This window comes from Pseudomonas protegens (genome assembly GCF_003732485.1).
GTDB lineage: Bacteria > Pseudomonadota > Gammaproteobacteria > Pseudomonadales > Pseudomonadaceae > Aquipseudomonas > Aquipseudomonas protegens_B.
In genome coordinates this window covers 158,558-201,963 of record NZ_MOAK01000027.1, presented here as the reverse complement: position 1 = coordinate 201,963, position 43,406 = coordinate 158,558, and the positions used below count along the sequence as shown (strand labels likewise).

The 43,406-nt window shown below is 62.0% G+C and carries 41 protein-coding genes; 14 read left to right on the top strand and 27 right to left on the bottom strand.

The features are described from left to right. Positions 1-50: 50 nt before the first annotated feature. The 5 genes from BLX41_RS03520 to BLX41_RS03500 form a co-directional block, all read right to left on the bottom strand. Positions 51-1,280 (bottom strand): nucleoside recognition domain-containing protein, encoded by a 1,230-nt coding sequence (locus tag BLX41_RS03520; RefSeq protein ID WP_123723788.1) that lies wholly within the window; start codon positions 1,278-1,280, stop codon positions 51-53. A 177-nt stretch (positions 1,281-1,457) separates the two neighbouring features. Further along, positions 1,458-2,789 (bottom strand): glutamate/aspartate:proton symporter GltP, encoded by a 1,332-nt coding sequence (gene gltP, locus BLX41_RS03515; RefSeq protein ID WP_123723787.1) that lies wholly within the window; start codon positions 2,787-2,789, stop codon positions 1,458-1,460. Between the two features lie 744 nt (positions 2,790-3,533). After that, entirely contained in the window at positions 3,534-4,001 is a 468-nt protein-coding gene (locus BLX41_RS03510; protein ID WP_123723786.1) for an inhibitor of vertebrate lysozyme family protein, read from the bottom strand. Between the two features lie 2 nt (positions 4,002-4,003). Then, on the bottom strand, positions 4,004-4,168 hold the full coding sequence (locus tag BLX41_RS03505; RefSeq protein ID WP_003170804.1) for a DUF1328 domain-containing protein: 165 nt from the start codon (positions 4,166-4,168) through the stop codon (positions 4,004-4,006). 92 nt (positions 4,169-4,260) lie between these two features. Continuing rightward, on the bottom strand, positions 4,261-4,545 hold the full coding sequence (locus BLX41_RS03500) for a hypothetical protein (RefSeq protein ID WP_123723785.1): 285 nt from the start codon (positions 4,543-4,545) through the stop codon (positions 4,261-4,263). A gap of 440 nt (positions 4,546-4,985) precedes the next feature. Here BLX41_RS03500 and algB point away from each other — a divergent pair, with 440 nt between their 5' ends. Together algB and BLX41_RS03490 are read left to right on the top strand one after the other, a co-directional pair. Then, positions 4,986-6,332: a sigma-54-dependent response regulator transcription factor AlgB gene (gene algB / locus BLX41_RS03495; RefSeq protein ID WP_123723784.1), complete on the top strand. Its 1,347-nt coding sequence runs from the start codon at positions 4,986-4,988 to the stop codon at positions 6,330-6,332. Between the two features lie 10 nt (positions 6,333-6,342). Continuing rightward, positions 6,343-8,127, top strand: a complete 1,785-nt coding sequence (locus BLX41_RS03490; protein WP_123723783.1) for a KinB sensor domain-containing domain — start codon at positions 6,343-6,345, stop codon at positions 8,125-8,127. 4 nt (positions 8,128-8,131) lie between these two features. Here BLX41_RS03490 and BLX41_RS03485 read toward each other — a convergent pair whose 3' ends face one another. The 7 genes from BLX41_RS03485 to BLX41_RS03455 form a co-directional block, all read right to left on the bottom strand. Further along, positions 8,132-9,751 carry an EAL domain-containing protein gene (locus tag BLX41_RS03485; RefSeq protein WP_123723812.1) on the bottom strand — a complete coding sequence of 540 codons (1,620 nt, stop codon included), beginning with the start codon at positions 9,749-9,751 and terminating at the stop codon, positions 8,132-8,134. Positions 9,752-9,827: 76 nt separating this feature from the next. Continuing rightward, the gene (locus BLX41_RS03480) at positions 9,828-10,607 is read right to left on the bottom strand and encodes an N-acetylmuramoyl-L-alanine amidase (protein ID WP_123723782.1); all 780 of its coding nucleotides are present in this window, start codon (positions 10,605-10,607) and stop codon (positions 9,828-9,830) included. A gap of 101 nt (positions 10,608-10,708) precedes the next feature. Continuing rightward, entirely contained in the window at positions 10,709-12,961 is a 2,253-nt protein-coding gene (locus BLX41_RS03475; RefSeq protein ID WP_123723781.1) for a GGDEF domain-containing protein, read from the bottom strand. Next, positions 12,958-13,836 (bottom strand): endonuclease/exonuclease/phosphatase family protein, encoded by an 879-nt coding sequence (locus BLX41_RS03470; protein WP_123723780.1) that lies wholly within the window; start codon positions 13,834-13,836, stop codon positions 12,958-12,960. Before BLX41_RS03470 ends, BLX41_RS03475 begins: the two co-directional genes overlap by 4 nt. A gap of 11 nt (positions 13,837-13,847) precedes the next feature. Then, the gene (locus tag BLX41_RS03465; protein WP_123723779.1) at positions 13,848-14,477 is read right to left on the bottom strand and encodes a thiol:disulfide interchange protein DsbA/DsbL; all 630 of its coding nucleotides are present in this window, start codon (positions 14,475-14,477) and stop codon (positions 13,848-13,850) included. A 196-nt stretch (positions 14,478-14,673) separates the two neighbouring features. Then, positions 14,674-15,279 carry a c-type cytochrome gene (locus BLX41_RS03460; protein ID WP_123723778.1) on the bottom strand — a complete coding sequence of 202 codons (606 nt, stop codon included), beginning with the start codon at positions 15,277-15,279 and terminating at the stop codon, positions 14,674-14,676. A gap of 45 nt (positions 15,280-15,324) precedes the next feature. Further along, entirely contained in the window at positions 15,325-15,615 is a 291-nt protein-coding gene (locus BLX41_RS03455; RefSeq protein ID WP_025132045.1) for a c-type cytochrome, read from the bottom strand. A gap of 191 nt (positions 15,616-15,806) precedes the next feature. Between BLX41_RS03455 and yihA the strand changes: the two genes are divergently transcribed. Then, complete coding sequence (yihA, locus tag BLX41_RS03450) at positions 15,807-16,448, top strand: ribosome biogenesis GTP-binding protein YihA/YsxC (RefSeq protein ID WP_123723777.1); 642 nt, start codon at positions 15,807-15,809, stop codon at positions 16,446-16,448. Between the two features lie 415 nt (positions 16,449-16,863). On the opposite strand, the gene polA is transcribed toward yihA, so the two are convergent. Continuing rightward, on the bottom strand, positions 16,864-19,656 hold the full coding sequence (gene polA / locus BLX41_RS03445; RefSeq protein WP_123723776.1) for a DNA polymerase I: 2,793 nt from the start codon (positions 19,654-19,656) through the stop codon (positions 16,864-16,866). Between the two features lie 74 nt (positions 19,657-19,730). Between polA and BLX41_RS03440 the strand changes: the two genes are divergently transcribed. Together BLX41_RS03440 and BLX41_RS03435 are read left to right on the top strand one after the other, a co-directional pair. Further along, on the top strand, positions 19,731-20,018 hold the full coding sequence (locus BLX41_RS03440) for a DUF2782 domain-containing protein (protein ID WP_123723775.1): 288 nt from the start codon (positions 19,731-19,733) through the stop codon (positions 20,016-20,018). A gap of 65 nt (positions 20,019-20,083) precedes the next feature. Continuing rightward, the gene (locus BLX41_RS03435) at positions 20,084-21,034 is read left to right on the top strand and encodes a homoserine kinase (RefSeq protein ID WP_123723774.1); all 951 of its coding nucleotides are present in this window, start codon (positions 20,084-20,086) and stop codon (positions 21,032-21,034) included. Positions 21,035-21,118: 84 nt separating this feature from the next. Here BLX41_RS03435 and BLX41_RS03430 read toward each other — a convergent pair whose 3' ends face one another. After that, positions 21,119-22,048, bottom strand: a complete 930-nt coding sequence (locus BLX41_RS03430) for a zinc ABC transporter substrate-binding protein (RefSeq protein WP_123723773.1) — start codon at positions 22,046-22,048, stop codon at positions 21,119-21,121. Positions 22,049-22,105: 57 nt separating this feature from the next. On the opposite strand from BLX41_RS03430, the gene zur reads away from it, so the two are divergent. From zur to BLX41_RS03410, 4 genes are read left to right on the top strand one after another with little or no spacing between them, the layout of a single operon-like run. Then, positions 22,106-22,588, top strand: a complete 483-nt coding sequence (gene zur, locus BLX41_RS03425) for a zinc uptake transcriptional repressor Zur (RefSeq protein ID WP_016963931.1) — start codon at positions 22,106-22,108, stop codon at positions 22,586-22,588. Further along, complete coding sequence (gene znuC / locus BLX41_RS03420; protein WP_123723772.1) at positions 22,588-23,373, top strand: zinc ABC transporter ATP-binding protein ZnuC; 786 nt, start codon at positions 22,588-22,590, stop codon at positions 23,371-23,373. The genes zur and znuC overlap by 1 nt, the downstream gene beginning before the upstream one ends. After that, positions 23,366-24,154, top strand: coding sequence for a zinc ABC transporter permease subunit ZnuB (znuB, locus tag BLX41_RS03415; protein ID WP_102862489.1), 789 nt, complete (start codon positions 23,366-23,368; stop codon positions 24,152-24,154). Before znuC ends, znuB begins: the two co-directional genes overlap by 8 nt. 37 nt (positions 24,155-24,191) lie before the next feature. After that, complete coding sequence (locus BLX41_RS03410) at positions 24,192-24,911, top strand: PA5502 family lipoprotein (protein ID WP_123723771.1); 720 nt, start codon at positions 24,192-24,194, stop codon at positions 24,909-24,911. A 56-nt stretch (positions 24,912-24,967) separates the two neighbouring features. Here the strand turns inward: BLX41_RS03410 and katE are convergent, their stop codons facing one another. After that, positions 24,968-27,181, bottom strand: coding sequence for a catalase HPII (katE, locus tag BLX41_RS03405; RefSeq protein WP_259744379.1), 2,214 nt, complete (start codon positions 27,179-27,181; stop codon positions 24,968-24,970). Between the two features lie 196 nt (positions 27,182-27,377). On the opposite strand from katE, the gene BLX41_RS03400 reads away from it, so the two are divergent. The 3 genes from BLX41_RS03400 to BLX41_RS03390 all read left to right on the top strand — a co-directional run bounded on the left by BLX41_RS03400 (position 27,378) and on the right by BLX41_RS03390 (position 29,896). Beyond that, positions 27,378-28,385 carry a methionine ABC transporter ATP-binding protein gene (locus BLX41_RS03400; RefSeq protein WP_123723769.1) on the top strand — a complete coding sequence of 336 codons (1,008 nt, stop codon included), beginning with the start codon at positions 27,378-27,380 and terminating at the stop codon, positions 28,383-28,385. Further along, a complete protein-coding gene (locus tag BLX41_RS03395) occupies positions 28,385-29,059 on the top strand; it encodes a methionine ABC transporter permease (protein WP_123723768.1) in 675 nt (224 codons plus the stop codon). Before BLX41_RS03400 ends, BLX41_RS03395 begins: the two co-directional genes overlap by 1 nt. A gap of 63 nt (positions 29,060-29,122) precedes the next feature. Next, positions 29,123-29,896, top strand: a complete 774-nt coding sequence (locus tag BLX41_RS03390) for a MetQ/NlpA family ABC transporter substrate-binding protein (protein ID WP_123723767.1) — start codon at positions 29,123-29,125, stop codon at positions 29,894-29,896. Between the two features lie 113 nt (positions 29,897-30,009). Here BLX41_RS03390 and BLX41_RS03385 read toward each other — a convergent pair whose 3' ends face one another. Genes BLX41_RS03385 through BLX41_RS03365 form a run of 5 tightly spaced genes read right to left on the bottom strand, consistent with a single transcriptional unit; the run spans position 30,010 to position 33,918 of the window. Beyond that, positions 30,010-30,645, bottom strand: coding sequence for an SCO family protein (locus BLX41_RS03385; protein WP_123723766.1), 636 nt, complete (start codon positions 30,643-30,645; stop codon positions 30,010-30,012). Beyond that, on the bottom strand, positions 30,642-31,544 hold the full coding sequence (gene cyoE, locus BLX41_RS03380) for a heme o synthase (protein WP_123723765.1): 903 nt from the start codon (positions 31,542-31,544) through the stop codon (positions 30,642-30,644). The genes BLX41_RS03385 and cyoE overlap by 4 nt, the downstream gene beginning before the upstream one ends. After that, the gene (locus tag BLX41_RS03375; RefSeq protein WP_123723764.1) at positions 31,532-32,611 is read right to left on the bottom strand and encodes a COX15/CtaA family protein; all 1,080 of its coding nucleotides are present in this window, start codon (positions 32,609-32,611) and stop codon (positions 31,532-31,534) included. The genes cyoE and BLX41_RS03375 overlap by 13 nt, the downstream gene beginning before the upstream one ends. A gap of 10 nt (positions 32,612-32,621) precedes the next feature. Next, positions 32,622-33,212: a hypothetical protein gene (locus BLX41_RS03370; protein WP_123723763.1), complete on the bottom strand. Its 591-nt coding sequence runs from the start codon at positions 33,210-33,212 to the stop codon at positions 32,622-32,624. Beyond that, positions 33,178-33,918, bottom strand: a complete 741-nt coding sequence (locus BLX41_RS03365; protein WP_123723762.1) for an SURF1 family protein — start codon at positions 33,916-33,918, stop codon at positions 33,178-33,180. The genes BLX41_RS03370 and BLX41_RS03365 overlap by 35 nt, the downstream gene beginning before the upstream one ends. Before the next feature lie 70 nt (positions 33,919-33,988). On the opposite strand from BLX41_RS03365, the gene BLX41_RS03360 reads away from it, so the two are divergent. Continuing rightward, the gene (locus BLX41_RS03360; RefSeq protein ID WP_016967712.1) at positions 33,989-34,192 is read left to right on the top strand and encodes a twin transmembrane helix small protein; all 204 of its coding nucleotides are present in this window, start codon (positions 33,989-33,991) and stop codon (positions 34,190-34,192) included. 14 nt (positions 34,193-34,206) lie between these two features. Here BLX41_RS03360 and BLX41_RS03355 read toward each other — a convergent pair whose 3' ends face one another. The 4 genes from BLX41_RS03355 to coxB all read right to left on the bottom strand — a co-directional run bounded on the left by BLX41_RS03355 (position 34,207) and on the right by coxB (position 38,587). Then, positions 34,207-35,094 carry a cytochrome c oxidase subunit 3 gene (locus tag BLX41_RS03355; RefSeq protein ID WP_123723761.1) on the bottom strand — a complete coding sequence of 296 codons (888 nt, stop codon included), beginning with the start codon at positions 35,092-35,094 and terminating at the stop codon, positions 34,207-34,209. Positions 35,095-35,127: 33 nt separating this feature from the next. Beyond that, on the bottom strand, positions 35,128-35,682 hold the full coding sequence (locus tag BLX41_RS03350; protein WP_123723760.1) for a cytochrome c oxidase assembly protein: 555 nt from the start codon (positions 35,680-35,682) through the stop codon (positions 35,128-35,130). 99 nt (positions 35,683-35,781) lie between these two features. Further along, complete coding sequence (gene ctaD, locus BLX41_RS03345) at positions 35,782-37,377, bottom strand: cytochrome c oxidase subunit I (RefSeq protein ID WP_060836864.1); 1,596 nt, start codon at positions 37,375-37,377, stop codon at positions 35,782-35,784. Between the two features lie 82 nt (positions 37,378-37,459). Further along, positions 37,460-38,587: a cytochrome c oxidase subunit II gene (gene coxB, locus BLX41_RS03340; RefSeq protein ID WP_123723759.1), complete on the bottom strand. Its 1,128-nt coding sequence runs from the start codon at positions 38,585-38,587 to the stop codon at positions 37,460-37,462. 372 nt (positions 38,588-38,959) lie between these two features. On the opposite strand from coxB, the gene BLX41_RS03335 reads away from it, so the two are divergent. Beyond that, positions 38,960-39,610 carry a hypothetical protein gene (locus BLX41_RS03335; RefSeq protein ID WP_123723758.1) on the top strand — a complete coding sequence of 217 codons (651 nt, stop codon included), beginning with the start codon at positions 38,960-38,962 and terminating at the stop codon, positions 39,608-39,610. 83 nt (positions 39,611-39,693) lie between these two features. Here the strand turns inward: BLX41_RS03335 and BLX41_RS03330 are convergent, their stop codons facing one another. From BLX41_RS03330 to BLX41_RS03320, 3 genes are all read right to left on the bottom strand, one after another. After that, positions 39,694-41,229 carry a SulP family inorganic anion transporter gene (locus BLX41_RS03330; protein WP_123723757.1) on the bottom strand — a complete coding sequence of 512 codons (1,536 nt, stop codon included), beginning with the start codon at positions 41,227-41,229 and terminating at the stop codon, positions 39,694-39,696. Between the two features lie 91 nt (positions 41,230-41,320). After that, complete coding sequence (locus BLX41_RS03325; protein ID WP_123723756.1) at positions 41,321-42,055, bottom strand: carbonic anhydrase; 735 nt, start codon at positions 42,053-42,055, stop codon at positions 41,321-41,323. Positions 42,056-42,297: 242 nt separating this feature from the next. Further along, the gene (locus BLX41_RS03320) at positions 42,298-43,356 is read right to left on the bottom strand and encodes a PA0069 family radical SAM protein (protein WP_123723755.1); all 1,059 of its coding nucleotides are present in this window, start codon (positions 43,354-43,356) and stop codon (positions 42,298-42,300) included. Positions 43,357-43,406 lie beyond the last annotated feature (50 nt).

Sequence of the window (43,406 nt, the reverse complement as noted above, 5' to 3'; positions counted from 1 at the left end):
GGCAAGCCGGCTCCTACAACCTCCGTAGGAGCCGGCTTGCCGGCGAAGGCTTAGCCAAAGAACCAGTAGCAAACCGCAATCGCCGCCACCACCCCGGCAAACTCCGCCAGCAAGGCACAACCCACAGCGTGCCGCACCCGCTGGATACCTACCGCACCGAAGTACACCGCCAGCACATAGAAGGTGGTCTCGGTGCTGCCCTGGATCGTCGCTGCCGCCAGGGCCGGGAAGCTGTCCACGCCCTGGGTCTTCATGGTCTCGATGAGCATCGCCCGGGCCGCACTGCCGGAGAACGGCTTGACCATGGCGGTGGGCAGGGCGTCGACAAAGCGCGTATCCCAGCCGGCCCAGGCCACCAGATGACGAATCCCGTCGAGGCCGAAATCCAGGGCCCCGGAAGCCCGCAATACACCGATCGCGCAAAGCATGGCCACCAGATACGGCAACAGGTTTTTGGCGACGTCGAAGCCCTCCTTGGCCCCTTCGACAAAGGCCTCGTAGACCTTGACCTTACGCAGCGCACCAATCACCAGGAACAGCATGATCAGGCCGAACAGGGTGAGGTTGCCGAGGATCGACGACAGCGACGCCAAGGCCGTGGCCGACAGGGTCGCCAGCAGCGCCATGAAGGCGCCCAGAGCCAGGGCTCCGGGAATCAGATAGGCCAGCACCACCGGGTCCCAGAGACGCAGGCGCTGCATCACCGCCACCGACAGCAAGCCCACCAGCGTCGAAGCGCTGGTCGCCAGGAGGATCGGCAGGAACACCAGGGTCGGGTCTGCCGCACCTTGCTGGGCGCGGTACATGAAGATGGTCACCGGCAGCAGGGTCAGGGACGAGGCGTTGAGCACCAGGAACAGAATCTGCGCGTTGCTGGCGGTGGTGGCGCTGGGGTTGAGTTCCTGCAGGGCGCGCATGGCCTTGAGGCCGATCGGCGTGGCGGCATTGTCCAGGCCCAGGCCGTTGGCGGCGAAGTTCAGGGTGATCAGCCCCAGGGCCGGGTGCCCTGGCGGCACTTCCGGCATCAGGCGCTTGAACAGCGGGCCCAGGACCTTGGCCAGCCAATCGACGATGCCGGCCTTTTCGGCGATCCGCAGAAAGCCCAGCCACAGGGTCAGGGTGCCGAACAGTAGCACCATCACCTCTACCGACAGCTTGGCCATGGCGAAGATGCTTTCCACCATGGCGGCGAAGATCCCGGCGTTGCCGCCCACCAGCCACTGCGCCAGGGCGGACACGGTCGCCACGATAAAGAAGCCAAGCCACAGGCCATTGAGCATCGGTCATATCCCTCGGAAGATGCGGCGAATGATAGCGGGGCCTGCAGAAACGACAAACCCCGGATTACCCGGGGTCTGTCATCTGTAGGAACCGGCTTGCCGGCGAAGGCGCGTCTGAGCCGTATAGAGGACTTGAGAACCTTTTCGCTGGCAAGCCAGCTCCTACGCAGTAGGCGCTTAGCCTTTGGAAGCTTCGCCTGCCGGCAGTTGCTCTTTGCTGCGCCAGTGCGGCAGCGAGTTCCAGTAGCGCTGGCCCTTGGCATCGTCGTACATGCCTTCCCAACGGGAGATGACCAGGACTGCCAGGGCGTTGCCGATCACGTTCAGGGCGGTACGCGCCATGTCCATCACACGGTCCACGCCGGCGATGAAGGCCAGGCCTTCCAGGGGAATGCCCACACTGCCCAGGGTCGCCAGCAGGACCACGAAGGACACGCCCGGAACCCCGGCGATGCCTTTGGAGGTGACCATCAGGGTCAGCACCAGCAGCAGTTGCTGACTGATGGACAGGTCGATGCCGTACAGCTGGGCAATGAAGATCGCTGCGATGCTCTGGTACAGGGTCGAGCCGTCAAGGTTGAAGGAGTAGCCCGTAGGCACCACGAAGCTGCAGATGGCTTTGGGCGCACCGTAGGCTTCCATCTTCTCGATCACCCGCGGCAGCACGGTTTCCGAGCTGGCGGTGGAGTAGGCGAGCACCAGCTCATCCTTGAAGATGCGCATCAGCTTGATCACCGAGAAACCGAACAGGCGGGCGATCAGGCCGAGGATCACGAAGGCGAAGAAGGCGATGGCCACGTACACCAGGATCACCAACTTGGCCAATGGCAGCAGGGAGGCAAAACCGAAGTTGGCGACGGTCACCGAGATCAAGGCAAACACACCAATCGGCGCGTAGTTCATGATCATGTGGGTGACTTTGAACATGCTTTCCGAGACGCCCTGGAACATCTTCACCAGCGGCTCGCGCAGATCCGACTGCAGGCTCGACAAGCCCAGGCCGAACAGCACCGAGAAGAAGATGATCGGCAGCATCTCGCCACGGGCCATGGCCGCGAAGATGTTCGATGGAATCAGGTTGAGAATGGTCTCGATGAACGCATGTTCATGCTGCACTTCGGCGGCGGTGGCCTGGTACTTGGAAATGTCCACGGTACCCAGGGTGCTCATGTCGATGCCCGCACCCGGATGGAACAGGTTGGCCAGCAGCAGGCCCACGACGATGGCGATGGTGGTGACGATTTCGAAGTAGATGATGGTCTTCAGACCAATACGGCCAAGTTTCTTGGCGTCGCCGACACCGGCAATGCCGACGATCAGCGAGGAGATGACGATCGGGATCACGATCATCTTGATCAAGCGGATAAAGATATCGCCTGCAGGTTGCAGAACGTTGCTGATCCACCAGGCCTTTTCAGCACTGAAATGATTGAGCAGCGCGCCAATCGCAATCCCCAGGACCAGACCGATGAGGATCTGCCAGGCGAGGCTTAATTTTGCCTTCTTCATATCATTACCCTTACTTCAGTTGGACTCGGGCTGATGCGCGAACTGGAACGCTCAATGGCGGAAAAGTTTGTGCATCGGCCCCCGTATAAGGTCATCCCGAACGAGCATTTACGGCTCTCTGCGGGCGAAAAAAGGCGCAACTATTCCGATGCAAGGGAGGCGCGTCTAATGCCGTAAACGCCTACCCTATGCCGAATCGGCATGAGTTTTTCCAAACAAAACGAGCGTCCCAACCGGTTCGAATACGACATTTCGGCAGGCAGAAATACCGTGAAACGGCCATTTCAGGCGGCGTGCAGGCTTGTCGGGAGGGTCAGGAAAAGGTCTGAAAAAAATTAGGATTGCGCTGATTCGGGTGCCCGGAAACGCTGTGCAATTAGCACAAAGTTTCTCGATATACGGTCGCAGAGAAACACCAGGAAACGTTTGATCGGAGTCAAAGGAAGATTTTTTCCTGCGCGCGTCACTGAAATGCCGGACGAATGGCTCTAGGACAACACTTTGCTTGGCAAGCACGCCGCAAGCTCATCAAGTCGATGCGCGACCTGAGAGCTTACGCCGCCGCTCTTTCCTGACCCGGCCCTTGCGGAGGCACTCCCTGTACCCCTAGGTCACTCCGATCATCGGTGGATCAGAACGTCCCGACCCCTTGGTCATGCACTCACCCTCCTCGGGTGGTGCAACAGTCGAAAGTGCCAGGGCGGCCCTTTCTTCTATCTGTTATGCAGTATCGGCACCTCGAACTCAGTACCAGTTCGGGTCTTTGCGCAACTGCTCCTGAAGCAACGCCTGCATCCCTTCATCGGGTTTACCGAGGAAGCGGTAGTTCGCGTGACGGGTCGGAGACTTGTCCGCGGGCAAGCCGGCAGGCACCTCCACCAACATCGCGTAGGCATGCTTCTTGTCGAAGCTGAAGGCCACGATCAGACGTTGGTTCTGGCAACTCTGCGCAGTCTCGCAAAGCGGTCCCACCAGGTACTGATCGCCGTCTTCAGTTACTGCATTCATCTGTTGCTGAGCATCGCCCGACAGGTTCATCACCCATTCGGGCAAACGCTCTTCCTTGTGCACAACCCCCTGCCAGGTTTCACGAAACTGCGGGTCCGAACTCAGCAGCTGGTTGGTACGCGCCTGGCCATCATTGGCCGCCGACGCCAGGGCGCTGGCGCCCAGCAGCAGCGTGGCAGCCAATGTCTTCAACGAAAGACTCATGGTCAGCCTCGGCCTCGACGGCCAAAGAAGAACGAAGCGATGAACATCACCAGGAACACGACAAAGAGAATCTTGGCGATACCCGTGGCGGTGCCCGCGATACCACCGAAGCCCAGGACCGCAGCGACAATGGCAATGATCAGGAATGTGATTGCCCAGCTCAGCATGATGATTCTCCTTACTCTTCTATTAGTGGTGCTTAGTGGTGCTGCCTATGGAGCCGACCGTGCGCCGCCGAATGCGGGCCAGGCCTTGGTGCCTAGAACACCCAGCGTTCCTGACGCGGCGCCTCAAGCGCCGGTTGTGCCTGGTCGACGGCCATCAGTTGCACTGGTGTTGCATCGTTGAGCCGACTGCTCACCGAACTGAAATGGGTCTGGGTGAAGTGATGAGCCGGCACACGCGGGGCGGGCACCTGGCTATCCTGCCAACGCTGGAACTGTTGCCCGGCGATCAGGGTGACCAGTAACGCCAGGCTGGCGAACAGGCCTTGCTGGAGATGCAGTGGCGCGATACGCAATTGGGCAAGACCTTGGCGATTCATCCTGAAACTCCTCCCACACTGGTGGTGATGTTGTTATGGAAGCCTTGAGCTGCGCTTCACGATGAGAGGGATATTGCAGTCTGCATGCCAGCTTTGAATTCGAATATAAATTCAATAAAATCAATAAGTTATAAACATAAAAAGAAACATGCCCATACGCATCCTGCACGATGCTGCCCGGTAAACCGTGCGAAATGCACGATCGGCCCGAATAACGTCCAGGGCTTTTTGATCGCAGGGGGAACTTTGCCCAGTGGCGAACAGCCTGATACAGACCCATTCAAGGACTAGCCTTGGCAAAACATTTGGGATTTCAGTCTGTTAGCCATTTCCGGCGGAGATATCTAACCTTCAGGCCGTGGAATGGATCAGAATCAACCTTGCAACTTGCCCGATTTATCCGGGACTAAATAAGATCATTCATTAAAGGAGCCTGGGAAATGGAGTCAGCGCCGGAGAATCAAGGCCGCATCCTTCTGGTAGATGACGAATCCGCCATCCTTCGCACCTTCCGTTACTGCCTGGAAGACGAGGGCTACACCGTGGCCACCGCCAACAGCGCGGCCCAGGCGGATGCCCTGTTGCAACGCCAGGTGTTCGACCTGTGTTTCCTTGACCTGCGCCTGGGGGAAGACAACGGCCTTGATGTGCTGGCCCAGATGCGTACCCAGGCGCCCTGGATGCGGGTGGTGATCGTCACGGCCCACTCCGCCGTCGACACAGCGGTGGACGCGATCCAGGCCGGTGCCGCCGATTACCTGGTCAAGCCCTGCAGCCCCGACCAACTGCGCCTGGCCACCGCCAAACAACTGGAAGTGCGCCAGCTCTCGGCGCGCCTGGAAGCCCTGGAAGGTGAGGTGCGCAAACCCAAGGACGGCCTGGACTCCCACAGTCCGGCGATGAAAGTGGTACTGGAAACCGCCCGCCAGGTGGCCAGCACCGATGCCAATATTCTGATTCTCGGCGAGTCGGGTACCGGCAAGGGCGAACTGGCCCGGGCCATCCACGGCTGGAGCAAACGGGCGAAGAAGTCCTGCGTGACCATCAACTGCCCATCGCTGACCGCCGAACTGATGGAAAGCGAACTCTTCGGCCACAGCCGCGGCGCTTTTACCGGGGCCAGCGAAAGCACCCTGGGCCGGGTCAACCAGGCTGATGGCGGCACTCTGTTCCTCGACGAAATCGGCGACTTCCCCCTGACCCTGCAGCCCAAGCTGCTGCGCTTTATCCAGGACAAGGAATACGAGCGCGTCGGCGACCCGGTGACTCGCCGTGCCGACGTCCGCATCCTCGCCGCCACCAACCTCAATCTCGAGGACATGGTGCGCGACGGACGCTTCCGTGAAGACCTGCTGTACCGCCTGAACGTGATCACCCTGCACCTGCCGCCCTTGCGCGAACGCAGCGAAGACATCCTGACCCTGGCCGACCGCTTTCTCGCACGCTTCGTCAAAGAGTATTCGCGACCGGCCCGGGGTTTCAGCGACGACGCCCGGGAAGCCCTGCTCAACTACCGCTGGCCGGGCAACATCCGTGAACTGCGTAACGTGGTGGAGCGGGCAAGCATCATCTGTCCCCAGGAACGGGTTGAAATCAGCCATCTGGGCATGGCCGAACAGCCCACCAACAACGCCCCGCGAATCGGAGCCGCGCTGAGCCTGGATGAGCTGGAAAAAGCCCATATCGGCGCCGTCCTGGCCACCAGCGACACCCTGGACCAAGCGGCCAAGACCCTGGGCATCGACGCTTCGACCCTGTACCGCAAGCGCAAACAGTACAACCTGTGAGCATCACCCTATGAAGTTAGCGATGAAACTGCGGACTCGGCTGTTTCTGAGCATCTCGGCCCTGATCACCGTGGCCCTGCTGGGGCTGGTGCTGGGGCTGGTCAGCGTGATGCAGATGGCCAGCACCCAGGAATCGCTGATCCGCAACAACTTCATCACCCTGGACCTGGGGCTCAAGCTGCGCCAGACCCTGGGTGATCAATTGATCATCATGCTCAGCAACAAACCCGACCCCGCGGCACTGGAAGCCTCGCGGCAGCGCTATCTGGACCTCCTCGACCAGGGCATCGCCCACGAACAGCAGAACCTGACCGTGGGCGGTTTCAAGCAGGCCCGCAGCGACTACCTGAGCTTCTACCAGGCCTTCGAGCACAACAACACTGCTGCCAGCCTGAATAACAACGAGGCGCTGGCCGAGCGCTTCAATACCTTGCGCAACGGCCTGATCAACGAACACAAGCGCGCCCTGGACAACATCAGCCAGGTCGAGCGCCAGGCCCGGGACCGCGCCTTGCTAGTAGCCGGCTTGCTGGGACTGGTCGGCCTGGCGGTGCTGATCATCGGCTTCATCACCGCCCACGCCATTGCCCGGCGCTTTGGCGGACCGATCGAAGCCCTGGCCAAGGCCGCGGACAAGATCGGCCAAGGCAATTTCGACGTCACCCTGCCGATCTCGGCTGCGGCGGAAATGAACCTGCTGACCCGACGCTTCGGCATCATGGCCGAGGCCCTGCGCCAGCATCAGGCGACCAATGTCGACGAACTGCTGGCCGGCCAGCAGCGCTTGCAGGCGGTGCTCGACAGCATCGACGACGGCTTGTTGATGATCGACCGCCAAGGCCGCCTGGAACACCTCAACCCAGTGGCACAGCGGCAGTTGGGCTGGGATCAGGAGCGTCTCGGCCAGGGCCTGGGCAGCGCCCTGCAACGCCCGGAGCTGGATGAACAGCTGCAGCTGGTTCTGCGTGGCGGCAACCTGGAACGGGCCCCGGAAGACCTGGATATCGAGGTCGACGGCGAATCGCGCCTGCTGACCTACAGCCTGACCCCGGTGAGCCACACCCAGGGCCATATTCTCGGCGCGGTGATGGTGCTTCATGACGTCACCGAGCAGCGGGCATTCGAGCGGGTGCGCAGCGAGTTCGTATTGCGCGCCTCCCACGAACTGCGAACCCCGGTTACCGGCATGCACATGGCCTTCGGCCTGCTTCAGGAACGCCTGCACTTTGCCGAAGAGTCCCGGGAAACCGACCTGCTCAATACGGTCAACGAAGAAATGCAGCGGCTGATGCAACTGATCAACGACCTGCTGAACTTTTCCCGTTATCAGAATGGCCTGCAGAAGCTCACTCTCGCGCCCTGTCCCCTGGAAGAGCTGCTGGAGCAGGCCCAGGGCCGCTTCAACGAACAGGCGCAGCGGCAGGACATCAGCCTGCTGCTGGAGATCCAGGCGCCACTGCCGCGCCTGCACGCCGACCGACCGCAACTGGAACGGGTGCTGGACAATCTGCTCGACAACGCCCTGCGCCATACCGCCAGTGGGGGCCAGATCCGCCTGCAGGCCCGGCGCCATGGCGAACGGGTGATTGTCAGCGTCGAGGACAATGGCGAGGGTATCGCTTACGGTCAGCAGGGTCGGATCTTCGAACCCTTCGTTCAGGTCGGACGCAAGAAAGGCGGCGCCGGGCTCGGGCTGGCCCTGTGCAAGGAAATCGTCCAGCTCCACGGTGGACGCATGGGGGTCTACTCAAGGCCGGGGCAGGGCACCCAGTTCTATCTGGCCCTGCCGCTCTAGGGTTTCACGCCTCGTCATCCAGGCGCCGGGCCACCAGACGCCGGCCCCGGGTGATCAGCTCAGTGAACTGCAACGCACTCAGGGCATGGGCGAACAGCCAGCCCTGCCCGAAGCTCACCCCCTCGCTGCTAAGCAACGAGGCCTGGTCCTCGAACTCGATGCCCTCGGCGATCACCTTGAGCTTCAAGGCATGGGCCATGCGAATGATGTGGGGCGCCACGCCACTGCTGGCAGCATCGTGGCCCAGGGCGTCGATAAAGGCCTTGTCGATCTTCAGGCAATCCACCGGCAGGCTTTGCAGGTAGGCCAGGCTGCAGTAGCCGGTGCCAAAGTCATCGATCAGCACCTGATGCCCGACATCCCGCAAGGCCTGCAAGTTGTTGCGCGCCACCACCACGTCGATCAGGCCGCGCTCGGTGACCTCGAAGGCGATCTGTCGCGCCGCCACCCGATGCAACGCCAGGAGCCGGGCCATGACCAGGCCGATCCGCGGCACCATCACATCGCAGGCCGCCAGATTGACCGAGATGTACAACTGGGGATTGGCTCGCAGCACGTGTCCCAGTTGCTCCAGCAGGCGTTGCAGGACGAAGTCGGTGATCTGGCGAATCTGTCCGGTGTTCTCCGCCAGGGGGATGAACAGATCGGGGCTGGTCAGAGTGCCGTCCGGACGCCGCCAGCGCAGCAAGGCTTCGGCCCCGACACAGAGCCTGCTGTTGAGGTCGAAGATCGGCTGGTACAGCACCTGCAACTCACCGCGTCGCAGGGCCCCTTGTAGCTCTGCTCCCAACGACTGGCGCTGACGCACCAACTGATACACCAGCCCGCCGATAAACAGCGCCAGTAGCAGGCTGACCGGCAACAACCACCACCATCCATCGAGCATCTCCGCCTGCATGCTGGCCCGGGGGCTGATCATCACCAGTTGGTATTCGGGGTTTCGGGTCGGCATGCGATAGATCAACAGATCCTGGGTGACCTGCAAGGGGCCGTCACGGCCGGCCCGCCAAGGCTCCACCGGTGGCCAGGCCCGAGCCTGACCCAGTACCGGAATCGCTCGGACGCCGTGGTCGACCACCACCATAAGGCTGCCACCGGCCGGCAGATCGACCACGTCGGTCAAGTGCCCGCGGGAGGTGGCCACGCGAAAATTGCCCCGTCCCAGCATCAGAGCGGCGAGGTTTTCGTTGGGTTGGGTCGAGGTGTTGAGCCAGTAGCTGTAGGTCGGCCCGCGGATATCCGGAGCCCTGAGGGAGGGCAGGAGGTTCTGCCGCGGCCAGTTTGAGCACGTCTGGGTGGCATCCATATAGGCTGCTTCATAAATGAAGCGATAGCTGTAGCTGACCTGCTGCAAGGCAGTGATCAGCTCAGCGCTGCACTCGCGCAGCGGTTGGGCCTCCAGTACATCCAGGCCCTCACGCAGTTGCCCGAACAGTTGCTCCAGACGCTCCAGGAAACGCTGGCCCTGGGCGTTCATCTGTTCGCTTTCTCGCTGCTGGACCTGATGCATGGCCACTCCGGCACTGCCCAGCAACAATACCGCCGCGCTCAGCGCAGCCGCCAGCATCGCCAGCAACCAGGGGCGATGGAACCAGGTGCGCAGGGTCTCGCGAGCGGCCGGCATCATGAAAGATCCGAAGGATTACCAATGAGTTATAGCAACTGATTGAGCAATCGGCCCGAACCGTCCGGCGGCGTCATTATTTTGTCTGGTTGAGCACCTGCAGGATGGCTGCGCTTTCCGCGTCCGGTGTGCCGTCGAAACGACCCGGGCGATAGTGCATCTGGAAAGCCGCCAGCACGTGGCGGGTGGCCACATCCAGTTCGCCAGTCTGCGGCGTGGCATAGCCCAGGACCGCCAATTGCTGCTGGAACCAGCTGATGCTCGGCAGGTTCGCGGCAAAGAACGCCTGCTGGCGTGCCACAGCCTGAGCGTTTGGCCACAGGCCGAGTCCGGCGTCGGCCAGGCGCTTCCAGGGGAATAGCGGGCCCGGGTCCAGCTTGCGCAGGGGGGCAATGTCGCTATGCCCGATGATGTGGCGCGGGGAGATGTTGTTGCGTTTGCTGATGTCCTTGAGCAGCACGATCAGGTTCTGGATCTGCGCCTCGCTGTAGGGGTACCAGAGCCGCCCGGTGGGACCATCACGAAAACCCGGGTTGACGATTTCAATGCCGATGGAGCTGGAGTTGAGCCAGGTCCGGCCCTGCCACTGGCTCTCGCCGGCGTGCCAGGCGCGGTACTGCTCGTCCACCAGCTTGTAGACAGTGGCGGACTTGTCGTCGCCGATCAGGTAATGACTGCTGACCTGACCATGGGTCAGCAAGGCCAGGGAGCGTTCCAGGGATGCCGAGGTGTAGTGGACGATGATGAACTGGGCGCGCTGGTCGTAGTTGACCGAAGGGTGGCTGGTGTCGATGCGCGGGCCGCTGGCACAACCAGCGAGGACCAGGAGCGAAAAAGCAAGAGCAAGGAGTTTCATGGCAAAGGGCAATACGCTGATGAAAAGAATGCAATAGTGTAACGTACTGCCCCCACCGCGATGGGCAAAACAGCGGTTTCAGACAGGAATCGGCAAACGTCTCAGCCTGCCTCTACCCGATTGCGACCGGCATCCTTGGCCCGGTACAACGCCTGATCGGCTCTTTTGATCACCAGATCGCTGCGATCACCGGCCTTGAAGGCACTCAGGCCGACGGACACGGTAATGGTCACTGGCTCGCCCTTGAAGTGGAACGGACAAGCCTCGACCGCCGCTCGCAAGGCTTCCACTATCCGCGCGCCCACCGGCCATGGAGTATTGGGCAACAATAGGACAAACTCCTCGCCGCCGAAGCGCGCGATAAAGTCGCTGCCCCGCAAGCGCTTGCGCAACACGTTGGCGATGATCTTCAACACCTTGTCCCCAGCCAGATGGCCGTAGTTGTCGTTGATCCGCTTGAAGTGATCCAGGTCGAGCATGGCCAGTAACAGGCTGTTGCCATGTTGCTGCCATTGACCGACCTCGTGCTCCAGGCGCTCGGTCCAGGCGGCGCGGTTGGGCAGCCCGGTCAGTGGATCGATCAGGGCCTTCTGTCGCTGTTCCTCCAGGTGTTCACGGTAGCCCTGGGCCTCCTGCTCCATGCTCGAAACGCGCTCTGCCAGGCTTTGCAGGCGGGCCGCCACTTCTTTCTCACGCTCGTCGCGCTGCTTCTGGTGATGGTCCATGGTGCCCAGCAGGCCTTCCAGGTGGCTTTCCAGCACCTGCTTGAGGTCATCCAGGTCCGCCGCCTCTTGCACGCTGCTTTGCAGGCCATCGACCTGCTCACGGATCTGGGTGTCCATGGCTCGTGCCGCCGAGCTGCTGTCGGCATGCCCATCGCTGGCCGCCTGCAGATTGCTCTGGAAGGCCTCGAGGCGTTCGTTGAGCTGTTTGAGGTAGGTCTCGAACTCATGCTGACCCGAGTCGGTGATTGCCAGCATCAGCACCGCCAGATCATCGAGGATAGGCAGCAACTCGTACCAGTTCAGCCCATGTTGCAGACGGTCGCGCATGGCTTCGGCCTGAGGCCGATGGCGTTCCGGCAGACTCAGGTCATCGAGCAGTCCCAGCAGGGTGTGCTCGATATGCTTGGCCACCGAGCTGTAGGAGGGCTCGGGAGAGTCCGGCAGGGCGTAGAGCACATCGTGCTCGGATTGCTCAGGATCGATGGCGGCCAAGGCCTCGGCCATGACCGCTGGCAGGGGCAGGCTGTCGAGCAGCACTGCCGGGGAAACTGCGGGAAGAGGCAGTAACTCATCGGGGTTGAGCGGGACGGGCTCGCGCTGAAGTTCGGCGGGGACTTCTGCCAACGGCTCCGGGGGCGCTACCGGTAAAACATCGACAACTGCAGAGGCAGGAGGCGCGACCTCGGCTGGAGCCAAGGCCAAGTCCGGAGCAGGAGCAGGAGCAGGAGCAGGAGCAGGAGCAGGAGCAGGAGCAGGAGATTCGGTCTCAACCCGGGGCACTGGTTCAAGGGGTTTTTCCTGCGCCAGGACTGGCGACACGAATGCCGTCACCGGTGGCGGGACCGGTACGCTGATGGCTTCGGACTCAACCTTGGCAGGGGCCTCGGAAACGGGCTGCGCAGCAGGGGCTGCCTCGGGTTTGGCCGGTGTCACGACGACGGGTGCCGGAGGGACCTCGGCGATTTCCGGCAAGTCCGTGGTCGGCGTCTGATAATGCTCGCGAACCACTTCGTCCGCTTCTGCGACCTCTTCAACCTGGGGACGGGAGTCCACCGCGGGAACGGGGCCAGGGGCCGCCGCTTCTGCCTGGGGAACATCGACGGTGTCACGGGTTCCGAACAGGCGCTGCAGCAGACTCGGGCGACCTGGCTCGGCAGGGGTTTCCAGCTGGCTCAGGGCCTTGCCCTGGAGATTGCTCAGCTCACCCAGCAGCAACGGGATCTCTCGTGCCTGACTGACCCGGCCATCCAGTTGCTTGGCAAAAGCCTTCAACGGACGGCTGACTTCCCGGGGCAGGGGCAGCGACTGCAATTGGGTGACCAGCGCCGTCAGGGCGCTGCTCATCTGGTCGACCCGGGTTTCACGCCGCTGCTCGGAGTCCAGCACGGCTTTTTCCAGGCGGGGCAGCAGCGCCGCAAGCCCGGCATCCATCTCGTCGGTGCGCACGACCTCGCGCATCTCCTTCATGCACTGGTCGACCGCACGGTCGGTGCCCTCAGCCGCCAGGGTGCTACGCACCAGGCCACGACGCAGCAAGTCCAGGCGAGCGGCCCAGCGGCGCTCAAGCTTTTCCTGCTGTTCGATACTTTTGAGGTATTTCTCTTTCCAGCGTTGGGCGTCGTCGCTCATTCATCGGTTCCGCGAGGTGCAGGACTCAACGCGGGCAATGCATCGGCCGTGAGCGAACCCGGCAGACGAATCTCTACCGCGACCGGCAGGTGATCGGATATGGGGTGGGCCAGGACTTCGACTCGCTCCAGGGTCAGGCTGGGGCTGAGCAGGATATGGTCCAGGCAGCGTTGCGGACGCCAGCTGGGGAAGGTCGCCTGCAGTTGCGGCGCCAACAGGCTGAGGTCACGTAAAGGGGAGTGCTCCAGCAGATCGCTGGCGTGGGTGTTCATGTCGCCCATCAGCACTTGATGCTTGTAGCCACCGATCAACTCGCGGATGTAGGCCAGTTGCCGGGTTCGAGCCCGAGCGCCAAGCGCCAGGTGCATCATCACCACCACCAGCGCCTCGGGGCCTTCGCCAAATCGCACGAGGATCGCACCACGCCCCTTGGGGCCGGGCAATGGATGGTCTTCGATGGCCCAGGGGCGCAAGCGACTGAGCACACCATTGCTGTGCTGAGCCAGACGTCCCAGATTGCGATTGAGCTGTTGGTACCAGTAAGGAAAGGCGCCCAGTTGGGCCAGGTGCTCCACCTGATTGACGTAGCCCGAACGCAGGCTGCCACCATCGGCTTCCTGCAGGGCTACCAGATCGAAGTCCCCCAGCAGATTGCCGATTTTCTGCAGGTTGTCCGCACGCCCGTTATGGGGCAGCAGGTGCTGCCAGCCGCGGGTCAGGTAATGGCGATACCGCTCGGTGCTGATACCGACCTGAATATTGAAACTGAGCAAGCGCAGGCGACTGTCCGCCGGCAGCCCGGTCGACGCCAAATGATGCTCGTTGACCTGCGGATCATGCAGGCCAACGATGCGTTCCGAGCCCCAGCGCGGCATGGCGGCAGCGCTTACTTGGCTGCGCGCTCTTTGGCGATCAACTGGTCGGCGACATTCAGCGCGCCTTCAGGACCACCGGCAGTGCCCAGATCGAAACGGTACTTGCCGTTGACCACCATGGTCGGTACGCCAGTGATCTGATAGGCCTGAGCCTTCTTCTTGGCGTCTTCGACCTTGCCTTTGACGGCGAAGGAGTTGTAGGTGCTCAGGAACTTGTCCTTGTCGACGCCTTCGGCGACCAGGAACTCAGCCATCTCTTCTGGAGTGGCGAGTTTCTTGCCGCTGTGGATGGCTTCGAACACGGCCTTGTGCACCTTGTGCTCGACACCCATGGCCTCCAGGGTGATGAACAGTTGGCCATGAACGTTCCAGATACCGCCGAACATCGCCGGGATACGCACAAAATTGACATCGCTTGGGAGTTTTTCAACCCAGGGATTGATGGTCGGCTCAAAGTCGTAGCAGTGCGGGCAGCCATACCAGAACAGCTCCACCACCTCGATCTTGCCAGGCACGGCAACCGGAACGGCGCTGCTCAATTCGACATATGTTTTACCGGCTTCAAGCGGTTCGGCGGCTTGAGCGGTCACGCCAAACAGGCTGGCGGTGACGAGAGCGGCGCTGAGGATCAGATTACGCATGCTTTACTCCTGGACAATTTTGGCGCCTCGCGCGACCTGAATTCAGACAGATCATGGCGGGCTTGAGTTCGCTAGTGTAGCGGCAGACGCCATAAAAAAGGGCGGCCTGAGCCACCCTTTATGCTTGCACCGTCAGATTAATCGATCATTAACGTTGCCGCGGCTCAACACCGTCGGCAGCTTGATCGAGCCGGCCTCAGTGCAGGCCCTGAATATAGCTGGACACCGCTTCGATGTCTTTGTTGCTCAGCTTGCCGGCGATGCTGCGCATGACCATGGTGTCGCCGTCGTTGGTGCGATTGCCTTCGCGGAAGTCGGTCAACTGCTTGGCCACGTATTGTGCATGCTGGCCACCCAGGTGAGGGAAACCGGCCGCTGCGTTACCCGTGCCATTTGGCGAGTGGCAGCCAGTGCAGGCAGGCATGCCCTGGTCCAGTTTGCCACCACGGAAGAGTTCTTCACCACGGGCCACGACTTTAGGATCGGCGGCACCGACGCTGCCTTTCTGGCTGGCGAAGTAGGCGGCGATGTCAGCCAGGTCCTGATCGCTCAGGTTGGTCAGCATACCGGTCATTTCCAGCACTTGCCGCTTGCCGGACTTGATGTCGTGCAACTGCTTTTCCAGGTACTTTTCCCCCTGACCCGCCAGCTTGGGAAAGTTTGGCGCCATGCTGTTCCCATCAGGGCCGTGGCAAGCGCCACATACTGCGGTTTTCGCCTGACCGGCAGCAGCGTCGCCTGCGGCATGGGCGACACCTGTGATGCCCAAGGTCAACAGCAGACTCACGAGTAATTTGTTCATCAGCTAATCCAACTACGGCTAAGGGTTAAGAGTTATGGACCGGGATCACTCGCTCATCCAATGGATGATGACTCGGTAATCCTCGGCACTGCAGTCCATGCACAAACCACGCGGCGGCATCGCCTTGAAACCCTGGGTCACGTGTTGCACCAGCGTCTCCATACCTTGCGCCAACCTCGGCGCCCAAGCTTCCTGGTCGCCCTTGCGGGGCGCCGTGGGTAGTTGGCCGGAATGACAAGCCCCACAAACACGGTTGTACACAGCTTCCGGATCCTGTGTAGCCTGAGCGCTGTAAAGCGGCATCAAGACACCGGCAGCTAGCAGCCATTTCGTCATAAAACGACCTTTTCAGGGTTGAGAGCGTGCTGCGTTCTAATGCGCATTCAAGGTTTATCGCTCTCGTGAACTTCATCCTACGCTGGGACAAAGCGCACACAAAATCTGCGGCATTATATACTGGCGTTACTGAAACGGAAACGACACCGCTCGCCGCGTCCACTCTCGGCATCGCCCCTATCGGAAATCCCATGCAACTCAAGAACCCCATCCTCGGTCTGTGCCAACAGGCTACGTTCATGCTCAGCGCCGCCAAAGTCGATCAATGCCCTGACGATGACGGCTTTGAAGTGGCCTTTGCCGGACGCTCCAACGCCGGCAAATCCAGCGCCCTGAACACCCTGACCCACGCCAGCCTGGCCCGCACCTCGAAAACCCCGGGTCGCACGCAGTTGTTGAACTTCTTCAAGCTAGACGACGATCGCCGTCTGGTCGACCTGCCGGGCTACGGCTACGCCAAAGTGCCGATTCCGCTCAAGCAACACTGGCAGCGCCATCTGGAAGCCTATCTGGGCAGCCGCGAGAGCCTTAAAGGCCTGATCCTGATGATGGATATCCGTCATCCGATGACCGACTTCGACCTGTTGATGCTGGACTGGGCGGTCGCCAGCGGCATGCCGATGCACATCCTGCTGACCAAGGCCGACAAACTGACCTACGGCGCAGCCAAGAACACCCTGCTCAAGGTGCAGTCGCAGATCCGCAAGGGCTGGGGCGAAGCGGTGACCATCCAACTGTTCTCGGCCCCCAAGCGCATGGGCCTGGAAGAGGCCTACACCGTGCTGGCAGGCTGGATGGAACTGGCCGACAAAGGCGCCGAAATCGAGGCCTGAGAGCCGTCGGGAAAACCGTCTGGGGGATGATCAGGCAAGGCAAAAGCGCGGTGCGAAAGCGGAGTTTACTGGCTGTAAATGAGCATTTCGCGCCGCGCTTTTAACGCAGCATGATCATTTCCCAGGCGGTTTTCAGGCAAAAAAAACCCCGGACTTCGTATGGGGAGGGGGAAGTTCGGGGTTCAAGTTCTAGACCGCTAGGGCGGGGTCCAGATATCTGCCAACACTTAACACAACATAGGAGCATCGAAGGGCTTCACCAGCCATTCAGTAACTCTGAGTGGACTTTCACCGATTTAGTTCCAGCGGATTGCAAAAACTATTGGCAATAATTGATGAAATTTTCCGTGCTAATAGCCTCTCGCCAGTTTTTACCGCGACACTATGCCGCGGCAAAAACCGCTTAAAAGAGCCCTTAGTGAGCCTCATCCCAGTTATTTCCCACCCCGACTTCAACCAATAACGGCACATCCAGGGTTGCGGCACCGCTCATGTAACCGCGAATCTCGTCACGTACTTGGTCCACCAGGTCCTCACGCACCTCCAGCACCAGTTCGTCGTGTACTTGTAGAATGACCCGGGCATCCAGGCCCGAGGACTCCAGCCAGTTGTCCACCGCCACCATGGCCTTCTTGATGATATCCGCCGCTGTGCCCTGCATTGGCGCGTTGATCGCGGTACGCTCGGCCCCGGCACGCTCCTGCGGCTTGTTGGAGTTGATCTCCGGCAGGTACAACCGGCGACCGAAGATGGTCTCTACATACCCTTGGTCCGCCGCCTGGGCACGGGTACGGTCCATATACTCGCGAACTCCCGGATAGCGAGCGAAATAGGTATCGATGTAGGCCTTGGCCTGCTTGGTATCAACGCCGATATCCTTGCCCAGCTTCTGCGCGCCCATGCCATAGATCAGGCCAAAGTTGATGGCCTTGGCACTGCGACGCTGATCGGACGTAACGTCCTTGAGCTCCACCTTGAACACTTCGGCAGCCGTGGCGGTGTGCACATCCAGATTGTTGCGGAAGGCATTGAGCAGGCCTTCGTCCCGGGACAGGTGCGCCATGATCCGCAACTCGATCTGCGAATAGTCCGCCGCCAGCAGCTTGTAGCCGGTCGGAGCGATAAAGGCCTGGCGAATACGCCGACCTTCCGCGGTGCGCACCGGAATGTTCTGCAGGTTCGGATCGCTGGAGGACAGACGCCCGGTAGACGCCACTGCCTGATGATAGGAGGTATGGATACGCCCCGTGCGCGGGTTGATCTGCTCAGGCAGGCGATCGGTGTAGGTGCTTTTCAGCTTGCTCATGGAGCGGTACTGCATCAACACCCGAGGCAGCGGATAGTCGTCTTCCGCCAGCTTGGCCAGCACCTCTTCAGCGGTGGAGGGCTGCCCCTTGGCAGTCTTCTTCAGCACCGGCAGGCCGAGTTTGTCGTAGAGGATCGTCCCCAGTTGCTTGGGCGAACCCAGGTTGAACTCCTCACCAGCGATCTCGAAAGCCTCGCGCTCAAGGGCAACCATCTTGTCCCCCAACTCTATGCTCTGAACCCCCAGCAGCTTGTCGTCCACCAGAGCGCCCTGACGCTCGATCCGCGCCAGGACCGGCACCAGCGGCATCTCGATATCGGTCAATACACTGGCCAGGCTCGGAATGGCAGTCAGCTTCTCGAACAGCACCTGATGCAGACGCAAGGTCACATCGGCATCTTCAGCAGCATACGGCCCCGCCTGCTCAAGGGGGATCTGATCGAAAGTCAGCTGTTTGGCGCCCTTGCCGGCGATGTCCTGGAAGCTCACGGTGCTGTGGTCCAGGTACTTCTGCGCCAGGCTGTCCATGTCATGGCGAGTGGCGGTGGAGTTGAGCACATAGGATTCGAGCATGGTGTCGAAGGCAATGCCGCGCATGGTGATGCCGTTGGCCTGATCACCCCCTATGGCGCAATTGGCCAGGATGTTCATGTCGAACTTGGCGTGCTGACCGACCTTGAGCAACTTGGGATCTTCCAGCAACGGCTTCAAAGCCAGCAGCACCGTGTCGCGATCCAGCTGCTCCGGAACACCCATATAGGAGTGGGTCAACGGAACGTAGGCCGCTTCCCCGGCCTTGACCGAGAAGGACAGGCCCACCAGTTGCGCCTGTTGTGCATCGATGCCGGTAGTCTCGGTATCGAAGGCAATCAGCTTGGCGTTTTTCAGCTTCTCCAGCCAGACCGCAAAACGCTCCTGATCGAGGATTGTTTCGTACTGCAACTCAAGCGGCGCCTGTTCCACCGCTGCCGGTTGCTCTGCCACCGCCTCAGGCGCTTCGGCAGAGCTGAGCTCGACGCGCTTGACGTCCCGCTGCAAATCATCGAGCCAGCTCTTGAACTCCAGCAGGCTGTAGAGCTCTGCCAGTTTCTCGCGGTCGGGCTCGCGCAGGTGCAGGTCGTCCAGCCCCACATCCAGGGCCACATCCACCTTGATGGTCGCCAACTGATAGGAGAGGAAGGCCATCTCCTTGTGCTCTTCAAGCTTGGCGGGCAAGGTCTTGGCGCCGCGAATCGGCAGGGTCGGCACGATATCGAGCTGCTCGTAGAGCTCCTTCAGGCCGCCATTGACCCCGACCAGCAGCCCGGAAGCGGTCTTCGGACCAATGCCGGGAACCCCGGGAATGTTGTCGGAAGAGTCGCCCATCAGCGCCAGGTAATCGATGATCTGCTCGGGAGCGACGCCGAATTTCTCCTTCACGCCTTCCACGTCCATGCTGCTACCGGACATGGTGTTGACCAAGGTAATGTGCCCATCCACCAGCTGCGCCATGTCCTTGTCGCCAGTGGAAATCACCACCGGACGATCCGCCGCGGCGCTGCTGCGGGCCAGGGTACCGATCACGTCATCGGCCTCGACCCCTTCCACGCACAGCAGCGGGAAGCCCAGGGCGATCACGCTGGCGTGCAGCGGCTCGATCTGCACCCGCATATCGTCGGGCATGCTCGGGCGGTTGGCCTTGTATTCGGCGTACATGTCATCGCGGAAGGTCCCGCCCTTGGCATCGAAGACCACCGCGAACGGGCTGTCCGGGTACTGCTTGCGCAGGCTCTTGAGCATGTTCAAGACACCCTTGACCGCGCCGGTAGGCAGGCCTTTGGAGGTGGTCAGAGGTGGCAACGCGTGAAACGCACGGTACAGATATGAAGAACCGTCCACCAGGACGAGGGGGGCTTGGCTCATGAGCGCGATCAACCTTTTCGGCGGGTCCGGCGCTAGAATAGCGGGACCGTTGACGACAAAGGGACAAGGTTATCATGCGCACACTAAATCGCTTGCTGCTGACCGGCTTGATTGCAATCGCTCCAATGGCCGCGATCGCCGCAGAAGATGCGCCATCCGCGGACCCGGAAGTGACCATTCGCACAGAAGGCGACAAGACCATCCAGGAATACCGGCAAAATGGCTTTCTGTACGCCATCAAGGTCACGCCCAAGGGCGGTAAACCCTACTTCCTGGTGCGCGCCGATGGCTCCGACGGCAACTTCATCCGTTCGGATCAGCCGGATATGCTGATCCCTTCGTGGAAAATCTTCGAGTGGTAAACCACTCCGACTTCAACTCAATGGCGCTGGCTGGATAGCGGCGCCCGTACTGGCAGTTTTTAACCATGTCTGTGTTCACCCCCCTGGCTCGGCCCGAGCTGGAAACCTTTCTCGCCCCTTATGGGCTCGGCCGCCTGCTTGACTTCCAGGGGATCGCCGCTGGTAGCGAAAACACCAACTTCTTCATCAGCCTGGAGCAGGGCGAGTTCGTCCTGACCCTGGTGGAGCGCGGCCCGGTCCAGGAAATGCCGTTCTTCATCGAACTGCTGGACGTGCTGCACCAGGCCGACCTGCCGGTACCTTATGCACTGCGCACCACAGACGGCGTGGCCCTGCGAGAATTGGCAGGCAAACCGGCGTTGCTGCAACCGCGCCTGGCGGGCAAGCACATCAAGGAAGCCAACGCCCAGCATTGTGCCCAGGTGGGTGAGTTGCTCGGGCATCTGCACGTGGCGACCAAGGACAACATGATCAAACGCAAGACCGATCGTGGACTGGACTGGATGCAGGAAGAGGGCACCCAACTTTTGTCGCACCTCGATGCTCGAGCTCAAGACCTGCTGCAGCGGGCGCTGGATGAAATCACCGAGCAGAAGATCAGGATCCTCGCCCTGCCCAGGGCCAACATCCACGCCGATCTGTTTCGCGACAACGCGATGTTCGAAGGCACCCACCTGACCGGCCTGATCGATTTCTACAACGCTTGCTCGGGGCCAATGCTCTACGACGTGGCCATTGCCTTGAACGACTGGTGTTCCGACGTCGAAGGCGTGATCGACGGCCCGCGGGCTCGGGCTCTGCTGGGCGCCTATGCGGCGCTGCGGCCATTCACTGCAGCAGAGGCCGAGCTCTGGCCGACCATGCTGCGGGTGGCCTGCGTGCGCTTCTGGCTGTCACGGTTGATTGCCGCCGAGAGCTTCGCCGGGCAGGACGTACTGATTCACGATCCGATGGAGTTCCAGCAGCGCCTGGCACAGCGGCAGCAGGTCAGCCTCGCGCTGCCGTTCGCCCTGTAAATCCTTCGCGGGCAAGCCCGCTCCTACAGAGCGCACCTGTAGGAGCGGGATTGCCCGCGAAAGACACCCCGCAACAATCCCCGCTTAAAGCTGCTCCAGACAGCCCGCCAGATCATTCCCCAATTTTTCCAGCACCTGCTCATAACCCTGAGCGGTCGCGGGCGTATACCCGCCCAGCGCATCCAGCTCCGCCAGTTTCACCGGCAGCCCGGCCACCAGGGTTTCCGCCAACCGTGGACGCAGAGGTGGCTCGCTGAACACACAAGTCTTGCCCACCTGCTGCAAGCGCGCGCGCATGGCCGCCACGTGCTGCGCACCCGGCTGCACTTCCGCGGCAACGCTGAACACCCCAGTGTGCTTGAGGCCATAAGCGTCCTCGAAGTAATCGAACGCCTCGTGGAACACGAAGTAGGGCTTGCCGGCGATCCCCGCCAAGCGAGCCTTCAAGCGAGTATCCAGGGCATCCAGACGCTCATTGAATGCTTTCAGGTTGCCCTGGTAACGGGCAGCGTTGACCGGGTCGGCAGCACTCAAGTCCGCAGCGATGCGCGTCGCGATCACCCGGGCATTTACCGGCGACAGCCACAGGTGGGCATCCAGGGTCCCCGGGCGATGATCGTGATCATGTTCGTCGGCTTCTTCGGCATGCGAGTGGCTATCTTCGGCAAAGTGACGGAGTTTCATGCCTGGTAGATCCTGCACCGCCACCGACGGCAGGCTACGGCCCTTCAATACCCGCGGCAGAAAACCCTCCATGTCCGGGCCGATCCAGTACAGCAGGTCCACACTCTGCACCTTGCGTACGTCCGAAGGGCGCAGCGCATAGTTGTGCGGCGAGGCGCCCGGCGGCAGCAGCACCTCGGGAACGGCCACGCCGTCCTGCACCGCCGCAGCGATCAGTTGCAGCGGCTTGATACTGGTGAGTACCCGGACTTCGGCCTGGGCCGAGCCGATCGCGAACAAGCTGAAGGTAAAAGCGACAAAAAGGCGAAAAAGTGTGGGCACGATGGACACTCGAAGAGGCGAGAACGGGTAACATAATAACGTCTCTCACAAACCTCGTCGCCGCTCATGCCTAAAACACCTCTTGCCAGCCGTCCACACGACCACTCTCACTGCGTACACAGCGCACTGTCTGAGGCCGACGCCCTGTGCGCACGGCAAGGCCTGCGCCTGACCGCCCTGCGTCGGCGGGTACTGGAGTTGGTGTGGCAAAGCCACAAGCCCCTGGGGGCTTACGACATTCTCGCCGTACTCAGCGAGCAGGACGGTCGTCGCGCCGCCCCGCCAACGGTTTACCGGGCCCTGGATTTCCTCCTGGAAAACGGCCTGGTACACCGCATCGCCTCGCTTAACGCCTTCGTCGGCTGCAACCACCCGGAACACGCGCACCAGGGTCAGTTCCTGATCTGCCGCGAATGCCACGCCGCCATCGAGCTCGAACAGAAATCCATCAGCGACGCCATCGTTACCAGCGCCCGTGACGTCGGTTTCGTGGTCGAGGGCCAGACCGTCGAAGTGGTCGGGCTCTGCTCGGGCTGCCAGGGGGCTTGATGAGCACTGCGTTGATCCGCCTCGAGCAGGTCGGGGTGACCTTTGCCGGGCAAAACGTCCTGGACAATATCCAGCTCAGCGTCGAGCCCGGGCAGATCGTGACCCTGATCGGCCCCAACGGTGCCGGCAAGACCACCTTGGTGCGCGCCGTGCTCGGCCTGCTCAAGCCCGACAGCGGCAGCGTCTGGCGCAAGCCCAAGCTGCGGGTCGGCTACATGCCGCAAAAGCTCCATGTCGACCCGACCCTGCCCCTGTCGGTGCTGCGCTTTCTGCGCCTGGTGCCGGGCGTGGATCGCAGCCGGGCCCTGGCAGCCCTCAAGGAAGTCGGTGCCGAGCAGGTGATCGACAGCCCGGTGCAAAGCATTTCCGGCGGCGAAATGCAGCGCGTGCTGCTGGCCCGGGCATTGCTGCGCGAACCTGAACTGCTGGTACTCGACGAGCCGGTACAAGGCGTCGACGTCGCCGGCCAGGCCGAGCTCTACAGCCTGATCACCCGCCTGCGGGACCGTCATGGCTGCGGCGTGCTGATGGTCTCCCATGACTTGCATCTGGTGATGAGCACCACCGACCAGGTGGTCTGCCTGAACCGCCACGTCTGCTGCTCCGGCCACCCGGAACAGGTCAGCGGCGATCCCGCCTTCGTCGAGCTGTTCGGCAAGAACGCGCCGAGCCTGGCGATCTATCACCACCATCACGATCACGCCCATGACCTGCATGGCTCGGTGGTCACCCAGCCCGCCGCGGGCCACCCCCATGTCCATGGAGAAAACTGCAAGCATGGCTGATTTTCTGCTCTACGCCCTGCTCGCAGGTTTGGCCCTGGCGGTGGTTGCCGGCCCCTTGGGGTCCTTCGTGGTCTGGCGGCGCATGGCCTACTTTGGCGACACCCTGTCCCATGCTGCGCTCCTGGGAGTCGCCCTGGGTTTCCTGCTGGATGTCAGCCCCGCCGTGGCCGTCACCGTAGGTTGCCTGTTGCTGGCGGTGCTGCTGGTGACCCTGCAACAACGCCAGCCCCTGGCATCCGATACGCTGCTGGGAATTCTTGCTCCCAGCACCCTGTCCCTGGGCCTGGTGGTACTAAGCTTCATGCATGAAGTGCGAATCGACCTCATGGCCTACCTGTTCGGTGACCTGCTGGCGATCAGCCCAGGCGATCTGGCGTGGATTCTCGGCGGCAGCGCAGCGGTGCTGTTGTTGCTGGTGGCACTGTGGCGCCCCCTGCTGGCAATCACCGTGCACGAGGAGCTGGCCAAGGTCGAAGGCTTGCCCGTGGCTTCGCTGCGCCTGGCGCTGATGCTGTTGATCGCCGTAGTGATCGCGGTGGCGATGAAGATTGTCGGGGTGTTGCTGATTACCTCGTTGCTGATCATCCCGGCCGCTGCGGCACAGCGTCACGCCCGTTCGCCCGAGCAGATGGCCCTGGGCGCAAGCCTGCTGGGCATGCTCGCGGTGTGCGGCGGGCTGGCACTGTCCTGGTTCAAGGACACCCCGGCCGGGCCGTCGATCGTGGTCACGGCCGCCGCACTGTTTCTGCTGAGTTTTGTTCTGCCCCGTCGAGGGGTGTAGACTTGCTCGCTTTTTGCGCAAATAGAGAGTCGCAGGAATGAAGCCGTTCGCCTCCCGTTATCTGCTCCTTGTCGCATTCTCCCTGCTGCTGGGGGCCTGCCAAAGCACGCCACCGGCGACCACCGAGGTCCCCGATGCGCGGGCTACGGCCATCGCGCAGCTGGAACAAAACATTGCCAGCAGTGAGCTGGCCACCGCTGAAGACCAACTCAGTGCACTGCAGGCACAAACGCCTGACGATCCACAGTTGGTGCAATACCAGCGGCAGATTGCCGAAGCCTATCTGCAGCGCAGCCAGATCGTCCTGCAAAAGGGCGATGTGAATGCCGCGGCCACTGCCCTGAGTCGCGCCCGGGCGCTGATGCCCAAGGCGCCAGCGCTGACCGGTGGTGTCAACAACGCCATCGCTCATGCACGCAAGGCCGAGCTGGACCAGGCCGAAGCCGCCTTGAAGGCCGCCGAGGCCCGCCCACCGGCCAAGCTGATCGATCCCGCGGCCCAGAGCACCACCATTGCCTTGAACGTCACCGATATCCGCAAGCTGCGTCATCAGCTCGATGCCCTGGCCGCCGATGTGGTGAATTATCAATGCGACGTGAGCATCCAGGTGCCGCGCACCGAGGATTATCCCTGGCTATCGACCTTGCTCGGTAAGCGGGTGAAGAAGCTCGACCCGGACTTTGAACAGAAGATCAGCCGGCAGATCGTGCGCCATGTACCGGCGCAGATGGTGCTGACTCCGCGCAAGGCGCAGTAAAGCCTTCGCCGGCAAGCCGGCTCCTACGCGGAGCAGGCTTGTCGGCGAAGGTGTGTTCAGGCCGGGATTGCCTTGGCCTTTTCCTCCCGACTCCAGACCCGATGCTGAGCGATGGCAGCAAAGAACGCCTTCAGCGCCTTGGCATCCGCCCCCAGGATCAAGCCTTCATCCGCCTCCAGCCTGAGGTTGTGCAACAACTCCCGGGCCTCACCGTGCAAGGCAATCGCCTTGAGATGCTTGTACGCCTCCAGCAGGTAATGCAGCGCCACGCCATTGCCGCTCAAGGTCTTGATCGACTGAGCGCCTCCGGGCACGAACACCGCGTCGAACGCCACTGACGGCAGGCCTTCCATGGAAGCATCCACCGGCAGGCGCTTACCGTCCGTAGTGGTCACCGGCGCCGACGTCGGCCCCAACAGCTTGGCGTGTGCCCCTTCGGCCTTGAGCGCCTTCCTCAGCGCATCAATCGCTGCACCATCGACGCCGTTGGTCGCAAGAATCGCCACTTTCCGCGTTTTGATATGACCCGGCAGCAGGTTCGCCTGGCTCAGCGCCGGCGAACGTGCCAGCGACGTCTTGCGCGCTGCCACAGTGGCTTTCTTCGGCGCGGCCAAGCCCAGGTTCTCGGCCACACGAGCGGCCAGGTGCAGATCGATGTTGGCGAGGATCTCGTTCACTTGCCGCTCACGGATCCACTGCCGCTCGACCTTGCCCAGTTCGAAGCTGTAGGCCGCGATGATGTGTTCCTGCTCGTGCTTGCTCATGCTGTTGAAGAACAGCCGCGCCTGGGAGAAATGATCGCCAAACGACTCGCTGCGCTGACGGATCTTGTGGGCATCGATGCGCTCGTTGTAACTCTCGAAACCACCATCCTGGGCCGCCGGCGGGGTTTCTCTCGGCCAGCCCCCATCAATGGAGTTCGGCTCATAGGCAGCCCGCCCCCTGTCGATGGTAGTGCGGTGCATCGCGTCACGCTGACCATTGTGCAAAGGGGTCAGCGGTCGGTTGATGGGCAGCTCATGAAAGTTCGGCCCACCCAGGCGACTGATCTGGGTATCGGTGTAGGAAAACAGCCGCCCTTGCAGCAGCGGATCGTTGGAGAAATCAATCCCCGGCACTATGTGCCCCGGGCAGAAGGCCACTTGCTCGGTTTCGGCGAAATAGTTGTCCGGGTTGCGGTCGAGCACCATCTTGCCCAAAGGCGTGATCGGCACCAGCTCCTCGGGAATCAGCTTGGTGGGGTCGAGTATGTCGAAGTCGAAGCTGTGCTCGTCTTCTTCGGCAATGATCTGTACGCCGAACTCCCACTCCGGGTAATCGCCGGCCTCGATGGACTCCCACAGGTCGCGACGGTGGAAGTCGGTGTCCTTGCCCGCCAGCTTTTGCGCCTCATCCCAGACCAGGGAACAGGTACCGGCAGTGGGTCGCCAGTGAAACTTGACGAAGCTCGAGCGCCCCTCGGCGTTGATCAACCGAAAGGTGTGCACGCCAAACCCCTGCATGCTGCGCAGGCTTTTGGGAATGGCCCGGTCGGACATGGCCCAGATCACCATGTGCGCCGACTCGGGCTGCAGGGAGACGAAGTCCCAGAAAGTGTCGTGGGCCGAACCGCCGGTGGGGATTTCGTTGTGGGGTTCGGGTTTCACCGCATGCACGAAGTCGGGGAACTTGATGGCGTCCTGGATGAAGAACACCGGCATGTTGTTGCCCACCAGGTCGAAGTTGCCCTCGTCGGTGAAAAACTTCACCGCAAAGCCCCGTACATCGCGCACGGTATCGCCGGAACCTCTTGGTCCCTGGACCGTGGAAAAGCGCACGAACACCGGAGTCTTTTTCCCCGGGTCACGCAGGAAACCAGCCTTGGTCAGGGCTGAATGATTGTCGTAGCTCTGGAAGTAGCCATGGGCGCCGACGCCCCGGGCGTGGACGATGCGCTCGGGAATCCGCTCATGGTCGAAGTGGGTGATCTTCTCCCGCATGATGAAGTCTTCCAGCAGCGAAGGACCACGAGCACCTGCCTTGAGGCTGTTCTGGTTGTCCGCGACCTTCACTCCCTGATTGGTGCGCAGGGCCTGGCCCGTGGCGTCGGAGCGGAACGGCTCCAGGCTCTGCAACTTACTGTTGCTGTTGCCCCGGTCCAGGGTATCGGTCCCGGCCATCTGGCTTTTCGGGGTACTTGGCTTTTTCGTACTCATCAGACAAAAACTCCTCGTTGGCGAAATCCCTGGCGTGCCCGGGGCTTCGTGAGCAAAGGCTTCCAGGCACGGCACCTGGAAGCTTTCGAGTGGCTTAAGTAGTGACTGACGAGGAACAGGCACCGTTCCTTTTTTATGACCTTTGATCGCGTTATTGCCAAATGGCAGGATGATTGCGAAATAAATGCTAAGAACCTCTATACGGACAGGCTAAAATGCGCGCCCGGCTAACCGCTGATCCTTTTCTAACGCGCCCCACAAGGTTCGCTACGTGATCGAGTTTCAAAACGTCCATAAAACCTACCGGGTCGCCGGTAAGGATATTCCCGCCCTGCACCCGACCAGTCTTCGGGTGGAGAATGGCCAGGTGTTCGGCCTGATCGGTCATTCCGGCGCGGGTAAAAGTACGCTGCTGCGCCTGATCAACCGCCTGGAAAACCCCAGCGGCGGCACGATCATCGTCGACGGCGAAGAAGTCACCGCGCTGGACGCCAACGGCCTGCGCCGCTTCCGCCAACAGGTCGGGATGATCTTCCAGCACTTCAATCTGCTGTCCTCCAAGACTGTGGCCGACAACGTCGCCTTGCCCCTGACCCTGGCCGGCGAGCTGTCGCGCAGCGACATCGAACGCCGTGTGGCCGAGTTGCTGGAGCGGGTCGGTCTGTCCGACCACGCCAAGAAATACCCGGCACAGCTGTCCGGCGGCCAGAAGCAGCGCGTCGGCATCGCCCGCGCCCTGGCCACCAAGCCGAAGATCCTGCTGTGCGACGAAGCCACCAGCGCGCTCGATCCGCAGACCACCGCCTCGGTCCTGCAACTGCTGGCAGAGATCAACCGCGAGCTGAACCTGACCATCGTCCTGATCACCCACGAGATGGACGTGATCCGTCGCGTCTGTGACCAGGTGGCGGTCATGGACGCCGGCCAGATCGTCGAACAGGGCTCGGTGGCCGAGGTGTTCCTGCACCCCAAGCACCCGACCACCAAACGCTTCGTCCAGGAAGACGAGCAGATCGACGAGAACGAGCAACGCGACGACTTCGCCCACGTGCCAGGCCGTATCGTGCGCCTGACCTTCCAGGGCGATGCCACCTACGCACCGCTGCTGGGCACTGTGGCCCGGGAGACCGGGGTCGACTACAGCATCCTCGCTGGACGCATCGACCGCATCAAAGACACCCCTTATGGGCAACTGACCCTGGCCATCACCGGCGGTGACATGGAAGCGGCCTTCGCCCGCTTCACCGCGGCGGATGTCCACATGGAGGTGCTGCGCTAATGAGCGGCTTACTGCATTACTTCGACAACGTTGACTGGGCCGATATCGGGGTGGCGACCAGCGACACCATGGTCATGCTCAGCACGTCTCTGCTGTTCACCGTACTGGTGGGCCTGCCGCTGGGGGTCTTGCTGTTCCTGTGCAGCCCAAGGCAGTTGCTGGAGCAGAAAAATGTCTATTCGATCCTGGGCTTTGTGGTCAACGCCATCCGCTCCCTGCCGTTCATCATCCTGCTGATTGTGATGATTCCGACCACGATCCTCATCACGGGCACCTCCCTGGGTGTGGCGGGCGCCATCCCTCCGCTGGTGGTGGGCGCTTCCACCTTCTTCGCGCGCTTGGTGGAAACCGCTCTGCGTGAAGTGGATCGCGGCATTATCGAGGCCACCCAGGCCATGGGCGCCACGACCCGGCAGATCATCATGAACGCCCTGCTGCCCGAGGCCTGCCCCGGTATCATCGCCGCGATCACGGTCACCGCCATCGCCCTGGTCGGCTACACCGCCATGGCCGGTGTCGTGGGGGCAGGCGGCCTCGGCGACCTGGCCATTCGTTATGGCTACCAGCGTTTCCAGGACGATGTGATGGTGGTTACCGTAGTGATGCTGATTGTGTTGGTTCAGGTTCTGCAAACCGTTGGCGATAAGCTGGTGGTGCACTTTTCCCGCAAATAATTGCAATCGCCGGCCCTAGCCGGCAGGCGCCCGGGGTCGGGCGACTTACAAGGAGCTTGTTCGATGAAAAAACTACTCGTCGCTTTCGCAGCCGTTGCCGCGTTCTCCGCGCACGCCGCCGAAACCCTGACCGTGGCCGCCACACCGGTGCCCCACGCCGAGATCCTGGAATTCGTCAAACCGGCCCTGGCCAAAGAAGGCGTGGACCTGAAGGTCAAGGTGTTCACCGACTACGTGCAGCCCAACGTGCAAGTGGCCGAAAAGCGCCTGGACGCCAACTTCTTCCAGCACCAGCCGTACCTGGATGAGTTCAACAAGGCCAAGGGCACCCACCTGGTAAGCGTGGCCGGCGTGCACCTGGAACCCCTGGGCGCCTACTCCAGCAAGTACAAGCAACTCTCCGAACTGCCAGGCGGCGCCACCGTGGTGATTCCCAACGACGCCACCAACGGCGGTCGCGCCCTGTTGCTGCTGGACAAGGCCGGCCTGATCAAGCTCAAGGACTCCAACAACATCCTGGCCACCATCAAGGACATCACCCAGAACTCCAAGGACCTGAAGTTCCGTGAACTGGAAGCCGCCACCATCCCCCGCGTGCTGACTCAGGTCGACCTGGCCCTGATCAACACCAACTACGCCCTGCAGGCCAAGCTGGACCCTTCCAAGGATGCCCTGGTGATCGAAGGCAAGGATTCGCCTTACGTGAACATCCTGGTAGCCCGTCCTGACGACAAGGATTCGGACGCCATGAAAAAATTGGTCGCCGCCCTGCACAGCCAGGAAGTGAAGCAATTCATTCTCGAGAAGTACAAAGGCGCCGTGCTGCCAGCGTTCTGATCGACTGCACAAACAAAACGGGGCGCCTTTGGGCGCCCCGTTTTGTTTCAGATGGTCCTACAACACCCCGTAGGAGCCGGCTTGCCGGCGAAGAACGACAACCCACCCCATCCTTACGGACGCTGCAACATCACCGGCAACTGAGCCACCAGCTTCTGATTGTTCAGCGGTGCCCGGATAAAGCCACGCTGGCTGCCATCCGGGCCAATCACCGCCAGGTTGCCGCTGTGATCCACGGTGTAGTTGGGTTTGCTGGTATCCGCCGGAATGAAGGGGATGCTCACGGCGTTGGCGAGCTTCTGCAGGTCTTCCACCGAGGCGGCGGTCAGGCCCTTGAAGTCCTTGTCGAAATAGCCCAGGTACTGCTTGAGCTGCTGCGGCGTGTCGCGGTTGGGGTCGACGCTGACCAGGATCACCTGCAGCTTGTCCACCGCCTCCTTGGGCAACTCGCTCTTGATCTGCCGCAGCTGGGCCAGAGTGGTGGGGCAGATGTCCGGGCAGAAGGTGTAGCCGAAGAACAGCAGGGACCATTTGCCCTTCAACTCGTCGATCACCACCGGCTGGCCGTCCTGATCGAGCATTTTCACCGCCGGTAGGGTGCGGCTTTGCGGCAACAGGATGATGCCGGCATCAATCAGTGCAGTGGGGTCGCCTTGACCCTTGCCGGACAGTACTTTGTTGACGGTCAGCCCCAGGACCAGGGCCACCAGGGCAACGAGAATAAAGACGGTTTTCTGAGTTCGAGTCATAGGTTCAACAATAGGTAGTGGTCTACGAGCAGGGCGATGAACAGCAGGAACAAGTAATAAATAGAGTACTTGAAGGTGTTGATCGCCGCGTGCGGCCGAGTGCCACGGTACAGCACCCAAGCCCATTGCAGGAAGCGCCCGCCCAGGGCCAGGGCGCACACCAGGTACAGCACGCCGCTCATGTGGATGACATAAGGCAGCAGGCTCACCGCCAGCAGGGCAAAGGTGTAGAGCAGGATGTGCACCTTGGTGTAGTGCTCGCCGTGGGTCACCGGCAGCATCGGGATATCGGCCTTGGCGTACTCCTCCTTGCGGTGGATGGCCAGGGCCCAGAAGTGCGGCGGGGTCCAGGCAAAGATGATCAGCACCAGCAGCAGCGGTTCGGCGCTCATGTGCCCGGTGGCGGCGACCCAGCCCAGCAATGGCGGGGCCGCGCCGGCCAGCCCGCCGATCACGATGTTCTGCGGCGTCGCGCGTTTCAGAAAGCCGGTGTAGACCACCGCATAGCCCAGCAGAGAAGCCAGGGTCAGCCAGGCCGTGAGCGGGTTGGTGAAGGTCAGCAGCAGCGCCTGTCCGGCCAGCGCGAGGCACAGGGCGAACGCCAAGGCCGCCCGAGGTGAAACCCGGCCTTCGGCCAGAGGTCGTTTGTGGGTCCGGGCCATCAGCGCGTCGATGCGCCGGTCCACCACATGGTTCACCGCCGCCGCTCCACCGGCACACAGGGCAATGCCCAGGTTGCCGAACACCAGCACCGTCCACGGAACCCCGGCGCGGGTGGCGAGGAACATGCCCACCAGGGAGGTGATCAGCATCAGCACCACCACCTTGGGTTTGGTCAGCTCCAGATAATCGCGCCAGATGGCCTGGGGATGCTGACGTTCGCCGATCAGAGTCGCCATGGCATCTCTCCTTTGATGGTGATGGGGCCCGCCATCTGTTTGCGCGGGCTGAGGCGCCAGCCCAGGGGCAGGCGATCCCGGGCCTGTACCAGGCTGGTACGGGCGTGATAGTTGACCAGCACCAGGGTCAGCAGCAGCGCAGCGCCCCCGGCGTTATGCGCCACCGCCACCGGCAGGGGCAAATGGAACAGCACGTTGCTCAGGCCCAGGCTGATCTGCGCCGCCAGCGCCACCAGTACCAGGCCGGCCAGACGGGTCATGCCGGTTTGCCGCAACTGCCAGGCCAGCCCCAGCAATACCAGAGTCACCAGTACCGCGCCCACGCGGTGGGTCATGTGGATGGCGGTGCGGGCGTCACTGTCCAATTGCCCGCCCAGATAGTTGGGGCCGATGTGCTGGGTCAGGTGAAAGCCGTTGGCGAAATCCATGTTCGGCCACCACTGGCCATGGCAGGTGGGCAGGTCGATGCAGGCCACGGCGGCGTAGTTGGAGCTGACCCAGCCGCCCAGGGCGATCTGCCCGATCACCAGTACCAGCCCGGCCGTTGCCCAATACTGCAAGCGGCGCGGCACGATCAGCGCCGGCAGCACGCCGGACAGGCGCAAGGTCAGCAGGAACAGCAGGCTCAAGGTGGCGAAGCCCCCCAGCAGGTGCGCCGTGACCACTTGCGGCCAGAGCTTGAGGGTGACCGTCCACATGCCGAAGGCCGCCTGGGCAAGCACCACCGCCATCAGGAACAGCGGCAGCTTCAGGGGCTGGCCGGGATGCCGGCGATGGGTCCAGGACCGGGCCGCCAGCAGCACGATCAACAGTCCCAGGGTGCCGGCGAAATAACGGTGGATCATCTCATTCCAGCCCTTGTGGGCTTCCACCGGGGTGTCGGGAAAATGCAGTTCGGCATGGGCCAGCTGGGCTTCGCTTTTCGGCACGCTGATAAAGCCGTAGCAGCCAGGCCAGTCTGGGCAGCCCAGGCCCGCATGGGTCAGCCGGGTGTAGGCGCCCAGCAGCACCACGATCAGTGCCAGCAAGGTGGCAAACAACGCGAGGCGAAATCCAGGTTTGGCCATGACGATGCCCTTATCCGATGTTCGACAGTTTCAGCAGGTGCCGCAGGTCGTTGAGCAGGTCCTTGCCCTTGACCCGAGCGTCGTAGCGCAGCACCAGGTTGCTGTGGGGGTCGACTATCCACAACTGCGGCGCCTCCTTGTCGTCGACACCCTTGGTGAAGGTCGCCAGGTCCAGGGGATAGCGTTGCAACTGCGGGTATTCGCGCTGCAGCCTGGCTTCGTATTCGGCGCTCAGCGGCTGGGCGCTGGCCAGGGCATGGCTGGCCCGCGAAGCATCGCGACCCAGGGCCACCTGGATCTGCCGCGCCAGGTACACCAGTTGCTGGCAATCGGCATCGCACGCCTTGGGGGCCGTGACCAGGATCTGCCAGCGATCCTCCTCGGACTGCACACCGATCTGCGCCCGGGTCTGGCCATTGCCGATCAGCTCACCGTGATAACTGCGGCTTTCCGGCACCCAGAACTGCAGCTTGTACATGCCCGTGGCGAGGATCATCGGACCGATCACCATCAGCAGGATCAGGATCAGCTGCCAGCGGCCGCGACGTCGGTTGGGCAGCTGGGCGTCAGAGATGTTGGGTGGATTCATGGCCGTTCCCATGGCGTTTCTCCCGTGCGTTATGCCAGCCGAAATAGAGATAGAGGAGGAGCAGGGCCAGGGCCATGGCGAACCACTGCACGGCATAGCCCAGGTGTTTTTCCGGTCCCATGGCCACCACCGGCCACGCGCTGAGGTAGGCGCCAGCACCGGACTCCTGACGCACTTCATGGTTGAAGCCGCTGCGGCCGAGTTCGGCCCAGAGTGCCTCCGGGGCCACCGCGGTGATCAATCGTGGCCAGCGAGCACCGACCGGGTCGGCATGCAGCTGGAACGCCGCGCCCGGAGAAACGTAGACCCAGGCCTCCAGGCTGAGGCTCTGCTCCGGGGTGCTGAATACCGGCGGCGTGCGCCGGTCGGGCCAGGGCAGCCAACCGCGATTGACCAGCAACCAGCGACCGCTGGCCTGATCGAGGAAGGGTTGCAGCAGCTCGACCCCGACCTTGCCGTCGTGCAGGCGGTTGTCCAGCAACAGGCTGTGATCGGCGTCGAAATGACCGTGCAGGCGCACCCGGCGAAAGACCGGGGCCTCGACCGTCAGCAACTCGAACAAAGGCACCGGCTCGGCCACGCGGCGCTCGGCGTAACTGGCCAGCAATTGGCGCTTCTGCTCACCGCGGCTCAGTTGCCAGCAGCCCAGGGAAACCAGCACAGGCAGCAGCAACAGCACCACCAGGGTCGGTACGACTCCCGGCCGGAAGCCTTTCATGGCCGGTCCACAAGGCTGAGAAATCCACTCGCTATACTGCTGTACATCGCGTTTCCCCCGGAGTCCCAGCATGCTCAAAGCAGCCATCGTCCTGATGCTGATTGCCACGGTTATCAGCCTGTTCAGCGGCCTGTTCTTTCTGGTCAAGGACGACAGCCAATCCAAACGCCTGGTGACCGCCTTAAGTATTCGGGTATGCCTGGCCGCGATCACCGTGGGCTTGATCGCCTGGGGTTTCTTCAGCGGCCAGCTGGTGTCCCACGCGCCCTGGTAGGGCGCAGCAGGTCGTCAGAGCACGTAGACGAAAACGAACAGACCGATCCACACCACATCGACGAAGTGCCAGTACCAGCTGGCCGCTTCAAAGCCGAACTGATGTTCGGCGTCGAAATGCCCACGCATGATGCGCATCAGCATCACGAACAGGATCAAGGTGCCGATGGTCACGTGGGCGCCGTGGAAACCGGTGAGCATGAAGAAGGTGGCGCCGTAGATCCCCGACCCCAGGGTCAGGCCCAGCTCGTGATAGGCGTGGATATATTCTTCGGCCTGGAAGCCGAGGAAGGCGCACCCCAGCAGCACGGTCAGCGCCAGCCAGATCTTCAGCGCACCACGATGGCCTTTCTTCAGGGCATGGTGGGCGATGGTCACGGTGACACTGGAACTCACCAGCAGCACGGTGTTGAGCAGCGGCAAGCCCCAGGGGCTGATGGTGCCCGTGGGCGATGGAAAGAGTTTTGGATCGGGGTTGTTGAGCAGGGGCCAGACGAACTCGAAGTTCGGCCAGAGCATATGGGCGATGCCCTTGTGCCCCTCACCACCGAGCCAGGGTCCGGACAGGTGCCGCACATAGAACAGCGCGCCGAAGAAGGCCAGGAAGAACATTACTTCGGAAAAGATGAACCAGCTCATGCCCCAGCGGAACGAGCGGTCCAGCTGAGCGCTGTACAAGCCGGCGCGGCTTTCCTTGATCACCGCGCCAAACCAGCCGAACAGCATGTAGGCCAGCAGCAGGCTACCGACGAAAAAGATCAGCGGGCCATGGGATTCCGGGCGCGCCGCCTTGAGGTCGTTGAACCAGGTCGCCAGGCCGAACACGGTGACGAACATGCCCACCGTCGCGATGATCGGCCACTTGCTCTGGGCAGGAACGTAATAGTGCTCATGAGTCGCCATGGGTTGTTCTCCTTATCGGGCACGCCAGATCGTCTATCCACCGGTGGCGGCAGCCGCCACCGGTGGATGACGCGCGGTGATATCGAACAGCGTGTAAGCCAGCGTCAGGTGCTTCACATCCTTGGGCATGTCGCGGTCAACGATGAAACGCACCGGCATCTCGATCTTCTCCCCGGGCTGCAGCACCTGCTGGGTAAAGCAGAAGCACTCGGTCTTGTGGAAATACATGGCCGCGCTGCTGGGGGAAATGCTCGGGATGGCCTGGGCGCTCATCGGGTGATCGCTGGGGTTGCGGGCGATGAACACCATCTCGTTGACCGCCCCCGGGTGGACCACGATGTCATCGGACTTGGGGTAGAACTCCCAGACCATGTCGATGGCATTGGTGGACAGGAACTGCACCCGCACCTGGCGCGAAGCATCGATCTGCTGCCCCTGGTCCGCGTACTGCCCGCCGGTCTTGCCATTGATGCCCAAGGCCTTGCACATCACGTCGTAGATCGGCACCAGGGCAAAGCCGAAGACGAACATCGCCACCACCACCAGCAACAGGCGGGTGACCAGCTTCTTCAGCGAGATCTCGGCCATTTCAACGTCCTCCCGAACCTGTAGGAGCCGGCTTGCCGGCGAACCGGGCACCACCTTCTGGCACCTTCGCGAGCAAGCTCGCTCCTACAACACAGATGTTCATTTCACTTCCGGTGGCGTGACGAAGGTGTGGTACGGCGCCGGTGATGGAATGCTCCATTCCAGCCCTTCGGCCCCTTCCCACGGCTTGGCCGGGGCCGGTTTGCCGCCGCGGATGCACTTGATGACGATGAACAGGAAGAAGATCTGCGTCGCACCGAAGGTGAAGGCACCGATGGAGGACACCATGTTGAAGTCGGCGAACTGCAGGTTGTAGTCCGGAATCCGCCGCGGCATGCCCGCCAGCCCGACGAAGTGCATGGGGAAGAAGGCCATGTTCATGCCGACGAAGGACAGCCAGAAGTGCAGCTTGCCCAGGGTTTCGTCGTACATGTGCCCGGTCCACTTGGGCAGCCAGTAATAGGCTGAAGCGAAGATCCCGAAGATCGCCCCCGGCACCAGCACGTAGTGGAAATGCGCCACCACGAAGTAGGTGTCCTGGTACTGGAAGTCCGCCGGGGCGATGGCCAGCATCAACCCGGAGAAGCCGCCAATGGTGAACAGAATGACAAAGGCCACGGCGAACAGCATCGGCGTCTCGAACGTCAGCGCGCCCTGCCACATGGTGCTGACCCAGTTGAACACCTTGACCCCGGTGGGCACGGCGATCAGCAGGGTGGCGTACATGAAGAACAGTTCGCCCACCAGCGGGATGCCCACCACGAACATGTGGTGCGCCCAGACGATGAACGACAGGAAGGCGATGGCCCCGGTGGCATAGACCATCGAGGTGTAGCCGAACAGCGGCTTGCGGCTGAAGGTGGGGATGATCGAGCTGACGGCGCCGAAGGCCGGCAGGATCATGATGTACACCTCGGGGTGACCGAAGAACCAGAACACGTGCTGGAACAGGACCGGATCACCACCGCCGGCCGCACTGAAGAAGCTGGTGCCGAAGTGGATGTCCATCAGCATCATGGTCACGCAGCCCGCCAGCACCGGCATCACCGCGATCAGCAGGAAGGCGGTGATCAGCCAGGTCCAGACGAACAGTGGCATCTTCATCAGGGTCATGCCCGGGGCACGCAGGTTGAGGATGGTGGCGATCACGTTGATCGCCCCCATGATCGAACTGATGCCCATCAGGTGGATGGCGAAGATGAAGAAGGTCACGCTTTCCGGGGCGTAGGTGGTGGACAGCGGGGCGTAGAAGGTCCAGCCGAAGTTTGGCCCGCCACCGGGCATGAACAGGGTCGAGACCAGTAGCAGGAAGGCTGCCGGCAGCAACCAGAAGCTGAAGTTGTTCATCCGCGGCAGGGCCATGTCCGGGGCGCCGATCATCAGCGGAATCATCCAGTTGGCCAGGCCGACGAAGGCCGGCATCACCGCACCGAAGACCATCACCAGGCCATGCATGGTGGTCATCTGGTTGAAGAACGCCGGCTCGACGATCTGCAGCCCGGGCTGGAACAGTTCGGCACGGATCACCATGGCGAACGAACCGCCGAGCAGGAACATGCAGAAGCTGAACCACAGGTACAGGGTGCCAATGTCCTTGTGGTTGGTGGTCAGCACCCAGCGCATCAGGCCCTTGGCCGGGCCATGGGCGTGGTCATCATGGCCGGCGTGGCCGTGGTCATCGATCACTGCACTCATGCCCTGTCTCCTGCAAACGGGTGGGCTGGACGCTCAGGGACACTGCACCCCGAGCGGTTGCGGAAATACCCAATAAGCCGGCTCATTTGCTTTCCGCCTGTTTCAGCGCCAGCACTTCTTTTGGCGTGACCATGTCGCCCTTGTTGTTGCCCCAGGCGTTGCGCTCGTAAGTGACGACCGCGGCGATATCGACTTCCGACAGCTGCTTGCCGAAGGCCGCCATGGCGGTGCCCGGCTTGCCATGGAAGACGATGCTCAGGTGAGCCTCCTTGGGACCGGTGGCGATCTTCGAGCCCTTGAGGGCCGGGAACATCGGCGGCAGACCCTGGCCTTCCGCCTGGTGACAGGCGACACAGGTGGTGTGGTAGATCTTGTCGCCACGGGCCACCAGCTCATCGAGGGTCCATTCCTTGCTGGTCAGCTCCTTGAGCTTGGCCGCCTCGGCCTTGCGCTCGCCCATCCAGGTGTCGTAGTCGGCCTGGCTCTTGACCTCCACCACGATCGGCATGAAGCCGTGGTCCTTGCCGCACAGCTCGGCACACTGGCCACGGTAGATGCCGGGCTTGTCGACTCGGGTCCAGGCTTCGTTGACGAAACCCGGGATGGCATCACGCTTGACCGCAAAGGCCGGCACCCACCAGGAGTGAATGACGTCGGCGGCGGTCACCAGGAAGCGCACCTTGGCCCCCACTGGCAGCACCAGCGGCTGGTCGACTTCCAGCAGGTAGTGCTCGCCCTTGGTGCTCTGGTTGTGGATCTGCTCGGCGGGGGTGGCCAGGTTGCTGAAAAACTCCACATCCTGGCCGAGGTATTTGTAGTGCCACTTCCACTGGTAGCCGGTGATCTGGATGTCCACATCCGGCTCGCTGGTGTCGTACATCTTGATCAGGGTCGCAGTGGCCGGTACGGCCATGGCCACCAGGATCAGGAAGGGGATGATGGTCCAGAGGATTTCCACGGTGGTGCTTTCGTGGAACCGGGCCGGGACCTGGCCCGTGGAGCGGCGGTGAACGATCATTGACCAGAACATCGCGCCGAAGACGATGACGCCGATCACCACACAGATCCAGAAGATGGTCATGTGCAGGTCGAATACCGCGTGGCTTATCTCGGTAGCCCCAGGCGTCATATTCACCGTCCAGGCGGCTTGCGCCTGGCTGAATATCGACCACAACAGGAGGCCCATCCAGACATGTGGATGTCGCATCATTGCGGGTTCCCCTTATCGTTCTTGTTATCCCGCCGGCTTAACACCTGCGGCAAGGGAGCGGCTGCCTAGACTACGAACTTAAACCGGCCGGGCCTCGCTGCATTTGCAGTCGGGCGTCATCAGCTAACTTCATACAATGGCGAGTATAGACAGCGACTCTCACCTCGCAACGCGAGGGCGTAAATCAGCTGAAACACTGGAAAGGAGGTTTGCAGGCCACGGCGGGAAAGGGGTCAAGTGCCCTGGATGGCGAAACGATATAACCGTGGTGACTAAGCATGAAATAATTATGACAAATGCGTCTTAAGCATTTTCGTAAGCAGGCTAACTTATGTTCTCCCTATTCAATTGCCCTTGTTCCCTGGAGTTTTCATGAACACCGCCGCATTGCGCGAGCAGATCAAACTGGCCCAGCAGCACGAAGCCAGTACCGGCCTCCTGACCCGTCAGTTGGAGAGCCAATTGCCTCACCTGCACCCCGCCATCCAGCTGCCCGAAGTCGACGCCAAGGGCGTCATGACCCGTTTCGTCAGCGCCTACATCGACCAGGTTCCGGACCTGCTGGACGCCGCCAATGCGGTGGCCCGTGAAGCCGGCATCGAGTCGCAGATCAAACCGGTACTGAAGATCGCCGAGCAATTCTTCCTCCAGCCACCGGCCATCATGGACGGCCACATCGGCCTCGACAGCCTGCTGGACGAAGCCTACCTGGCACTGCGCCTGGTGGAAGAGGTCAACGATCTGTACATCAAGCACTTCGGCCGTCCACTGATCCCTCTGGACATGACGGTCGCCAATCTCATCGCCCACCAACTGATCGGCGAAACCTTCGCCAACCAGCTGGACGAAGCGGTGCACCACGCGGTCGACGCCATGCTCGACGAAGAAAGCTTCGCTCTGGAATCGGTGGAAGCCTACCGCGACAAACTCAACAGCCCGGACACCGAGGCCGCCTGGAAACGCTGGCCCTGCCTGTCACGCCAGCTGGGCGTGGAACTGGAACTCGACCAACCCGCCGCCTGACCCACTCCTCGCCAGCAAGGCTCGCAGCGAGCCTTGTGGCGAAGGGCCAGGCCTCTCGATACGCCTCGCGCCCGCCTCCTGATTCAACCTCTCGCCGCAGCCGTGCCCACCCCGCTGGTCGTGCTCAACCGCCCCTCCAGGCGCCGCTTCAAGCCCCGCGTTTCAATCACCAGCCGCGACCCCTTGGCGCTGTTGGCCCGGTTCCAGTCTTCCAGCAGCTCCAGGCACGCATGGTCGATATAGCTGAGGTTGCTGAGGGGCACATGCACCGTGGTGGCCGGGGGAATCGTCGCCAGAACCCGAGTCAGGGCCGGCACCTTGAGAAAGGTCGCCGCACCCACCAGACGCAACTCCATCTCGCCGTCCTGCGTCAGGTCGATGAGGCTGATCTTCAGGCGTGAAGCCTTGAACGCCAGCTTGGCCAGGGTCAGGGCAAACCCGATCAATACCCCGGTCAGCAGGTCACTGAAGACAATCGCCAGGGCCGTCACCGCGTAGGTCAGCATCGGCATCCGCCCGTAGCGTCCCAGGCCACGAAAGACCTTGAGGTCCACCAGCTTGAAGCCGGTATAGACCAGCACCCCCGCCAGGCTCGCCACCGGAATGCTCTGCAGCACGCTGGACAGCAACAGCACGAAACCCAGCAGCCACACACCGTGGAAGATCGTCGAATAGCGGGTCTGGGCCCCGGCCTGGACATTGGCCGAGCTGCGCACGATGACCCCGGTCATGGGCAAGGCCCCCAACAAACCGCAGAGCATGTTCCCCACACCCTGGGCCGACAGCTCACGGTCGAAATCCGAACGCTGGCCGCTGTGCATGCGATCCACCGCGGCGGCGGACAGCAGGGTTTCGGCACTGGCGATAAAGGCCACGGCAAAGGCGGCGATCAGCAGGTTGGGGTCCGCCAGGTTGAGCAGGTCGGCGGGGCGCAGCCAGTCGATGGCCTCGCTCAGGTTGGCCGGCACCTCGACCCGCTTCACCTCCAGGGCCAGGAACAGGCTGGCCAGGGTCGCCAGGCCCACACCCAGCAATGCTCCGGGAATGAAGCGCAGCGATTGTGGACGCCACTTGTCCCACCCCCACATCACCGCGATGGTCGACAACCCCAGCAAGCCCGCCTGCCAACCCAGGCTCGGCAAAGCCTGAGCCAGCGCCTGAGGGAAACCGACAAGGTTAGCCAGCCCCGAGGCCTGGGGGGCGGCATCCAGCATCACATGCACCTGGGACAGCACGATCAACACACCAATCCCTGCCAGCATGCCGTAGACCACCGCCGGCGCCGTGACCCGGAACCAGCACCCCAGGCGCAGACGCCCGGCCAGCAATTGCAGGAGCCCCGCCAACAGCAGGATCGGCCCGAGCATGGCCACACCGTGCTGGCGCACCAGTTCGAACACCAGCACCGCCAGCCCCGCGGCCGGACCGCTGACTTGCAAGGGCGACCCCGCCAGCCAGCCCACCACCAGGCCGCCGATGATCCCGGTGATCAGGCCCTTGGCCGGCGGCAAGCCCGAGGCGATGGCAATCCCCATGCATAGGGGCAGGGCCACCAGGAACACCACCACCGAAGCCAGCAGCTCCCGGGGCAGGACATTTTTCAGCTGTGCTGCACGCATGACTTTTCTCCCGACATTTTCTTCAGGCGTGGCAAAGCCGGGCCGCGCGAACGGCGGCCCTGACCACAACCTCACAGGGGTTTAGGAGGATTCAGAAGCGCGCTTTGGGCGTCGCCACGGGGATCGGATGAGTGCCATCGAGCGGCAGGAAACAGCCCTTGTCCGCGTCGTAGGCCTTGATCGAGCTGGTCTCGATGTCATAGACCCAGCCATGGATGAACAATTGGCCGTTGGCCATGCGCGAAGCCACCGAAGGGTGGGTGCGCAGATGCTGCAACTGGGCGATGACGTTCTCCTCGGTCAGCACATGCATGCTGGAGGATTCGTCGGCGCAATCGCAGTTCTCGTGGACCATGGTCCGCGCCACTTCGGCATGCCGCAGCCAGGCCTTGACCGTGGGCATCTTCTCCAGGCTCTGCGGATTGAGCACCGCACGCATGGCGCCGCAGTCCGAGTGCCCACAGACGATGATGTGGTGCACCCCAAGGGCCAGCACCGCGTATTCGATCGCCGTGGAAACACCCCCGTTCATTTGCCCATAGGGCGGCACCACGTTGCCTACGTTGCGGGTCACGAACAGGTCGCCGGGAGAGCTCTGGGTAATGAGTTCGGGAACGATGCGCGAATCCGCGCAAGCAATGAACATCGCCCGTGGCCGCTGGGCGGTGGCGAGTTTCTTGAACAATTCTTCCTGCTGCGGGAAGACTTCATGATGAAAATGCAAAAAGCCGTCAACGATATGCTGCAGCGCTGCATCGGCAGTTTCGGCAACCTCGGCGGGTGCGGGAGCCGACGCAGCCAACGGCTGTTTATCCTTGTCACTCATGATTCAGCCTCTCTGTCGGATTTGGTGAATTTTCCAGAATTATCCGGCACGACGCCAGTAATTGATTAAAAAATAACCGGGGCGCCGAGCGCGACCCGCTGGTCACTTGATGAACAAGGTAGCGGCAAAAACTTAACTCAAACTGAATGGAGCGCTCTAGAACGCCACTATGGGCGATGTCAAAAGATGACCAGCGGACCTCCGTCAGCAACGTCCGCTAGTCAACCATAGGCCAATGCTTCTCACAGCAACGACATCTGCCCCCCCGGCGGACAGAAGGCCGAGCAATCAAGATCGAAGCCCTCGCGCCGGTCGAGCCCCAGGCGCTTGAGCGCCTTGGCGAAACGCTGGGCCAACAGGTCGGCGAAGGGCCCTTCACCGCGCATGCGGCTGCCGAAACGGCTGTCGTAGAGCTCACCACCACGGCTCTGGCGGATCAGGCTGAGCACATGGGCGGCCCGCTGCGGGTAATGGGCCGCCAGCCACTCCTCGAACAGCGGCGCCACTTCCAGGGGCAACCGCAGCATCATGTAGGCCGCGCTTTGTGCCCCGGCGGCATGGGCCTCACTGAGCAGGCTTTCCAGTTCGCTGTCGTTGATCATCGGGATCATCGGCGAGCACAGCACCCCCACCGGGATGCCCGCTGCGCGCATCACCCGGATCGCCCGCAAACGCGCCTTGGGCGCCGCCGCCCGGGGTTCGAGAATGCGCTTCAACTCATCGTCCAGGGTGGTCAGGCTGATCATCACCGCCACCAGCCGCTGCCGGGCCAGCTCGACCAGCAGGTCCAGGTCCCGCAGGATCAGCGAGCCCTTGGTGACGATGGTCACCGGGTGCCGATAGCGCAGCAGCACTTCCAGGGTGCGTCGGGTCAGTTGCTGCTCGCGCTCGATGGGCTGGTAGGGGTCGGTATTGGACCCCAGGTTGATCGGTGCGCAACGATAGCCGGGCTTGGACAGTTGCTGCTCCAGCAGCGCTGCGGTGTTGCTCTTGGCGATCAGCTTGGTTTCAAAATCCAGCCCGGGAGACATATCCCAATAGGCATGGCTGGGCCGCGCGTAGCAATAGATGCAGCCGTGCTCACAACCGCGATAGGGGTTGATCGAGCGATCGAAGGGCAGGTCCGGCGAACTGTTGCGGGTAATGATGGATTTCGCCGTTTCAAAACGCACCTCGGTGCCCTGGGTCAGCGGCACCTCCTGGTACCAGCCGTCGTCCTCGGCCACCGAACGATTGGGCGCAAAACGGTTGTGCGGATTGCTCGCGGTACCGCGACCACGGGGAGGCAGGGGGGTGAACATGGGAGCGCTCCATTACTGTATTAACATACAGTAATGGAGTCGGATTTATC

Excerpts from the sequence above, each read along its gene's own strand:
- BLX41_RS03325 (WP_123723756.1), bottom strand. The coding sequence starts at position 42,055 with ATGAGTGACAAGGATAAACAGCCGTTGGCTGCGTCGGCTCCCGCACCC.
- znuB (WP_102862489.1), top strand. The coding sequence starts at position 23,366 with ATGGCTGATTTTCTGCTCTACGCCCTGCTCGCAGGTTTGGCCCTGGCG.
- zur (WP_016963931.1), top strand. The coding sequence starts at position 22,106 with ATGCCTAAAACACCTCTTGCCAGCCGTCCACACGACCACTCTCACTGC.
- BLX41_RS03435 (WP_123723774.1), top strand. The coding sequence starts at position 20,084 with ATGTCTGTGTTCACCCCCCTGGCTCGGCCCGAGCTGGAAACCTTTCTC.
- znuC (WP_123723772.1), top strand. The coding sequence starts at position 22,588 with ATGAGCACTGCGTTGATCCGCCTCGAGCAGGTCGGGGTGACCTTTGCC.
- BLX41_RS03440 (WP_123723775.1), top strand. The coding sequence starts at position 19,731 with ATGCGCACACTAAATCGCTTGCTGCTGACCGGCTTGATTGCAATCGCT.
- BLX41_RS03500 (WP_123723785.1), bottom strand. The coding sequence starts at position 4,545 with ATGAATCGCCAAGGTCTTGCCCAATTGCGTATCGCGCCACTGCATCTC.
- BLX41_RS03385 (WP_123723766.1), bottom strand. The coding sequence starts at position 30,645 with ATGACTCGAACTCAGAAAACCGTCTTTATTCTCGTTGCCCTGGTGGCC.
- BLX41_RS03455 (WP_025132045.1), bottom strand. The coding sequence starts at position 15,615 with ATGACGAAATGGCTGCTAGCTGCCGGTGTCTTGATGCCGCTTTACAGC.
- BLX41_RS03365 (WP_123723762.1), bottom strand. The coding sequence starts at position 33,918 with ATGAAAGGCTTCCGGCCGGGAGTCGTACCGACCCTGGTGGTGCTGTTG.
- coxB (WP_123723759.1), bottom strand. The coding sequence starts at position 38,587 with ATGATGCGACATCCACATGTCTGGATGGGCCTCCTGTTGTGGTCGATA.
- BLX41_RS03370 (WP_123723763.1), bottom strand. The coding sequence starts at position 33,212 with ATGGGAACGGCCATGAATCCACCCAACATCTCTGACGCCCAGCTGCCC.
- BLX41_RS03360 (WP_016967712.1), top strand. The coding sequence starts at position 33,989 with ATGCTCAAAGCAGCCATCGTCCTGATGCTGATTGCCACGGTTATCAGC.
- BLX41_RS03330 (WP_123723757.1), bottom strand. The coding sequence starts at position 41,229 with ATGCGTGCAGCACAGCTGAAAAATGTCCTGCCCCGGGAGCTGCTGGCT.
- BLX41_RS03355 (WP_123723761.1), bottom strand. The coding sequence starts at position 35,094 with ATGGCGACTCATGAGCACTATTACGTTCCTGCCCAGAGCAAGTGGCCG.
- BLX41_RS03390 (WP_123723767.1), top strand. The coding sequence starts at position 29,123 with ATGAAAAAACTACTCGTCGCTTTCGCAGCCGTTGCCGCGTTCTCCGCG.
- BLX41_RS03475 (WP_123723781.1), bottom strand. The coding sequence starts at position 12,961 with ATGAGCGACGACGCCCAACGCTGGAAAGAGAAATACCTCAAAAGTATC.
- cyoE (WP_123723765.1), bottom strand. The coding sequence starts at position 31,544 with ATGGCGACTCTGATCGGCGAACGTCAGCATCCCCAGGCCATCTGGCGC.
- BLX41_RS03505 (WP_003170804.1), bottom strand. The coding sequence starts at position 4,168 with ATGCTGAGCTGGGCAATCACATTCCTGATCATTGCCATTGTCGCTGCG.
- BLX41_RS03510 (WP_123723786.1), bottom strand. The coding sequence starts at position 4,001 with ATGAGTCTTTCGTTGAAGACATTGGCTGCCACGCTGCTGCTGGGCGCC.
- algB (WP_123723784.1), top strand. The coding sequence starts at position 4,986 with ATGGAGTCAGCGCCGGAGAATCAAGGCCGCATCCTTCTGGTAGATGAC.
- polA (WP_123723776.1), bottom strand. The coding sequence starts at position 19,656 with ATGAGCCAAGCCCCCCTCGTCCTGGTGGACGGTTCTTCATATCTGTAC.
- BLX41_RS03520 (WP_123723788.1), bottom strand. The coding sequence starts at position 1,280 with ATGCTCAATGGCCTGTGGCTTGGCTTCTTTATCGTGGCGACCGTGTCC.
- BLX41_RS03320 (WP_123723755.1), bottom strand. The coding sequence starts at position 43,356 with ATGTTCACCCCCCTGCCTCCCCGTGGTCGCGGTACCGCGAGCAATCCG.
- BLX41_RS03485 (WP_123723812.1), bottom strand. The coding sequence starts at position 9,751 with ATGCCGGCCGCTCGCGAGACCCTGCGCACCTGGTTCCATCGCCCCTGG.
- BLX41_RS03470 (WP_123723780.1), bottom strand. The coding sequence starts at position 13,836 with ATGCCGCGCTGGGGCTCGGAACGCATCGTTGGCCTGCATGATCCGCAG.
- BLX41_RS03395 (WP_123723768.1), top strand. The coding sequence starts at position 28,385 with ATGAGCGGCTTACTGCATTACTTCGACAACGTTGACTGGGCCGATATC.
- gltP (WP_123723787.1), bottom strand. The coding sequence starts at position 2,789 with ATGAAGAAGGCAAAATTAAGCCTCGCCTGGCAGATCCTCATCGGTCTG.
- BLX41_RS03480 (WP_123723782.1), bottom strand. The coding sequence starts at position 10,607 with ATGAAACTCCTTGCTCTTGCTTTTTCGCTCCTGGTCCTCGCTGGTTGT.
- BLX41_RS03375 (WP_123723764.1), bottom strand. The coding sequence starts at position 32,611 with ATGGCCAAACCTGGATTTCGCCTCGCGTTGTTTGCCACCTTGCTGGCA.
- BLX41_RS03465 (WP_123723779.1), bottom strand. The coding sequence starts at position 14,477 with ATGCGTAATCTGATCCTCAGCGCCGCTCTCGTCACCGCCAGCCTGTTT.
- ctaD (WP_060836864.1), bottom strand. The coding sequence starts at position 37,377 with ATGAGTGCAGTGATCGATGACCACGGCCACGCCGGCCATGATGACCAC.
- yihA (WP_123723777.1), top strand. The coding sequence starts at position 15,807 with ATGCAACTCAAGAACCCCATCCTCGGTCTGTGCCAACAGGCTACGTTC.
- BLX41_RS03410 (WP_123723771.1), top strand. The coding sequence starts at position 24,192 with ATGAAGCCGTTCGCCTCCCGTTATCTGCTCCTTGTCGCATTCTCCCTG.
- BLX41_RS03460 (WP_123723778.1), bottom strand. The coding sequence starts at position 15,279 with ATGAACAAATTACTCGTGAGTCTGCTGTTGACCTTGGGCATCACAGGT.
- BLX41_RS03350 (WP_123723760.1), bottom strand. The coding sequence starts at position 35,682 with ATGGCCGAGATCTCGCTGAAGAAGCTGGTCACCCGCCTGTTGCTGGTG.
- BLX41_RS03490 (WP_123723783.1), top strand. The coding sequence starts at position 6,343 with ATGAAGTTAGCGATGAAACTGCGGACTCGGCTGTTTCTGAGCATCTCG.
- BLX41_RS03335 (WP_123723758.1), top strand. The coding sequence starts at position 38,960 with ATGAACACCGCCGCATTGCGCGAGCAGATCAAACTGGCCCAGCAGCAC.